This window comes from Atopobium minutum 10063974, from assembly GCF_000364325.1.
Taxonomy (GTDB): domain Bacteria; phylum Actinomycetota; class Coriobacteriia; order Coriobacteriales; family Atopobiaceae; genus Atopobium; species Atopobium minutum.
In genome coordinates, this window is sequence record NZ_KB822533.1 from 286,193 (window position 1) to 343,863 (window position 57,671).

The following is a 57,671-nucleotide window of genomic DNA, read 5'->3' on the forward strand; positions in this document are numbered from 1 at the left end:
TTGCTGTAAGGTGATTTAAGGCCAGATAATTTGTTTAATGGTTAATCAATCATGGAAATGTAATAACTTCTAGTTTTTGTTTTAATTTATCGGTTTGCCCCGTCCTTGCATAATGCCATGATTGATTTGCGATGATGTCAGATGCTCGAATTAATGCATCAGCTGTAGAATCTCGATAAGAAACTTCAACAGTGCCTTTCATGCTAGGGAAAATAGGCTCATGAAATGTGCCGTAAACATTATTAATTACTCCACGCTTAAATTCAGCTTCGATTGATTCGCAAAGCTCATATCGTCCATTAGTTGCTGTAGTATGCTCATCAAAACGGATATAAATATTTTCTACTTCCTTAGCTTGTAGCTTATTTTGCTTCATGAGTGTAACTAACACTCTTTTTAAACCTACTTTATATACGTAATCTAGATAGCGTTGCTTTGTTTTCTTATGAGAAAATGAACCATCACTTACCATTTGTTCATCAATAATAAATGCATATCTAATTAAGTTGTTTGTTGATCTAAATAATCCAGCCTTATGTTTGTTTGAAATAACACATGCCTTTAATTCAGAACCATACTGGTATTGACTTTTAATCTTGTTTTCTGCATGTATAAAATATCGGTAACTCTTCTCCCGGTCTTCTTTACTCAGAAAAATAAGACCTCCAAACACAAAGAAGTCTTGGTGCTGTTTATCGAATACACCCGACTCATCGCCGTATATAAATATATTCATTCAATACTCCTATAAAAACGAAAAAAGCCACCTCTCGGTGGCCTTTCGCCTAGGACTGGCGACGGGAAACGCCGCTTAAACGTTTAGTTCAGTGGCCTAGGTATACAGCACTTATTAAGCCTGTAACTAAATCATAGAATAATCCATACGAAAGTAAATATTTTTTGCTAAAAAAAACGATAGTTTTCTACAGTTTCCGTGGCTTATTGATGTGTACGAGAAGTAGTTACTGCCGCTTAGATTTCATGTCTTCACGGATAAACTCGTGCAGATACTCTGCCTTATTCGGTTGTGCTTACAAATGTTCGTACAAATCGTAATCATCAGGGAAGAAGCGTAATAAAAACGTCTTAATGCTTTTCTTGCGAAGTGCAACAAGTCATATTTCTTATGGGACAATTTGGGGACAACTTTATATTCTAATATGGAATATATGGCTATTAAGCTGTGTAAATAGTGGCAGTTTTTATCTATAACTGGGGTTCAAATCCCTCCCTCTCCGCCAGTGTTACCAATGCTTGTGTATTTAAATAAATAGAGTTGATATATTTTTAGGGTCATCACCTTTTATTTGGGATTACGTGACGATAAAGACCAATCTTGTCTATAATTTGACCAATTATAACGATCCATAGATAAAGCGTTGATGGGAATCTATATGGCTCAGCTTAAGTTTTCAAACAAGCAGTATCTCACACGTTCATGGCGTATGCTCACGCGTGAAGAGGGTTGGTTTAAAACGGTTTTGTTGCTTACCCTGTATTCTCTCATTCCTATTATTGGTGGAATGGTTACCTTGGGCGCCTCATATGAATGGGCGCGTCTGACTGCATGGGGCGTAAAATCTTCTCCCAAACAAAAAGGTATCAAGTTTGGTAAGTGTCTCAAGACGGGCTTTGTTGCTTTTGTTATCCTGCTTATTTGGCAGGTTGTTATCGGCATTCTTATGTCTGTGTTGGAAAGTATTGTTCCTGCCATAGGTGGTATCTCTTGGCTTTTCATTGTCTTTGCAGAAGTTCTTGCAGGAGTTTGTGCACTTTATGCAACTATTTATGATCGATTTGGTGCTGCATTTAGCTTCTCCAATCTATGGAAGATGGTGCGCCATGATTGGAAGGGCTTACTTAAAATTACGGGTGAGCAATTCAAGATCGGTCTCATAATTTTCATAGTGTCCATTCCTGTAGTCTTTATTGCGGGCATGATTTGGTTTGGGTCGATCTCTTATACAGCGCTGAATCAGCTTGAGATGCTCAATGAGACTGCCATACCATCAGGTCAAGCTGTCTTAATTGCATTTTCTGTCTTAAGCGATGCCCTTGTTAGTCTTGCGCCTGCTTTCATCGTATTTTGGGTTATTGGTAGTGCTATTACGACTGTTATTAACTTGCTTACAGCCAACATGATTGGCCTCTGGATGCTCCAATTCAAAGTTTTTGAGTGGGGTAACCCAGACGATCCCCTTCCTACGCCCATGACCCCAGCTGATCCTGGTCAAACCTCAGATGCAGCTGCTCCTGCTGGAAGCCCTGTTGCACCCGTAACACCACAATCATCAGATGTGTCTGCAGCACCAAAGGCACCAGAGATGTTGGTAGCTCCAGAAGCTCCTGCCGTATCAGATGAACCTGCAACACAAGCAACGCCTGTCATACCAGTTGAGGTTTCTGAAGAGCCCGAGGTTTTGTCGCCGGCACAGGAATCTACAGAGGCTGAAACTTCACCAGTAGAGGATGCAGCTGAGGCGTCTGAAGCTCCAGTAGAGACCTCAGAAGTTTCTCATGAAGCCGCGGCAGATCATGAAGCCGCGGCAGAAACAGAAGAAGCATCAGACGATAGCCTCTCTTTCTGTCCCGAGTGTGGCAGTAAGGTTCCCGAGAACGGCACCTTTTGTCCTCAGTGTGGTACAAAGCTTAGAGAATAAGGTATCTCCTGTCGTATAGCTTCTGTATCATAGTGATACCTGTTCAGCCTCCTGCAGCATGGTGCTGTGGGAGGCTTTTTATAATCAGCTGGTAAGACAAGCGCATTTGGCTGCTGTTTAGATACCACTGTTGTTTGGAAAGTGTTTGTGGTTGTTTGGGCATGGTTAGAGATAGATAGTAAACTTCATTTATGGAGACGCACGGGAGGTATACAAAAAAATAAGCCTTCACGTGGTGGTACAAGAATATTGTGATACCATTGCAGGCCGAACCTTTCCTGCTTCGGGTGCAACCTTCACATCCCGAAGCCTTGAGCCCAGAGGAGGTGACAATATGAAGGCTTATGAATTGCTGTTTTTTGTCGATCCATCTTCCAATGAGGAAGTACGCGCTGGTGTAATGAAGCGCATTGACGTTGCTATTTCCGATAATGGCGGTCAGGTCGATAATGTCGAGGATTGGGGCAAGCGCAAGCTTGCTTATGAGATCGACAAGCTTACCGAGGGTGACTATACCCTTATCAACTTCCATGCAGATCCAACTCAGATTGCAGAGCTTGATCGTGTTCTGCGCATCAATGATGCAGTAAAGCGTCACATGGTTGTACGTCGTCCTGACAAGGATTAGTACTGGAAGGTGGGCTTTGTGCCCACAAATGAGAGGCAGTGATCACAATGAGCATTAATCGCGTGATTATCAGTGGAAACCTTACTCGCGAACCCGAACTTAAGGCAACTGCTGGCGGCACTCAAGTCCTTTCTTTTGGTGTTGCCGTTAATGATCGCCGTCGCAACCCTCAATCTGGTGAGTGGGAAGACTATCCCAACTTCGTTGATTGCGTCATGTTTGGAGCTCGTGCAGATGCAGTTGCACGCTTCATTAGCAAAGGTTCCAAGGTTGCTATTGAGGGCAAGCTTCGTTACAGCTCTTGGGAGCGTGATGGTCAGCGTCGTAGCAAGCTTGAGGTTATTGTTGACGAGATCGAATTCCTCTCTCGGAATCAGCAAAATGCCGGCGGCAACGTAGGCACCTTTGCAGCTTCCGCCCCTTCGGCACCTGCAGCAGTGCACCCTGTTCAGGCTCCGCCTACCGCTGCCGATTATGCCGATGAGGATATCCCGTTTTAAGAATGCTCTGCGACTATTGTCGCTAGACGAAAGGTAACAAGACATGGCTACTGATTATCAGCGTCAGCCGCGTCGCAAGTATTGCCAGTTCTGCAAAGAAGATACGGACTTCATTGATTACAAAGATGTTCAGCTTCTTCGCAAGTACATGACCGATCGTGGCAAGATTAAGCCCCGTCGCGTCACTGGCGCCTGCACGCAGCACCAGCATGACATTGCGCTTGCAATCAAGCGCGCACGAGAGATGGCACTTCTGCCGTACACTGTTCCTGTAGTGTCCAGCCGTGGTGGCCGTCGCGAGCGTAACTAGCCCACAGTTCGTAACCAAAATCGGATGCAAAAGGCATTCGATTGTTTAAGGAGTGTCCATGAAAGTCATCCTCTTGGGTGAGCTCAGGGGCAAGGGTGGCGAAGGCGACGTCGTAGACGTTGCACAGGGCTATGCGGAGAACTTCCTGTTCCCTAACCGTATGGCTCTCGCTGCGACCCCTGGCAACATCAAGCAGCTCGAGGAGCGCCGTCATAACATCGCAAAGCGTGAAGAGAAGCGCGTTGCAGATGCTCAGGCAACAAAGGCAGCTCTTGAGGGCAAGACCGTAACCATCGACGTTAAGGTTGGTGAAGAGGGCCAGCTGTTTGGTTCTGTTACCAACACCATGATTGCTGATGCTGTTAAGGCTCAGCTTGGCATCGAGATTGATCGTAAGCGCATTGAGCACAGCACTATCAAGGTTGCTGGCGCTCATGTTGTAGTCGTTAACCTCTACCGTGAGATTAACGCTAAGCTCGATCTTCTCGTAGGCGACGCTTCTACGCTAACCAGGGAGGCTTCCGATCAGGAGACCACCGAGGAAGCTGAAGAGGCTGCCGAGGAGACTGTGGAAGAAGCAACCGAGAAGCCTGTTGAGTAAATCAGCAGGGTTTAAAGCTGGCGCAGCTATTTCAACAAAAATATAGTTAGTCAAGCTCCTGGTTTTAGTTTTTACACAGTGCACTTATTTACAAAAGCCCTGTTCACACGCTTAGGTGGGGACAGGGCTTCTCTTTGGACTAATAGAAATACCAACTTTACCTGCGGAAATAGCATAACTGCAGCTAAAATAGGTTGCTTTTCTACTCAACTGGGGTTTTGTAAGAAGATGGTTTTGCACAATACAAATTTGTCGAAAACCGTTCGCATAATTGAGAAAAATTTGTCGAAAACGTTCAAAACTCACATTCTTCGAGATACGGTGAAGTAGCTATCAACAATGCGGTTTTTAAAGTGCTAAACGCACTGTTTCTTAACAAATAACCCCTTGATTTTGATTTACTATTCTGGAACAGAAAGAATGTTGGAAGGACCTATAGTGAGCCCTCGTTTCCAAGAAAATGATAACCGCTATACTGCCGCGGCTTCCACGCCTACTGTGGAGGCTGGCGCAGCCATGCCGCAAGACTCTCATGCGGAGGCTGCTGTGCTTGCTGCAATGCTTATCTCGGCGGATGTTTTGGAAGAGGGCCTTTCCTTTTTGCAAGAGGATGACTTTTATATCCCTTCTCATCAGCTCATCTTTGCGTCTATGCGTGATTTGCACGATACGGGACGTCCTGTTGATGCCATCTCTTTGGCAGACACGCTTACTAGTAAGGGAGAAATAGAGCGTGTGGGAGGTCGTGCCTATCTGGTTGATTTATCAGGTAATACGCCTGCGTTGGCTAGTTGGCAGTATTACAGTGAGATTTTGCGTCGTAACTCAACCTTGCGCGAGATTATTAAAACCTCGTCTCAGATTACTGCGCTTGCTTTTAGTGCGCCTGAGGACACCAAAGAAGTGGTTAATGATGCAGAAAAAATGCTGCTCGGCGTAACCAATCGCGCTATCCGCTCTACCTATTCGGGCATTTCAGAGGTGATGGAAGAGCTCTTTGAGGAGCTGGATGAGCAATCAAAAAATCAGACAGATGTGCTTGGGGTAAAAACAGGATTTCCGGGTATTGATAGGGCGCTGCTTGGTATGCGTGCTGGTCAGATGGTGGTTATTGGTGCACGTCCTGGCGTGGGTAAGACATCCTTTTGTCTTAACCTTGCAGTAAATGCTGCTGCAAGTGGTGTCTCCGTTGCGCTTTTCTCGTTAGAGATGAGCAAAAAAGAGATTGCTCAGCGTCTGTTATCGGCACAGGCAAAAATAAACCTACAGGATATTCGCTCTGCAAACATTCAGGATCATCAGTGGGCACAAATTGTGCAGGCAACCTCTGAGATTTCAAGCCTGGACATTATGATTGACGACACCCCCGGTACCACTATTACAGAAATTCGTGCCAAGGCTCGTCGTATGCTGCATGGCAAAGAAAACGGCATTGTTATCATTGACTACCTGCAGCTTGTTTCTCCTCCATCAAATGGTCGTCGTTCTGATTCTCGTGCCACCGAGGTTTCCGAGATGAGCCGTGGCATTAAAATTATGGCTAAGGATCTTGAGGTTCCCGTTGTTGCTCTGTCGCAGCTTAATCGTCAGGTTGCAGATCGTAAAGGCCAGCGTCCACAACTGTCTGACCTGCGCGAATCGGGATCCATCGAGCAGGATGCGGACATCGTCATTTTGCTTGACCGCTCCATGACCGAAGAAGAGGCGGCGCGCGAAGACCGACCGGACGCTAATGTAACAGATTTCATCATTGCAAAGAACCGTTCTGGTCCTTTAGATATTGTTCATCTGGTCTTTATGCCGGGGTCTACCAAGTTTGTGGAGCTGTCTCGCGAATACGCGTAAGGCGTAGCTCACGCGCTTGGAATATGCAGGGTACACGCCTGAAATACGCATATGATAGATACGGAATAGACACGGGATATACACGGATTTTAAAACATCAATCCCTTATACTAGGAAACCGGTAATAGCGTGCAAAGTGTGCGCTCCAATGCATTTTTGAGAGGGAAGTTTATGTCTGCATCCGTATTGGTGGGAACCCAGTGGGGCGACGAAGGCAAAGGCAAGGTCACAGACCTTATTTCTGCTGATTTTGATGTTGTATGCCGTTATGCCGGTGGTGCAAACGCAGGCCACACCGTTATTGCAAACGGCCACAAGCTTGCTTTACATCAGGTGCCATCCGGCGTTATGTACAAAGGTACCTATCCGGTTATTGGTAATGGCTGCATTATAGATCCTGAAGTGCTTCTCTTTGAGATTGACATGCTGGAAGAGCAGGGCATCTCTTGTGATGACCTCAAAATTTCCGGCAACGCCCATATTGTCATGCCGTATCACAAAGATTTAGATGGTGCGCATGAGAAAAAACTGGGCAAGAATTTGATTGGTACTACCAAGCGCGGCGTAGGGCCAACCTATATGGACAAAATGAATCGTACAGGTCTGCGTATCCAGGACATGCTTGACGAGAAAATCTTCCGCAAGAAACTGGACGCCGCTCTGGCATACACCAACCCCATTTTGGAGAAGGTATATGGCTTGCCTACTTACACCGTAGACCAGATTTGTGAGACCTATCTTCCTTTTGCAAATCGCATTCGTCCTTATATCGTAGAGAGCTCCCTGTTCCTTAACGAGCAGATCGAGGCGGGCAAAAATATTCTCTTTGAGGGTGCTCAAGCAACCATGCTCGATATTGATCATGGTACCTATCCCTTTGTTACCTCTTCTAACTGTACGGCTGGTGGTGCTGTTACGGGTTCTGGCGTTGGTCCCACCCAGATTAAGCGCGTGTTGGGTATTGCAAAAGCCTACCTTACCCGCGTGGGTTCCGGTCCTTTCCCCACCGAGCTTTTTGACGAAACAGGAGATCTGTTGGGTAAGGTGGGCCATGAGTATGGCGTAACCACGGGTCGTAAACGTCGTTGTGGCTGGTACGATGCAGTGGTCGTAAATTATGCAACGCGCGTCAATGGCTTAACGGATTTGGCAATCACCAAACTCGATGTTCTCGGTTGCTTGGATGAAATCAAGGTATGCGTCGCCTATGAGTGCGATGGCAAGCGCTATACCACCGTTCCGGAGCATCAGAGCGTGTTCTACCATGCAAAGCCTGTGTACGAAACCCTCCCTGGTTGGAAGTGTGACATTTCTCAAGTGCGCAATTTTTATCAGCTGCCGCGTGAAGCAAAGGACTACATTGATTTTCTGGAGCAGTTTGCTGGCGTACGCGTATCTATCATTACTGTCGGTCCTGATCGTGAGCAAACGATCAATCGTTATTGGAAGTAAAACGTGTCTGAGCTCGCTGACAACACTGCTTCGTATGCAATTGTTACTGACACCATGTGCGATTTGCCCGGCGAATGGCTAGCCGAGAAAAACGTCTGTGCAGTACCAATGTCTATACACATGCGTCGCGGTAAGGTCGTGCGAGATTACGTAGATGTATGCGTTCCTGATTTTTATATCACGCTTGCACAGGCGGAGGGAGAGCTCACCACCTCCGCTCCGTCTGTGGAAGACTACAAGGGTCACTACCAGGAGCTTCTCGATAAGGGCTATGAGCACATTATTTCGGTTCATGCATCCAGCGTGTTGAGCAACTCGTACAGCAACGCTTGTGCTGCTGCTCAAGCCATGGGCAAAGAAGCAAACATTGCTGTGATAGATTCCAAAACCATCTCCGTGGCCCAAGGGTTTATCGTTGAGGATTTAGTCGCAAGCTGCAGCGCTGGCGTGTCCTTTGAAGAAGCGCTTGCTCATGCAAATATGCTGTGTGCATACGCCCAGCTCTATCTGATTCCCGCGTCCGGCTATAGCATAGGCCGCAACGGTCGGCGCGTATCGGGTCCACGAGGAAAGCTTCATCAGCTGCTCACGCGCATGTCGGGTACGCGCGAGTTGTTTGTGCTGGACGAGAAGGACGGGTTTGTTCGCATCGCATCCAGCACGCTTTTAGTGCGCTTGGCTGGTACCATCGTTCGTAAAATGAGCGTGTATTCGCATGAGCATGGTCCCGTTGCGTATGCAGAGATTGGTTCTGGCATGCCGCGGGATTTAGCCATGATAGAAAAGCCTATGAATACCAACGAGTTTGAAAAGCGTCGTATCCGCATTTCTAACATGTGTGCTACTACGGCAGTTCATGTGGGGGTAGGCGCGGTGGGCGTTGCCTTTATACCCGATGGGCTTATCGCTGTCCTAGATACAAGTGCATAAATAAAGGTAGCCGCGTGCAACAAGCATGCCATAAAGCTATCGCAAAGTTACTACGAGGAAGAGACTGTCCAATGAGCATTATTGATTCCAAGCTAAATGTGTTGTTGTTGGGTTCTGGCGGTCGTGAGCACGCGCTGTTGCAGAAGATTTCTGAATCTAAGCGTGCGGGAAACCTCTATGTATGTCCCGGTAATGGTGGTATGTGGCAGCTTGCCCAAAAGGTAGAGCTTAATCCTAATAGTCCCCAAGAGGTTGCGGAGTTTGCTCGTGCGCATGCTATAGATCTTGTGGTTATTGGTCCTGAGGCTCCCTTAGTAACGGGCGTGGCAGACGCGGTGTCCGCTGCAGGTATTGCAGTGTTTGGACCTACTGCCAGCGCTGCTCGTATGGAGGGCTCCAAGCAGTTTGCAAAAGAGATTATGCAGCGTGCTGGTGTTCCAACAGCAGCGTATAAGGCTTTTACCGATGAGCAAGCTTGCGCTGCATACGTACAAGAAGTCAATGGCCCTGTTGTTGTTAAGGCGGATGGTCTTGCTGCAGGTAAAGGCGTAATTGTTGCTCAAACAACGCAGGAGGCGCTTGCCGGCGTGCATGAGTGCTTTAGCGCTTTTGGCGATGCAGGCAAGGTGGTTGTGGTAGAAGAGATGCTCAAAGGCCCCGAATGCTCCTTGTTGGCGCTTACGGATGGCAAGACCCTTATTCCTCTAGCTACCTCACAAGATCATAAGCGTGCTCTGGAAGGGGACTGTGGTCCCAATACGGGCGGCATGGGCGTATACTCTCCCGTTCCTTTTGTGACAGATCAAGAGCTTGCAGCCATGGTGGAGATTGAACAAAAAGTGGTAGATCAGCTGGCGTCTGAGGGCATTACCTATAAGGGCTGCCTCTACGGCGGGTTTATGCTTACCAAGGATGGTCCCAAGGTGTTAGAGTTTAACGCTCGCTTTGGCGATCCAGAAACGCAGGTGGTTATTCCTCGTATGCACGCAGATCTTCTCGATGTCTTTATGCATATTGATGCAGGCACCTTGGATCAAACAACAATTGACTGGTCAGAGAGCTGGGCGGTCTCGGTGGTGCTTACCTCTGCAGGATATCCGGGTGCTTACAAGACCGGAAAGGTTATTACTGGTATCGAAGAGGCACAGGCGCTCGAGGGCGTTACCGTGTATCAGGCAGGCACCGCACGTAACGAGAAAGGCCAGCTGGTTACGGCGGGTGGCCGTGTTATCAACGTAACCGCCCTCGCTCAAAGTTTTGAAGCTGCTCGTGAACAGGCGTATGCTGCCTGTGATTTGATTGCTTTTGAAGGAAAAGCCCTTCGCAGAGACATTGGCTTGCGTGCCTTGCGCGGTCGCGATACGTGGGAGGTCTAGGATGTCTGATCTGGTCAATCTTGTTCAAAATTTTGCTCAGCCAGACGATCAGTCAGATGCCTATCCAAACACTCGCCCAGATGCCCAGCCAAAAGTTTCGCTTGATGCTCACTTAGATGATGAGTCTCTGGAGCATCATTCTGGACAGCCTCAGCGTCGCAGTCTTGTTTTGGGAGATAATGACCCCTCTGATCAGGATTTGTATGAGCACATTAGCTCAGAAAATCGTGTGTGGGACGGCAAGATTTTCTCGGTAGATCGCCTTAAGGTAAAGCTTACAGACGGCCGAGAAGCAACTCGTGATGTGGTGCGTCATAGTGGTGCTGTAGCTATCGTGGCACTTACGGATGATGGACGCATTTGCCTGGTGCGTCAATATCGCACAGCGCTTAACCGTGTAACCGTAGAGATTCCTGCTGGAAAACTGAAACCAGGAGAAGATCCTCTGGATTGTGCGCGTCGTGAGCTGCTGGAAGAGACAGGCATGGTGCCTGCAAGCATTGCGTATCTCACCACTATTGCAAGTTCTGCTGGTTTTTCGGATGAACTTATCCACATTTACATGGCTACGGGACTAAGCTTTACCGCTTCCAACCCGGATGCAGATGAGTTTATCAACGTGGACCTTGTTACTTTAAATGAGCTGGTAGACGCGGTATTAGACGGCCAGATTGAGGATGCAAAAACAGTGGTTGGCGCGCTCATTTGTGACGCGGTGGCCCATAGACTTTCTCCACAGACAGATGATGAGGTGCAGTAATGCTGCCAACTTTTGCGTATACTTAGTTCGCAAAGGCTGGTAAAAGAGGGTGTTAATGGGGTTTCACAAGGCAAAGCATAAAAAGTTTTTATCCTCTGATGAGGCTGAAAAGCTCTTTGAAACGGTGGACGAGACAGGCCACTCCAATAAAGAGGTTGCCGAAATTCAGCGCAAGCGTCGTGCCGAGAAAGGCAATGCGCAGGATGTAGACCCGCTGTCCAATACTGACCCTTCGGGATCCACCATTGATCGCACCATCAGGCGTACGGCTGTTGGTTTTGTTGTGATTACGCTGATTGTTGTGACGCTGGCACAAACAAGTTGTGGCGTTATTCGTCGCGTTACCACAGGCCATCTCTCCAAAGAAGTAAACATCACTACGGTGTCTCGCTCTATGAGAAATGGTATTGGCTGGGGCAACGGCTTTACTTCATTTCCAGAGGAATTTTCTGTAGAACAGGCGGACGAAAGCTCGGGCGTTGTTGAGGTAACGGTGATTGACACCACATCAAACAATGCGGCAGAAGCATTTTCTTCCGCTCAGGTTCAGGCGTCTGCACTCTCCATTAATGCACTGCTCAATCCTAAGGTTCATGCCGTCATTTATCACGTTAACGTGCGCGTGGATGATCACGGTAATTTTTTGCACAATACCATGTTTGGGTTTTTGCGTCCGGCAGGTACTGTGCGTAACTTCATGACCTTTATCTGGACCAAAAACACCTCTGATCAGGGCGTTAACTTTACCTGCCAGATTACCGGACTGGATGAAGAAACCACCGCCGGTATTCGCGATAAGCTCCAGGCAAATCTGGTTCTGAGTAAAATCTTGCCCACAACACAAGGCACTGAGGACCAAAAGAATAAGGCCGCCACTACAGCTAACACAACCACCGAGACCGCTGGCTCAAAGTAGCGCTTGGGTGCTCGTCACGTGAGTACTCGGACGCGCACCGCGTGAGCGATTGCGCGTCCCGCTACACGAGTGACTGCACGTCCGGCATGCTAGCGCTTGTCTACCAAAGCAGTAAGCTCGCTCAGCACCAGCTCAAAGCTGACGCCACGATCCAGATAGTGTGGTTGCTTGGTGGTTACCTGCATGGCTTTACGCACGGTGTTGCCAGCAAATTCTGCAGCGGCGCGGAAGCTGCGGCCACTCATCAGTGCGGCAATACAGCAAGAAGCATAGAGATCACCGGTCCCGTGCAGCATAAAGGGCAACAGCGGGGAGCAAATCTCTTCCATCTCAAAATCTTGACCGGCCAGATAATCGCGAATATAGCCATCGCCACGAATGATGCCTTTTACCACCACGTTTTTTGCGCCCATCTTAAGCAGCGCCTCGCAAATCTTTTTGATGGTATCGTCAGTGGGAGCGGTTTGAGGATATTCAATGCCCGCCAAAATACAGGCTTCGGTCACATTGGGCGTCAAAAGATCCGCGCCATCTACCAGCTCACGCATGGCATCGCAGAGCTCGGGCGTATAGGTGGGGTACATCTTCCCGCCATCGCCCATCACCGGATCTACCAGGTGCAACGCATGAGGATACTCTGCGTACAAGCGCTTGATGGTTGCTACCTGCTCGGCTGAGCCCAAAAAGCCAGAATACACAGCGTCTAAATCCACATCTTCTTGCTGCCACGCATCAAGATAGGCCTCAAGCATGGGCGTGGTATCGTGCATATAAAAAACCTTATAGCCCGTATGTGCCGAGAAAAGCGACGTAGGTACCGAGCACACGTCACAGCCGCCTGCGCTCAGAACAGGGATTGCAACTCCAAGAGAGCATTTACCGTAACCACACAGATCGTGAATGGCAGCAATACGGGGAATGTACTCATCGTGACGAGTGTATAGAACAATATCAGATGCGCTGCTCATGGGTCCTCCGACCAAGTAGAGTATGAATATTTTTTACTATGCAATTTTACCGTGCAATAACAGTGTATGGCATAGCTGTAGAGAGGCATAAATGTTTTTACACGTATACTAAATAGTATACGAATACTCACATAAGGAGGACTCATATGACACAGACGCCTGTGGTAGGAATCATCATGGGATCAAAATCAGACCTGCCAGCAATGGAAGCATGCACTAAGCAGCTTGAAGCATTTGGCGTTCCCTATGAGCTGATCATTGCTTCTGCTCACCGCAACCCTGCCAAGGTTCACGAATGGGCATCTTCTGCAGCGGATCGCGGCTTAAAGGTTATTATCGCTGCTGCTGGAAAGGCAGCACATTTGGGTGGAGTAGTGGCGGCCTTTACGCCTCTTCCCATCATTGGTGTTCCCATGAAGACCTCTGACCTAGGCGGTATGGATTCTTTGTTGTCTATGGTACAGATGCCTTCTGGTGTTCCTGTAGCCTGTGTTGCTATTGGCGGTGCCAAAAACGCAGCTATCTACGCTACTCAGATCTTGGGTGCTACACTGCCTGAATATCGCAAGATTGTTGTGGACTTTAAGCAGGGTATGGCCGAGGCGTAGTGTATATTTTTGAACGGTAGCGTTTTTATCAAGAACTAAGGAGACGGCATGCAAAAGACGGAGTTGTTGGAGCTTATCAAGCAAGCTATGAAAGCACAGGATAAAACCCGTCTGTCTATTCTTCGCCAAATCAATCAAGCCATCAAGCAGATTGAGGTGGATGAGCGCCGCGAGGTAACGGAAACAGATATTGTTGCCTGCATCAAGAAGCTGCAGAAGGTTACTAACGAGGAGCTTGAGGCCCTGCGCGGTGCTGCTACCGATTCTCACACTCAACGTATTGAGTCCTTGGCCGCTCAAGCGGACATCTTATCTTCATTATTGCCTAAACAACTTGCTGGTAAGGAGCTCGAAGCGCTAGCCGATGAGGTCATTGCTTCATTAGGTGCTACTACCAAGCGTGATATGGGTAAGGTTATGGGTACACTGACCAAGCAGACCAATGGCAATTTTGATAAGCCCGCTGCTGCTGCATATATTGGCAGCAAGCTTGCATAAGTAAAGGATGTATCCATGGCCCAGCATTTCTCGTCAGCTCATAATCAGGGGGAAGTGACCTCTCGGTTTAAGCCTGTTTCAGAGTCACCCAAAACTACTCCAGAGCCACCCAAGAAGAAGCATTCTGTCTCGCGCATCCTTTCCAACATTTTGTTGGTTATTGGCATAGTGCTTTTGGGTGTGGCCGGATTTATGTGGGGTAAGGCTCAGTGGGATTATCACGAGCAAGACAAGATTAACGAGAAGCTCGCTGCGTATGCACAGGTCCCTCAAAAGGGCGGCGCTCCTACGGTGGACTGGGAGGGCCTTAAGGCCATCAATAAAGACGTGGTTGGATGGATTCAGATCCCCAACACGGTCATTAACCACCCTGTTTACCAGGGAAAAGATAATGATCACTACCTTAATACCAATGCGGAGGGCGTGTATGGTGTGGGTGGTCAGATTTTTATGGACTACCAAAACACCAAGCCTGGCATGCTTGATCAGCAGACCATTATCTATGGTCACCACCTTAAAAATGGTGCTATGTTCAAGCAGATTTCCGATATGGATCAGCAGCAGTTCTTTGATTCGATCGACACCATCTGGTATGTAACAGAGACGGCAACCTATGAGCTGCAGCCACTATTTTTGTACTACACCACGGGGGAAGACACCTCGGTCAGACAGTTTAACTTTGATACAGAAGACGCGTTTCACGATCAGCTCAATCAGAAGCTTCAAAAGGCGGTTACCAAACGCTCTGATGCGGCTCAGCTGATTCCCAATGTTAAACATGTGCTTACTCTAGGTACCTGTGACTATATCGAAGGCTATGGTCGCACCATTTTGGTATGCGCAGTAAAGAGTGAGGTTAGCACCTCATCGCAATCCTAAGCGTAAAGGAGTTTATTCATGCATCACTCCCAGCTCTCGGGTGAGGTATTTGACCTGGACGAGCAGGATAGCCTGCATGACGAGTGTGGCGTTTTTGGAGTATGGGCTCCAGGACGCGACGTTGCTCGTTTGACATATTTTGGTACCTTTGCACTGCAACATCGTGGGCAAGATTCTGCCGGCATTGCTGTTGGTGATGGACAAACCGTCTTGGTTCGCAAGGACTTAGGTCTTGTTAACCAAGTCTTCTCTGATACAGATTTAGCTGCCATGCCTGGCAAGGTTGCCATTGGTCATGTGCGCTATGGCACTTCTGGTGCAAAAAGTTGGGAAGCCGCTCAGCCGCACCTGGCTGTTATCAACACCACCATCATTGCGCTTGCTCATAACGGTACACTGGTCAATACGGATTCCTTGCGTCAAGAGCTTATCAAGCTGGGTATTCCCTTTCGTTCCAACACAGACTCCGAGGTTGCCGCCAAACTGGTTGGGTACTACACCCAGCAAACCGGCCACTTGCGGCAAGGCATTGCACAAACCATGGAGCTGGTAGAAGGCGGCTATGCCATGGCTTTGGTTCGAGAAAATGCCCTGTATGCTTTCCGCGATCCCAATGGTATTCGTCCGCTTGTTATTGGCCACTTAGATGCCGTTGACGATAAGCCCGAGGGCTGGGTAGTTGCCTCTGAAACGTGCGCGCTTGACATTGTGGGTGCCACCTATGTTCGTGACGTTAACCCTGGTGAGATCGTGCGCTTCTCAGACGATGGCATGATATGTGAGCAGGGCATTCCTGCTCGCCGCAGTGCACAGTGTGTGTTTGAACACATCTATTTTTCTCGTCCCGATACATGCGTTCAGGGTAGGTCTATTTACTCTATGCGCTACAACATGGGTCGCCAAATTGCGCGTGAGTCTCCTGTGGATGCGGATATTGTTATTGGAGTTCCAGACTCCGGCATGCCTCCTGCGGAAGGATTTGCTCGTCAGTTGGGTATTCCGTTTGGTGAGGGGCTTATTAAAAACCGTTATGTACAGCGTACCTTTATCCAACCAACGCAGGATTTGCGCAAGCTGGGAGTTCGTCTCAAGCTTAATGCACTGCCTGATAACATTGCAGGTAAACGTGTGGTTATGGTGGATGACTCCATTGTGCGTGGCACTACATCCATGCAGATTGTTCGCATGCTTAAAGATGCTGGCGCTAAAGAAGTCCATGTACGCATTAACTCTCCCGAGGTTGTCTGGCCCTGTTTTTATGGTATTGATACTGCCGTGCAAGAGCAGCTTATCTCGGCACGAGCAAATACCCAGGAAATCTGCGAGTTTATTGGGGCGGACTCCTTGGCGTTTTTGTCGGTAGAAGGCATGCTCAAATGCGTTCCGGAAGGCTCGTATTGTACGGCGTGTTTTACGGGAGAATACCCGGTTCGTATCCCCGATAGTTTTGCAGCTAATAAGTTTTTGGAGTCCAAGACTCCGCTCTACCTTGATTGTTGATAGCCGCTCTACGCAGCAGCTATGCCAGTTGCCATACGTTTCCAACAGGAAGGTCATGCATATGTCCGAGCAGGTTAAGCACATAACATACGCCGATGCAGGAGTAGACGTAGATGAGGGCGCGCGTGCAGTAGATGCTATTAAAGCTGCTGTTGCCAGCACTTCTCGGCCGGAAGTTGTTGGAGGCTTGGGAGGCTTTGGTTCCTGCTTTTCTCTGCAGGCGTGCAAAGAGATGACCGATCCTATTTTGGTGTCCGGCACCGATGGAGTAGGCACCAAGTTGGCCATTGCCCAGTTGCTTGATCGTCACACCACGGTGGGAGAAGATTTGGTGGCCATGTGTGTGGACGACGTTGTTCCCATTGGTGCAGAACCTTTATTCTTCTTGGATTATGTGGCTATTGGCAAGCTTAAAGCTGAGCAGGTGTCAGAAATTGTTGGTGGTATTGCCCAGGGTTGTCGCAAGTCTGGCTGCGCTTTGGTTGGCGGCGAGATGGCCGAGCACCCCGGCGTAATGAACCCCAATGACTACGATTTGGCTGGTTTTGTGGTTGGCGTGGTTGATCGTCCAAACATGCTTGGTCCTCACAGGGTTCAGGAGGGCGATGTTATTATCGGCTTGCCCAGCTCTGGCATTCATTCAAATGGTTATTCCCTGGTGCGTAAGGTTGCCATTGAAGGCAAAACGGTGGAAGAGCTTAACCAACCTCTGGATGAGCTTGGAGGAGAATCCCTGGCAGATGCCGTTATGCGTCCTACTACCATTTATGCGGGTGGCCTTATGGCTGCTCTTAAGGCTGGGGCTCCCATTCATGCTATGGCCCATATTACAGGCGGTGGCATTACAGAAAATCTTAACCGCGCCCTGCCTTCTCATATAGACGCCGTGGTGTATCGTGGCGGTGAGGAGGGTCCTGCTTGGGATATGCCTCCCGTTATTCCGTATATGGTGCGCCGTGCTGGACTTACGCTGGATGAGGCATATAAGACCTTCAATATGGGTGTTGGCATGAGCATTATTTGTGCTGCTCAAGATGCAAACACGGTGTGCGAGCTTCTGTCCGAGCAAGGATTTGAGCCCTTTAGGATGGGCGAGTGCGTAGAGGGCACGGGCAAGGTGGTTTATAAATGAGCATCAAAATAGGGGTATTGCTCTCCGGTAGCGGAACCAATCTCCAGGCGATTATTGATGCCATCGAGAAGGGCGCGCTTGATGCAAGCATAGAGATTGTTATTTCTTCTCGACCCAGTGCGTTTGGTTTGGTGCGCGCCCAACAAGCAGGCCTGCAAACTATGACACTATCCAAAGAAGTCTATGATGATCCTTTAGTAGCGGATGCCCTGATTGCAGCAGAGCTTAAAAAGTACAACGTGGATTACGTGGTAATGGCTGGTTACATGCGCATGGTCCACGCGCCCATTTTGGATTTGTTCCCCAACCGTGTGGTTAATTTACACCCCGCCCTGCTGCCCAGTTTTCGTGGAGCGCATGCCATCCAAGATGCCTTTGACAGCGGCGTAAAAGTGACGGGCGTAACCGTACATTTTGCAGATAACCGCTACGATTGTGGGCCTATTATTACTCAGTGTCCCGTGTCTATTTATGAGGACGACACGGTCGAGGAGCTTGAGGCTCGTATTCATCAGGTTGAGCATAAAGTATATTCAGAAACTTTGCAGCTTATTGCAGAAGGCCGTGTACTGGTGCAAAATGATGGGAAGGTAAAGATTTTACCATCGGCTGTCTAAGCCAAAATTTAGCTTCCGTTTATAAGAAATGGATGTGCGCCATGAAGCGAGTGCCGGTCAAAACGTACTGTTTGGCAGCTCTTATCGTCAGCTTTGTCGTAGTGTTTGGATTTACTTCCACTGGGCTGTCAACAGCTGCATTGGCACAAGAATCTAGCACAGTATCCTTGGCTGCAGCACAGGATGACAGGCCAGCTGGCGCGCAAGATAGCGAGCAAACCAAGCAGGACGATGCGCAAAATAAGCCTCTTTCTGGTTGGCATGAGCAGGGCGGAAAGCGCTTCTTCTACCATGAGGACGGTAGCGTCCATACTGGTTGGCTTTATGTAGATGGCCATTGGTATTGGGCAGATACTTCTACCGCAGAAATGGCCAAGGGTTGGCGTCTTATTAACAATGCTTGGTATTGGTTTTCTCCTCAAAACGGTACCATGGCAGCATCTCGGACTCTTACCAATGGCAAGTGGTCTGACTTTTCTTCTTCTGGAGCCTGGAATGGATACGCCTCTGGTTGGGACTACAGGGATGGAAAATGGTACTGGCTTGAAAGCGGAGTAAGGGCCTCAGGCTGGAGATATATCCGTAACACTTGGTATTGGATGGATGCTCAGGCTCAGGGTGCCTGTGTGCAAAATCAGATTCGTCAAATCAATGGTGCATGGTATGCCTTTAACTCATCTGGAGCGATGGGGAAAGGTGGCTGGTGCGTAGCAGATGGCTCTTGGTGCCTTGCTTCTGATTTGGGCGTTCTCAAAAGGGGCTGGCAGTATCTTAATGGGATCTGGTACTGTATAGATCCCGGCACATATCGTATGTGCACAGGCTATCTTCGTGTAGGAAACAAGTCCTACTACTTTAAGCCTTCCGGTGAGATGGCACTAGGTTGGGCATACGACACAGCCCAGCGCAGCTGGTATTACGCGCAGCCTTCTTCCTCAGATGGCCATCTACTTTCTGGTTGGCAAAAGCTCAATGGAAAATGGTACTATCTCGATCCTGCCACCCACAAGATGAGCACTGGCTGGCTTACTGTTGCCGATACAAGCTACTATCTAGAGGGATCAGGCGCAATGGCTTCTTCTTGCTGGAAGCAAAGAGAAGCTCAAACTTGCTGGTTGGATGCCTCTGGCCGTGTTTCTGTGATACAAGAAGATAACCATATACGTTTTGCTAATGGCACCGTTCCACAAGATGGGCTCACAAAACTTGGCGATAGTTGGTTTTATCTTCTTAACAATACCGTTCAATATGGCACTCAGGTTATCAATGGTAAGACCCATGTATTTGACGCAAAAACAGGTAGGGCACTTTCGGGTTGGTATACTCCAAGCAAAGGGCAGACGTATTACTACTCGGAACAAGGTCAGCTTTGTACTGGCTGGGTAAAGGTCAAGGGTACCTGGTATTACCTTAACTCTCAGGGAGTGCTACTTAAGGGCTGGCAGCAGCTGGCTGGTGTGTGGTATTACCTTGATCCCTCAAATGGCAGTATGCATACGGGCTGGCTGCACCATACCAACCACTGGTATTGGCTTGATAATTCAGGCGCGATGGCAAAAGGATGGAAGACCATCGGGTCTATGTACTTCTACTTTGATCAAAATACGGGTGCGCTCCATGATCCACAACAGGAAGCAGAAACACAGGCTCAGCGTAGTATTGTACAGGCGGCCTATGCAACTCCAAGCCCAGGTGGTGGGCTTTGTGCTATGTGGGTTTCTCAAGTGTATAGCAGGGCCGGTTTAGGCTATCCAGATGGAAACGCCTGCGATATGTTTTGGAATTATTGCAGCTCTTCAAACCTCTATGATTTGAAAGTTGGCATGATCATTGCCGTTCCCTCTCATATGCATACCTATCTTGGCGGGATATACGGTCATGTATGCATTTATGTTGGCAACGACACCGTGATCGATAATGTGGGTTATGTAAGAACAATGCCGCTCATTGAATGGCTCGATTATTACACTACAACGCATAGTCCCAAGTGGGGCTGGGCAAGTTATTCCAATCTTGGTTAGTATCACCGTAGCTGCCGTCTATATGATAAGAGGTGTGTGCATGAAGAGATTTTCATTTGCCAAGTTCGGTTTGGTGACTCTTGGCCTGAGCATTGGTATTACGTGGAGCTTGGCTTTTACAGGAGCGTTAGCCTATGCACTGCCGGCTCAACAAGAAGATCCTCAAGAAGCGTCCCAAGAGCAACCTCAAGAACAACCCCTTGTTGGTTGGCATGAACAGGATGGAAAGCGCTTCTTTTATAACGAAGACGGCACCCTTCACACGGGTTGGCTTCATACAGAAGGTCACTGGTATTGGGCAGATACTTCTACAGGACAGATAGCAACAGGCTGGCGTCTTATTAACAACGTTTGGTACTGGCTTTCTCCTCAAAGCGGTACCATGGCAGACTCTCGCACCCTTACTAATGGCAAGTGGTCTGATTTTTCTGCTTCTGGAGCTTGGATCGGATATGCCTCTGGTTGGGACTACAGGGATGGAAAATGGTATTGGCTCGAGAGTGGCACACGCTCTTTAGGCTGGAAGTATGTACGTGGTGCATGGTATTGGATGGATACCCAAGGCGTTTGCGTGCAAAACCAGATTCGTCAAATCAATGGTGCATGGCATGCATTTAGTTCTTCTGGAGCAATGGGACAAAATGGTTGGTGCGTAGCAGATGGCTCTTGGTGCCTTGCTTCTGATTCGGGTGCTCTCAAAAGGGGCTGGCAGTACCTTAATGGCACATGGTATTGCTTGGATCCTGGGACATATCGTATGTGTACAGGTTATCTTCGTGTAGGAAATAAGTCCTACTACTTTAAGACTTCCGGTGCAATGGCTCTGGGTTGGGTCTTTGATGAAACTGATCGTTGCTGGTACTATGCACAGCCTTCTGCCTCAGACGGGCACCTACTTTCTGGTTGGCAAAAGCTCAATGGAAAATGGTACTATCTCGATCCCACGAGCTATAAAATGCGTACCGGATGGCTTGATTATGCTGGCGCAAGCTACTATTTGGAAAACTCCGGTGCGATGGCTTCCTCTTGTTGGAAGCAGCAACATGCTCAGGCATGTTGGTTGGATGATTCTGGTCGTGTAGCCGTTATACAAGAGGGTGACCATATACGTCTTGCCAATGGTGCGATTCCCCAAGACGGACTCACAAGACTTGGCGATAGCTGGTTCTATATTCTTAACGGCACCGTCCAGCACGGCACTCAGGTCATTTATGGAAAAACTCACCTTTTTGACGAGCAAACCGGCAGAGCTGTTTCGGGATGGCATACCTCAGACGATGGGGTAACACGCCACTACTCAGAGCTGGGACAGATAAGCACTGGCTGGGAAAGAGATAAGACCGGTACGTGGTATTACTTTGATAACAATGGAATAGCGCTTACAGGCTGGCAGCAGCTTGACGGAAAGCGTTACTATCTCGACCCCTCCAATGGCAGCATGCACACAGGTTGGCTTTTCTACAACAATCACTGGTATTGGTTTGATAATTCAGGTGCAATGGCAAAGGGCTGGGTACAGGTCAAAAGCGGCTCCTGGTACTATCTGGATTCTGATGGAAAAATGCTTACAGGCTGGCAACAGCTTGGCGGTAAATGGTACTACCTCGATCCAAACAGCGGAAGAATGCAAACTGGATGGATTTGGGATGGTAAGAAGTATTATTTCCTAGCGAGTGACGGCCATTGGATTTCGGTAAATGCGCAGTACTATGACATGTTTAGCGCAGCACAAAGCTATTCAAGTGCAACAAATTACCTTATCTGCGTTGATACATCTGGTTGCAGAGTTGGTGTGTACTATGGGCAATACAATAATTGGACTCCCATAAAAGAGTTTGTCTGCTCTCCCGGAAAGCCATCAACACCTACTGTTACGGGTGAATTTAGTGTTCAGTCTAAGGGTTATGTTTTTGGGCATGGCTATAGCTGCTATTACTACACACAGTTCTACAATGATTATCTTTTCCACTCTGTTCTTTATAGGCAAGGGACGTTTAACGTTCTGGATGGACGTCTTGGACAGCATCTTTCTCATGGCTGCGTGCGCCTTGCCATCGAGAATGCCAAGTGGATTTATGACTATGTTCCCGCTGGATCAAAGGTTGTAATCTGGTAGACCTTTGTAACACAGCACTATACTGTGTAAAACATTTTAAATGATTCGATTCACCTCCCATTTCTTGGACTGAAAGTAAAGCTCAAGAAATGGGAGGTTTGTTTTTGCCCAGACAGGGTTTGTAGTTATAGCCCCATTTTGCTGTATACGCTGCATAGCGTATGTTTTGACAGACATAAAAGGCTTACGAAATTGGGTTTCACACCGGGGGTTTATGTGTGCTTGACTTGCATAAATTCAGCCTATACACTTTATAAGTTAACCTCATATAACTATTTTTGAGTCAAGGGTTTATCGCCCCTGACCGGAATGGAGTGCATATGCGCAAGCTTCTGTCGCGCCTTCTTCTGGCGCTGGTATTATGCATCGGCTTAGCGCCAATCAAAGCCTTTGCGACACCAGGAGAGGAGGGACAGGTTGAAAAAGCAATCATTAGCTATAATCCGGCACAAGGTTCAGATGTTGATGCCTTAACGGAGCAGATTATCGCTAACGGTTTAGCGGGTGACCAAGATTTTATTGAAAAGCTCTACACCAATGGACTTGAAGCTATTAAAAAGCCTGCACAAACACCCACGCAAGCCGTAAAAACGCTCGCCCTTATACAGGCGCAGGCGTATCTTAGCCAAAAATCAACGCTTGACCTTATCGCCTCGTATAAGGCTGAACATAACACTTCAATCGAGTATCACGCATACTGGGCGGGCAATATCCTTGTGATCAGTGCTCCACAAGATCTTCTAGAGAAAATAAAGCAGCTACCGGAATATAAGAGTCTATCCAAGGACGGGACAATCATACAGGATCCTGTCGAGAAGCCCCTGCTTTTTGGATCTTTTAGGTCCGCACCTGCAGATCCCAGAGAGGTAGAAGAAAACCTCAAGCTCATCAGGGCAGATAAGGTGTGGAGCGAACTCAATATTGATGGTAGCGGTGTAACAGTAGGTGTTGTTGATCAAAAAGTTGACATTGACCACCCCGCTCTTAAGACCAAGTTCAGGGGCTACGACTCCGCCACGGGAACGGCTGTCACCGAGGGCAACTACCTGGATCTTGTCAGCAGCCCTTACCCTTCCGACCATGGTACGCATGTAACCGGAATTATTCTTGGTTCCGAAACGCGTGGACCTGCTGGCTCAAGCTTTGACTACAACCGTATCGGTGTGGCTCCGGGTGCCAACTTTATTGTTGCCAGCGCCTTTAGAGATGGTGTGGGAGCGAGCAATGAGAATATTATTAAGGCCTGTCAGTGGATGATGGCTCCGGGCGGAGACCCAGCAAAGGCGCCAAAAATCGTCAATCACAGTTGGTCTGACGGATCAAATAAAATCGATCCTTGGTTTGATGATATGGCTCGGCAGATGCGTGCGGTAGGCATCCTGAACGTTATGTCTTCTGGGAACAACGGATCGGAACTTGCGCCGAGCGGCTCCTTGGATAACCCTTCAGGATTGTCCGATATTTTTACCGTTGGAGCTTGTGATCTTTCTGGTAGTGTTGCCAGTTTCTCTCGACGTGGCCCTGTTGCAAACAACGCGTCTCTTATCAAACCGGATGTGGTTGCCCCTGGTGTTGGGGTTCGCAGTTCGGTTTATGGTGGTGGCTACGCCAGCTGGGATGGAACTTCTATGGCAGCTCCTCATGTCGCTGGTGTTGCAGCGCTGGTTTGGTCTGCAAATCCTGATCTCAGCCTTGATGAGGTAGAGGCCATCTTGCGCGAGAGCGCTCAAATAAAAACTGATAGTTCCTATCCTAGTAGCCCCAATATGGCATATGGATATGGACAGATTGATGCATACAATGCTGTTTCCATGGCATTAGGCAAGATGAATCAAGATGACACGAGCGCTACCGGTGCAGATTTGGCGTCGCTGAAAGTTAAGGTAAACGGATCGAGTGAACCACTGCAGCTCAACGCGGACACTGATATACAGGCCTCTATGGCAAAAGAAATTCTGAAAGATCGTCCTTATCAGCTGAGTACGAGCATTAAAGATGCCACAAAGGTGGCAAAGGTGCTCCTTCGTGTAAGTTCTCTTGAGGACAGCACAAAAGCTCAAGAGTTTGAGGGCACTTCTCGCTTTAATGACAAGAGTGTCTATGACGTAACAATTCCTGAATCCACACTTGAGGTGGGAGAGTACATTGCCCAGCTGATAGTGGTAGATACGACAGGTACGGAGCATGTATCCACTCCTATTGAATATAGAGTGAGGGAATCTCTGACGCCTGACGAATACGCTTTTGATTTTGAATCCGGGGCAAACGGCTTTGCTTTTACGGGAGATTTTTCTGCTGGTACGGCAGACCTTCAAACCGATCCCAAACCCACCAGTGGAAATGCCCTTATGGGACTCAAACTTGGTTCCTATTCTTTGGGAATTGAACCATCCTCGACAGCCCAACTCCCCCAGCTTGATCTGAAGGGTGACATAGCCGTTCAGGCTAGCAAGATAGAGCTTGTCTGGCATGAGTATCTTGATTGGGATCAGGCAGTGGCAGGTGTACAGTTAGAGCTTAACCCCAAAGAAGGACAAGCCGCCTCACTGCTCAACTATCCCACTAAGCTGTCTTCCGAGCGTGGTACGTGGGTTGAACGCAGGATCGATTTGACGTCCTATAAGGGTAAGGTTGTTAATCCCTTTGTCTTTAGTATGAGCAATCAAAACACTGCCGGTAATGGTTTTTACATCGACGATGTTCATCTGGAGCTGGATGGACAAGCCCCGCAGCAGCAGGGTCTTTCTCGTCAGGAAGCTTTTGGAGACTTTACCAGTACCGCTCCAGACACGGGGGATACGTATCAAGGTCCTCTTGTTGCCGATATTGAAATTGCAGCAGCTGGACTGAAAGGACAGACCGGCCCCGATGGTGCTTATGTTTTTAGCAAGATCAAGCAAGGTACCTATACCGTTTTGGTTGGAGCTCCGGGATACAAGTCCAAAGAAATTTCGGTTTCTTTAGATAAAAAGTCAAATGAGCTTGAAGTCAACCTGGAAAAAGATGACCCATCCAATGAGCCAAATCCCAATGCAGATCGTCCGACCGCAGAGCCTGGTGCTGGTACTGTTGGTTTTGCTTACGACAATAACAACCCTTTGGGTGGAGCAATCCTGCATAAAACTGTAGGAAGAGGTTCTGCTATTCAGGTAACCGCGCCCAAGGACGGCGTTCTTGACCATGTCATGGTATACGCTGCCGGCAACAACCCAATTTTAAAAGACGGGCAGTTTGAGATTAGTGTAAAACAGGTAAATAAACTTGGTCGACTCATTGATCTCATGAAGCCACAGCTTGTGCAGGCCAAGAGCGGTACCTGGAATCGCTTTGACTTTAGAGATCTTAAACTTGCCATGCAGGGTGACGTATATGTTGTGGTAAAGCAAGTTTCGCCGTCAGGAGCAAGCCCAGCTGTGGCTCTGGACAAGAGCGTGAGTAGAAATACGTCCGCTTATGCTCGGTGCTTTATCTATAACGGTGACTTTAACAGTATGGCATCTGCCGGTTATCCGGGTGCGCCAATGATTAGAGCGTACTTTGCAACTGGACAAGACGTTCACGATCAAGACCCTATAAACCCCACCTTTGACACGGCAATCTCAACTACGCCTACCGCTGATCCTCTTATCGAGGAAGGCCAAGCGGCTAAAGATATCGTGACTATTGGTGACTACGATATCAGCCCTTCTCGCGGCATGATTGTTGCCTATCACAAGGTACAGGAAGTTTATGAAAAGCAGCCAAAGGAGGAGCGCGTTATTAGCGTTCCCGATACTATCGGTGGCGTAAAAATTACACAGATCGGTCCTGGTGTCTACAAGGCTCCGTCCTGGCAAGGCGGAGAAATTGAGCGGATCGAGATACCTGAGGGTATTACGTGCATTCATGAGAATGCCTTTGAGAAGTCTGGCGCCAAAGAAGTTATGCTTCCCTCCACACTGGAGTACATCTATAGTGGCGCTTTCAAAAAAGCACGGTTTAGTTCACTTAATCTTCCCGGTTCGCTTAAGCATATCGGGCAGAGTGCTTTTGAGAGCTGCTCAGAGCTGACAAGCATTGATATTCCTGACAGTGTAGAGACCATAGAGACCGGAGCGTTTAAGGGTGATAATTACGGTTCAGCCATGAAACTTGAGCACGTTAAGCTTCCCAATAATCCCAAGTACAGCTTTATTAGCAGTCAGCTCTTCCAAAACAACAAGAATCTTAAGAGTATCGACATTCCCAAGCATATAAAGGGCATTGGGCTTTATGCCTTTGAAAAGGCAGGGCTTGAAAGCCTTGTCCTGCCTGAGGGCCTTACAACCATTGGTGAAAGCGCATTTAACGCCAACAAAATCAAAGAGGTCTACCTTCCCGACTCTCTCGAAGAGATCGGAAACGACGCTTTTGCCGGTAACTACAAAAGCTCCAACGAAATTGAGGAGCTCAAGTTGCCTGCAAATCTCAAATACATTGGCAGATCTGCTTTTGAAAGCAACAAGATCAAGACGGTCATTTTGCCCGATAAGGTTGAGACGGTACGTTTTGGGGCCTTTAGCGATAATCCCATCGAAACAGTGCGTTTGAATAAGACCATCATGCCGGAGGTAGGTTCAAATGGTAAGTTCCGTGGGCTTAGCCCCAATGCCTTCCCATCGGCAACCACGTTGAGTTACTACGACGAGAGCCAGATTAGCGATGAAATGCGTAGTAATCTGACGCCTGATCCGGCTGACCCTAACAATCCTCCAACTAAATTTGTCAAGCTAAGCGATGCTGACAGTCAAAAGAAAACCCTGAGCTCTTCTGACAATACCTTTAAGCTGACGGGTTCGGCCATCAATCTTGGTACAGCAACTACATTCCAAGTGGAAAAGACCAATCTAGCAGATGATGACCTTGCGCAAATTGCCGCCCTTCCGGGAGCGCCTAACGTGCTGCAAGCTTACAACTTGAAACTGACCGACGTAGGTGGTCAGCCGGTTGATCCCGAAGGTTCATTTGAACTGGCAGTAAGCGCTTCTGCAGCTGGAAGCTGGAACAATAAGCTGCTTGTGTATAAGCCTTATGCTGCTCAGACCTGGACGGTGCTTCCTCTCAATTTGAATGAGAACCAAGCTGCCGTACATACTCTTTCGCGTTTGGGTACCCTTGCCCTAGCAGAGGTCGCCGATACTACTGCGATAGCACCTAATCCCAACGATATCGACTATGGCGTACCATCGTCTAGGACAATTAAGGATCCTGAAGTACACAATAACGACAATACCGACGACCCCGCAAATCCAAACCCCTCAGATCCGAACCAGCCAGGAGGTTCTAACAATTCTGGCCAGCAAGATCAATCTGATGGACAGACCGGCACCACAGCTGCAGGTACTTCTCGCCATGGACAGAGCAAGCGTAAACGTGTTCTGCCTGACACGTCGGATTCTGGAGCAAACATTGGCGGCTTGCTGTTGATTTCCGGAGCAGCGTTGGGTGGAGCTCTGTGGGTCTCTTGCCTTAGTAGGCGGCGCACGCAAGTAGGGGAGTAGTGCCTAAGGAGCGGATTAACCTTGCAGGCAGAGTGCGTATAGGACTATGCCTCAGGCCTTACAATAATTAAATAATGTTTCAAAAACGGTTACGCGCTCTTTTCCCGGGTTAAGAGCGCCACCGTTTCCACATGCTTGGTATGTGGAAACATATCCACGGGGGTAACAGACGCTAGCTTCCAGCCCTTTTGATGCAAAAACCACAGGTCACGAACTTGTGTTTGTGGATTGCAAGAAATATAGACAATTCTTTCAGGATGGCAGTCGCTGGCGGCCGATAAAAACTCAGGAGTGGATCCGGCGCGCGGTGGATCAAGCATAATAACATCGTAGGTTTTATCGCTCTGTTTACTAGAAAGATATTCTGTTGCATCGGCTCTGATAAAGCGTGCGGTATTCTCTAGGCCATTGGCGCGAGCGTTGCGCTTGGCGTTCACCACAGCTTCCTGACCGCGCTCCACACCAACCAGTTTTATATTTTTGCAGCTATGAGCTGCGCATAAGCCAATGGTGCCTGTACCGCAGTAGGCATCCAGCAAGTGCGTGCCAGGCTTTAGCTGTGCAGCTTCCAGCGCAAGAGAGTAGAGCTTCTCGGTTTGTTGGGGATTGGTCTGATAAAACGAGGTAGCTCCAAGCTCAAACCTACAGCCGAGCAAACTATCGTGAATGACGCCTGTGCCATATAAGACATCATTGTGATTGCCCAGCATAGCATTGGTGCGTCGGGTGTTTACGTTTTGAACAATGCTGGTAATCTCGGGGTGCGCGGAGAGGAGTTCATCCACAAAGCGCAGCCGTTGAGGAATATGGTTGCCGTTAGTAACAATGGTGAGCAAAATCTCCCCACCCACCATGGCTTTTCTCACAATGGCGTGGCGCAAAAGTCCCTTGCCCTTGTCCTCTTGGTAGGCGCTCACGCCTACGCGTTCTGCCACGCGAGCAACGCTATTAAGAATGGGGCGCAGACTTGCCTCTTCTACCAGGCATTCTGCACAGGGTACAATGCGGTGTGATCCCTGCGCAAAAAAGCCGCTGCGAATACACCCTCGCGTACCAGGAGCAAAGGGCGTTGCAGCTTTATAGCGATAAAAACGAGGCTCGTCCATACCAACAATGGGCAAAACCTCGCAGCCATCTGCCTTGGCAAGGTCTTCAAACAGGCTAACCATTGCCTCTTGTTTGCGTCGCAGCTGAATGGGGTAGGGCACACTAAGCCACTCACAGCCGCCACATTGGCGAGCAATAGGACAGGTGTAAGTGCGGTATCCCATGCATCCTCCAGCGCAGTAATCCAGATCAGCGATCAAATACAGTAAGCAACAGCTACGTTGATAATACCCCGCTTTGTTGGGATCTACCTGTCACAGTCTTAAAAAGTCCGTCTCCCGATACTTACTTTCCAGCCGCACATTTGCGTGTAAAGTTAAGCAAAGAGGCTTGCCACACAGTCATGCGGGTCCACCTCCTGGCTGTGCTGCGACCGTAAGGCTCGAGCATACTCGTGCGAGGAGGCTATCATGTCACAGCTAGACAAAGTTAGGAATGTGGTTTTGGTAGGACAAGGCGGCGTGGGCAAAACCATGCTGGCCGAAGCCATGTTGCATCTCTCAGGCAAAACATCAAGGCTGGGTGGCCATGCGGGAACTAAGCCCACGCTAGATTATGATGAGCAAGAAGAGCGTCGTTCCTTCTCTATCTCCACATCTATTGCGCCCATTATCTGGCAAAACACCCGTATCAACGTGTTGGACGCCCCCTGCTATCCCGATTTTATCGGTGATGCCTACGCCGCAATGAGCGCCTGTGAAACTGCTCTCTTTATGGTAGACGCCACTGAGGGCGCACAAACCACTACCACGCGTCTGTGGTATGCAGCAGAAGATCTGTCTTTGTCGCGTGCAATTTTTGTCAACCGTTTTGATAAGACCGAGAAGGACTTCTATGATGTTCTGCTCGATCTGCAAGAGCACTTTGGTAATCGCTTGGGCGCCGTAACGCTGCCCTGGGGCTCTGGCGATACCTTTGAGGGTGTTATTGACGTTATCCATATGGTTGCTCGTAAGCTGGTTGATGGCAAACCGGTTGAGCAGCCCATTCCAGAAGCATATGCAGGCATGGCTCAAGCTGCCCATGATTCACTCTGTGATCTGGTTGTAGAGGCAGATGACGAGCTCATGCTTAAATATTTAGATGGCGGTCAACTCAGTCAAGATGAGCTGGAAAGTTTGCTCCATCAGGCCATCGTTAAGCGCATTTTTGTGCCCGTGTTTGCAGGTTCTTGTGTGCACGAAGAAGGCATTATTTCCTTCATGAACAATGTGGTGGAATACTTCCCCACGCCACAAGACTACGGCCCCGTGCCGCTTGTTAATGGTACGGCACTCAACATTGATCCTGGTGATGATCGTCCTGCTGTTTTTGTGTTCAAATCTTTGAATGACACGCAGTCTGGCCGTCTGTCCTTTATTAAGGTGCTGGCGGGCACGGTTAAGGCTGGCACAGAGCTTATCAATGCGCGCACCCGCAAGACTGAGCGCCTTACTCACCTCTATATGATGTGCGGTCATGCAACCGCAGATGTTGACGTTGCGGCTGCGGGTGATATTGTGGTTGTCCCCAAGTTGGACGCCATGACGGGAGACACCCTTTCCGTAACAGGCAAGGTAGAGGCTGCTTCCTTCCGCTTCCCCAACTCGCTGTACCGAATTGCCATCGAGCCCGATAAGCGTGGCACAGAAGACAAACTGTTCACGTTCTTGGAGAAGAGCTGCGATGCAGATCCAACCATGAGTGTTTTTCATGACGAAGAAACCGGTCAAACCATCATCTCCGCCATTGGTGAGGCGCAGGTTTCCGTTTTGCTGGAGCGCTTAGAGGAGCGTACAGGCATTACCGCTCACACCACCGCTCTGCGCATTCCGTATCGCGAGACCATCCGTCACACCGCCTCTGCCCAAGGCCGTCACAAAAAGCAAACGGGTGGAGCAGGACAATATGGTGATTGTTGGCTGCGTGTAGAGCCCAACCCCATGGTTGGCTATGAGTTTGTGGATGAGGTCGTGGGTGGCCACATTCCCCGCGGCTTCATTCCCGCTATCGATAAGGGCGTTCAAGAGACCATGAAGGAAGGCGTTTTAGCCGGCTATCCCATGATTGACGTCAAGGTTGCGGTATATGAAGGCTCGTATCACCCGGTAGACTCTAATGAAATGGCCTTTAAGACGGCGGCGCGCCTTGCCTTTAACAAGGCGGTTGAACAAGCAGAGCCGGTATTGCTTGAACCTATGGCTCACATGGAGGTCTCCATTCCAGAGAGCTACGCCGGATCCATCATGGGAGATATCTCTGCAAGCCGTGGCCGCGTTGAGGGCATGGAAGTTACCGATAAGGGCTTGACCTGCATTAGCGCTACAGTTCCCCTGGCAGAAGTTGCAGATTATGCAACAAGACTTCGTTCGCTTTCTCGTGGCACCGGCGAGTTTAGCCTTGAGATATCTGGCTACGAGCAAGTGCCTCATGACGTTCAGCAGCGTCTGGCAGATGAGTATGCTGCCAAGCGCGCAGCGGGTACAAAGTAGGCGTACCAGCAAAAGACATCAGTTCACGGCTCATAAACATGACTGGTAAGAATGCCTTTTGAACTGGGTATATAGGGCTGCACTTGTGGAGGCGAGTGCAGCCTTTTTTACAGCCATTTTTGTGTGACAAGTGCGTGCATACAACGATGCAGGTAAAGCTGGTAAACTACTCGTATGTTGTTTGCTGGCGTAGGAGCGCCAACGTTTTTGGAGGATGCGATTTCTCGCATGGACATAGTTATATCAATTGTTGTTACCGTACTTCTCACCTTAGTAAACGGATACTTTTCTATGGCAGAAATGGCTTTGTCTACAGCAAAGCGTACGCTGCTTGAGCATGAAGCATCGGAAGGGGATGCCCGTGCGGCTGTTGCAGCCCAAGCGGTTGAAAATCCGGATTCATTTTTAGCGGCAATTCAAGTGGCCATTACCTTGGTAGGCTTTGCGTCATCTGCCTTTGCGGCAACCAGCCTATCGGCACCCTTTGCAGCTTGGATGATCTCTTTGGGCCTTGCGGCGTCCGCAGCTCAGGTGGCAGCACCGGTCATCATTACCCTGCTTATCTCGTATTTTTCCATCGTAATAGGCGAGCTCACGCCCAAACGCATAGCCCTCAGTGACGCGGAGCGCATTGCAGAGGCTGTGGCCGGTCCGCTTATGGCTTTTTCAACCATTGCTCGTCCTTTGGTATGGCTTACCTCTGCCAGTGCAGATGGCGTGGCGCGCGTGCTGCATCTTAAGGCAACGTCTGACCGCCAAATGGTCTCCGAGGATGAGATCAGATATCTGGTAACGGACACAGATGAGTTGTCCGAAGAAGAAAAGTCTATGATCCACGAGGTCATTGGCTTGGGAGATACTATTGCTCGTGAGGTCATGGTTCCGCGTGTGGACATGACTGCTGTGGAGGACTGTCTGTCTTGCGAGGCCGTGTTGGACATCATGCGCACCACGGGCTTCTCGCGCATTCCCGTGTACCATGAGGAAGTTGACCACATTATTGGCATTGCTCACATCAAGGATCTGATCGAGTCGGTTTTGGCTGGCGAGAAAATCGAGCGCTCCGTCTCTCAGTACGTCCGCAAGGCGGATTTTGTACCCGACACCAAGGACATCATTCCGCTGCTTTCTCAGATGCGTGCCGATCATGCGCAGATGGTCATCGTGGTGGACGAGTATGGCGGAACTGCCGGCGTGGTTACGATAGAGGACATCGTGGAGGAAGTTGTGGGCGAGATTGAGGATGAGTTTGACCCAGACAACCGGTACCTCACCCAGCTTTCGGATACAGAATGGCTGGTAGATGGCCGCTATTCCATAGATGATGCCATAGAGCTTGGCTGGCCTTTGGCGGACTCAGGCGAGTACGAAACCATAGCGGGCTTTGTGCTGGACCAGGCGGACTCTCTTCCCAATGCTGGCGAGAAGTTCGTGGTAGATGGATGGACGTTTAAGGTGGTTTCCGTGCGTGGCCGGCGCATTGCAAAGGTGCGTGTGAGTGCTCCCAAACCTACCTCCACCGACGATGCTGCCGCCTTAGCCACCACAGATGCTCTTGACGGAAAATCTCATACCGTTCGCTAGATGGTGAACGGTATTTGTGCAGGTATACGTTCCTTCAAACAGTTTCCACATCATATTGGTAGTATGAGCGGGTAAAATTTTTACGCACATACAAATACGGTTCGGCAGAGCAGGGGTAAACACAAAAGTAGGTTTCCCAAGCTCTTGTCGGCGAGGCACAAATCAACTCTAATTAAACAACGCCTCAAATATCGCGGCAGCGCGTGCTTGGTATTGCTGTTGCGACGGATAAAGGATGTAGTTTGTTTAGTAGTTCCAACAAGGTACGAATGTGGTTACTTGGTGTGGGTGTCACGCTTGCTTTTATGCAGCTTGATAGCCTGCCAGCCCTTGCTGAGGATGTTCAAGCAATTGGTGTGGGTGACACCACCTCTGAGGTTACTTCAAGCAATGGTTTCCATACGGCTAAAGCCAATGGCTCCGGTAATGAATCTTCGGTACAAGCGCTTTTGGACACCCACCAACACCTGACCTATCAGGTTCACAAACTTGGCCCTACCGAGACCAACATTAAGCCCGGTGCGGTAATCCAGGACGGTGTTGTGGTTATTAACCAAGATCAAGGCTGGAAAAGTGGTCGTGCTTCGGCCTATACCATTGCCGACAATACCGGTGGTACTGCAACTGCTTCTGGTATACCTCTGACCGAGACCAGCATGACGGTGGCCGTCCCCATCTCATCACGCCATCTTATCGGCAAAAAGGTAGAAATTTACTACAATGGGACTACCGTTACAGCAACCGTTACTGATACTGGTGGATTTGCTCCCTATGGGCGTGATCTTGATCTAGCTGGTGGCGTGTGGCGCGCATTGGGTGCCAACTCCACTGAGGGCTGGGGTGTTAGAACGGTGAGCTACCGTTTTCTCTAAGCATAACAAGCACAGGGAGGCTTTTGTTTGATGGGCCAAATAATCGAAATTCAAAAACTAACCGTTGGACCCCGCTACCTAACCGCACGCATTCATATTGATGAAGAAGCTCCCCTGTTTACAAACGAGGATCTTGAGGGCACCACGCGTGTTTACAATCTCATGCCCCAAATATGTGAGCATGCCTGCTTTGGCGATACAGGAAAAACCTTTAAGGACGCTTTGCCTGCTACCGAGATTGCCCATCTGTTTGAGCATGTTTCGGTAGAACTTATTGCGCGCACTGGTTTGGGCGGAGCTGTTTCTGCGGGTCGTACCATACCTATTACCAGCGTGGACACCCGCACCTTTGATGTTAGCTTGGACTGCCCCGATGATGCGTTGGTCGCCGGCGCACTTTCTAGTGCTGCTTGGATTTTACAGTGGGCCTACACCGGTGGCGGCAATCCCGAGCCAGGCATCGATGCCATTGTAGAGGGTCTTGTCGGCATGGTTGCCTCTTTAGATGATGTATCTGCTGATGAGCACAATGACGCACCCGCCCCCGCGCAGGAAGGCACATCTGTCCCTGATCAGGCAGCCGCCATGGACGAAACATCTGATGACGAGCAGAAACTTGCTCCTGAGGCAGAGCTGCGCGCAGAGCTGCGCGCAGAGTCTGACGCAGCAGAGCCTGGTGTAGAGTAGCGCGTTGGTCATATCTACGATATCTATCAACTAAGAATGGGCGTTTTACGTACACCACACTGGTATACTTAAGCGCATAACCGAGTACGTATCGCCAGGCTTTGCTGGCTGTATGGAAGGACGCAAGATGAGCAAAAAGAGTGGATTTGGATTTGTGCTGGGTACTGTTTTTGGCGCAACTATAGGTACGGTAGCCGGCTTAATGCTTGCCCCTCGCTCCGGTGCAGAGAGTCGTGGTATGGCTGCTGATGTCATGAACGACGCGTGGGATAGTGCAAAGGATGCCTATGAGGCAACCAGCCAGTCCACTGCCGAGAAGGTCGCTCACATTCGTCCTATGGTGGATGCCACCACCGATGAGCTGCGCGCAAAGGTAGATGCTGCACGTGAGCGCATGGATCAGGTTCGCAGCTCTTTGTCTGATACCGTTGCTGTTGCTTCTGTTCAGGCTCAGGATGTTATTTCTAACATTACCAGCCAGGTAAACAGCGTTGTTAATGAGGTTACTGCTAACGACCCCATAGAGGTAGAGGTCCAGGTAGAGGTAGAAAAAGCTGATGACGCTCCATCTAACAGCGCACAGAGCGCAGATCACACGGAGGCTGCAAACAATACAGAGCAGGCAGAAGCCTAAGTAGCCCGCTATACTCAGTACTGCAAGGTAAAAACTGCTAAGGCGCTATCTTGTGGTAGCGCCTTTTTCTTTTATTACTTTCGATAAAGCACAACAAAGCTGCGAGGTGCCCATGCTGTCGCTTTCTCAAATCCAAAACAGCAAAGTTTTTACAACCAAGCCTACCAAACAGACAGATGAGCTTGCTCTTAAGCGTTTGGGCAAGGTCCACCAGCTTGTATTTGCACCTGACGGTAAGCAAGTTGTTGGCTTTATGGTCAAACGCCCCGACGTAGTTGGCATGATCAAGCGCGACGATGTGTTTTTGGCGTTTGACTCGTTTGCCGTTTGCGATGAGGGTCTGTATTGCACTAACGAGAAGACCGGCATGGGTCAGCCAGCCATCAAGCGCCTTGGTCTTGACTGGGAAAAGTGCCTTATCTGGGCCGGCATGGACGTGTCCACAGCAAGTGGCAAGAACCTTGGCTACATTGTTGATTGTGACTTCAATACTGCTACCGGCGTGGTGCAAACCTTTAAGGTCTCCAACAGCGGCGCGGCTAATGCGCTCATTGGCACGATACACATTCCAGCCGATTGCATGCAGGGCTACCACAACCAAACCATGATTGTCTCAGATGACGTTCCTGTGCAGACCTTCTCGGGAGGCTTTGCTGCTAAGGCTGGCCAAGCCGTTGGTGCTGCTCAGGTAGCTGGCGCGCAAGCTGGCAAAAAGATAGCGCAAACCGCCGATAAGGCCTTGGAAAAAGGCTCATATTCTTTAGGACGCGCCTTGGGCAAGGCAAAACATGCTGTCATTGAAGCTACACAGCTTGATCCGGACGTGCCAGAGCTTGAAGCACAGGGAGTCAAAATTTCTGTGTCTGATCCAACCAAATCAGCCGCATCTGAGTCCCGCACAGCAGACAAGAGCGATCCCCAAAAATCTGCAGCTCAAGATAGGAGTGCGGTAGGTTCTGCATCGGCAGCCGCAAAGAAAAAATCCTCTTCCGATGACGCTACGGCAAAGGCTGCGCGCGCGTTTGGTAGAAACCTTTCAAAAACGCGTGGGATGTTTGCTGCGTTTAAGGAAGAATTTGATAAGAACAGCAAGTAAACCGTTATATACTCTTGAATGAACAAAGGCTTTCAAACAAAGTTTAAACACGCTCGGAGGGCACATGGCACGATCTGGTGATCATTACACACCGCATTCCCGTAAGGATACTTCCACCAATAAGGCTTCCACACGTAAGGCTTCTACCAACGGCGCACCGTCTCAGGGTCCTGCGCGCACAGGCGCACATATGAATACTGCTTCTGGCACTTCTCGCCAAAGTACGCCGCGCTTTACCCCTACGGGCAAAGCGGGTGGGTATGCGGGGGCAACGCAAAATAGCCCTGCTTCTAAGAACCCCTATTTGCAGGCGCAGCGTTCCAATAGCACTGCCCAGCGTGAACATGTTGGTTTTGTAACAGCCGACAAGGGCTTTGTTGCTACCAAGCGCCCTATAACGGGGAATAAGCGACCCAAACGAGGCATAACACGTCGCGACTTTGTGATGCTGGGCGGTCTGGCTGCTATAGCCGCGGCCCTGCCCATTGGCTGGAATATCTTCCGCCCTGTTGAGGTGGTCATCAATGGTGCTCGCCGCACCTATACCGTAAATACCGCGCTGAGCGACATCATTGCTAAAGAAAAGATTAGCGTAACCGCAGGTAACCTCACGAGTGTTTCCGGCAAGGTTCTTACGGAGGGCAAGGGTTACGCGTATTCGGTCAAGGTGGACGATAAGGACCTGTCGTTTGATGACGGCAACAAGTACAAAATCCACGGCGGTGAAACCATTACCATTGGTAATGGCGGCGACATTATGGAGGAGTACACCACCGAGATGGTAGAAACTCAGCCCAAGCTTACGATGGATGGTGCTTGGGGCGGCGTCACCTACGTTTCTCAATGGGGAAAAGTTGAGAAAAAAGAGCTCCGTACCGGCAAAACCTCTGGTGAAACCGCTGACGGCGAGGTAAAGCAAGAGGGTCAGGACTGCGTGCTCAAGACCCGTAATCTGCAGCCCAAGGACGGCAAAAAGCTCATCTCCATTACCTTTGACGATGGCCCAAGCGTTTACACGGAGCGCTACCTCAAGATCTTGAAGGATCGCGGTGTGGTTGCCACCTTCTTTAATCTGGGTGAGAACGTGGATTCTATGCCCGAGCTCTCCAAAAAGGTTATTGATGATGGTCATGAGATCATGAGCCACACCTACCATCATGATGTACTTACCAAAGACTCCGCCGAGCGCGTTCAGTCTGAGCTAGACAGCAGCTTTGAGTCCATCAAGAAGGCCACGGGCGTAGAGACCACCATGATTCGTCCGCCGTACGGCGCCTTTACCGAGAAGACCTGGTTGGTTACGCAGGGTAAAATGAGCGCTTCCATTTTGTGGAACCAAGATTCACTGGATTGGTCTCGTCCTGGTGTGGATAAGATTGTTGCTAACGCAATTAATGGCATCCAGCCGGGCTATATTATCTTGATGCATGACGGCGGCGGCCCACGTGAGCAGGACCTTGAGGCTCTGCCGCAGATTATTGATAAGCTTCATGACCAGGGCTATACCTTTGTAACCATTACAGATCTTATGAAGGCAGACGGCAATGTGCCTGAGGACATCGTAACAGGTAAGGCAAAGATGCCCGAAGATGCCGTTTGGCCTACCGAGATAGGCTAGCAGTTGAACAATGAGGGCTGTCCTAAAATTAGGACAGCCCTCATGCTATTTGTTATAGAGTTGCGGTTCTGTTAGATGCCCATAGCCTGTAGGGCAAACATTATGACGGTCAAGATGGTAATAGCAACAATAACAAACCAGGTAAGACCATTCCAGATTTTGCCATTGCGATACTTGCCCATAAGATGAGTGTCGCTGGCAAGTAAAACCATGCAGACAAGCAAAACAGGCAAGGTAATGCCGTTAATGATCTGCGCAACCATCAAAATGCCAAATAGATCTATATGGGGGATCAAAACAATCAAGGCACTGAGGATGGTAATGGTTGTAATAATGCCACGATAGATGGGCGCCTCATGCCAGTTGCGGTCTGCGCCACGTTCCCAACCAAAGGCCTCGCATACGGCACTTGCAGTAATGCCTGGTAGTACACACGCTGCCAAAAAGGAAGCTCCAACCAAACCAATAGCAAAGAGGGCAGAAGCATACTGTCCTGCCAAAGGAACAAGAGCACGTGCTGCATCTGAGGCACTGGTCACCGCAATGCCTGCGGGGAAGAGCACAGCGCCGGTGGTGAGAATAATAAACCAAGCAATAATGCTCTGAGCTACGGCACCAGAGACATTATCGGCACGCTGAGCAGGAATATCTGACTCATCGAGGTTTTTCTCGACAACATTGCTGGAAACCATAAAGATCATGTAGGGCGAGATTGTGGTACCAACACTTGCTACCAGCAAAGAAATGTAGGCGGTGCTGCTGTTGAGCTGCGGGACAATGGTTTTGTACAGTGCCATGTTCCAGTCCGGCTTGCCAATAATGCCCGAGACAATATAGGTGATAAAGACCGAGCTAATAACCAGCAGGATTTTTTCGATACGTCGGTACGACCCGCTCATAGTAAGAATCCAGGTACCAATAGCAGCCACGGGAACGCTGGCATAAATGGGCACACCAAACAGCAGCATACTGGAGGCAATGCCGGCAAATTCGGAAATGGTTACCGCAAAGTTTGCGATGATAAGCGCCAGCATGGCCAAAGCGGAAATACGCACGCCAAAGCGCTCTCTAATAAGAGAGGCAAAGCCTTTACCGGTGGCACAGCCCATGCGAGCGGAGGTTTCTTGGACCACTACCAGTAGCAGCGTCATGATGGGAATGGTCCACAGCATGGTAAAACCAAAGGAAGCCCCGGAGGTAGAGAAGGTAGCAATGCCGCCGGCATCCATACCCGCAAATGAGGTAAGAATGCCAGGACCCATAGCGGTTAGGATGGCAGCAATGCCCGCTTTACCAGCCTTGCCTGCTGCTGTGTGAGAAGAGCTTGCTAAAGCGTCTGAAGCGGCGTCTTTGGTAGAGTGCTGGGATGTACTTTGTGTTGGTGTGGACTTGTGCGTTTGTGCTGCCATGCTATACACCAATTCCGTACACCAAAACAGCAGCAGTAGCTATAAAGACCAATGCCGAGATGACCATGGCTACAGCAGCAAGAGAGGTACCCGAGTTTTCCAGATTTTTCTCGTCACGCTTACGCAGGATGGTTAGATACAGCGGAGTGAGTGCAAAGGAAACCAGAATGCCCACAACGCAAGAGCTAATGCCCTCCATTAAAATGGTGTTTTGCACGCTGTTTTGAGAAACCACGCTTACTAGGCTGCCAGAAATCAAGCCTACAAGCAGGGAAAATACTATGCCAAGACCAAGGGAGGACAGGGCAAAGCCAAGCATGGTAGGAGCGTCCTCATCATCTGGGTCATATTCGATAAAGGAATTGGTTACCAGGTTTGCTGCATCGTTACCGGCGATAATAGCAACGGGAAGCATAGCGCCCAAGAGGAAAATATTGAGCCAGCCTTGGGAAGCAAACAGAGCAGCCAAACCAATAAGGCTGAGCATCCATATAAAGAACCACATCTCATTGCGCATGAGCCACAAGATGCCCTCCATGGACCGGTGGCCCTCGGAATCACCGCTGGAAGCACCGGCAATCTGTAGGTCTTCTGCGTGCTCTTCCTCCAAGACGTCTAGCGCATCGTCTACGGTTACAATGCCCAGAAGATGGCGATTATCGTCTACAACGGGCAGGGCAAGCAGGTTGTACTTAGCAATGGTCTCTGCAACATCTTCCTGGTCGTCCTCGGGGCTTGCAACAATCAGTTCGTCTTCAATGGCAATGTCCGATAGCTTGGTGTTAGATCCAGCAATAACAAGCGCGCGCAAGGTAACCAAACCGCTAAGACGTCCTTCCGCGTCTTTGAGATAGATGTAGTGGACAGTCTCAAAGTCCTCATCCAAACTGCGCAGGGCTTCTATGGCATCGTTGACCGTGGCATCTTGCGACACCAGCACGGCTTCGGAGGTCATGATACGACCAGCGGTATCTTCCTTATAGCCCAACAGCTGCCTAACGGCCTTTTGCTCTTTAACACCCATCAAGCGCAAGAGCTTCTCGGCCTTTGCGTAATCGAGTTCGGAAACCAGCTCTGCTGCATCATCGGGGTCCATCTCGGATAACATGCGCGAGGCGTCAAGCTCTGCCATGTCACCCATGATTTCTGCTGCTTGGTCATCATTAAGCTCCGCCATGGCCTCTGCCGCCTGCGTATCATCAAGCTGGGCAAAAACCTGCCCGCGCAAACGGGGGTCGAGCTGCTCGATAATATCTGCGATGTCTGCCGGGTGCAGCTCATCGAGGGTTTTATGGGTAACGGAGAGCTTTACGTTGGAGAGGTCACGATCCAACAGGTCCATGTAGTTCCAGGCAATAACACGCTCGGGGAGATCTTTGCCAAAGTTGCGCATTACGCGCACCACGAGCTTCTCGATAGTGGGAGAAAGCGAGCGGAGCAGGCCGCGCACACCAACCTCCGCACCCAGCAAGCGCAGCTGGCTGGAGCTGGTGTCCGATAGCTTGAGATCGTTTACGCGAACTACCTTCATACCGCGCGTGTCTACAATCTGCTTGTTAAGCAGATCGCGGGCGATAAGCACTTCTTCCGGCTGAAGATATGAGAACCTGATATCCGTAGAGGGAACGGTAAGGTGGACTTCTTCTTCATCAAAGGACGCTACATACTTGCGCCACGAAATCATGAAAGGGGTCTTGCCGGGGCCTTGGAAGGCAAGAGAGGTAATGCGAGGAAAGACCTCGCCTGTTGCAATGCCAAGGTCATTGACGACACCAATTTTATTGCCATCAGCATCAAGTACTGGGTTTCCCAAAAGCTGGGAGAGATAAATCATGCATGCTCCTTCCAGCTGTGTACAAAAAACGTGTACACAAGCGTAGCGCCGCTTACGCGGTGCCGGTCATACCCCTCGTGGTAGACTCGGCAGAGCACACCACGGGGGCTATCGACTGTGAGGTCGAGGTTTCATGTTGCCCCTTCTACGAGACTGCAAAAAAGCGCTGTACATACAAGGTTTAGCGCATTCTTATTGTACACAGCATTTTAAAAAAGAGCGGCAAAAATGCCAATTTCTTGTTTAATCTATTTTTATTTCTGGGCGGGGTTGTGCGGGCGCGCAAACGAGAAGCCCTTGCTGCATTTGTGCACATAAAACCCCTACGGCATGGTACTTGTGGCCGTAGGGGTCTGCGTTACACGTGAACTTTACGCGTGAACATTACGTGTGAGCTGTATTTAGCAGCGCTTAGAAGGAAACCTTGGGAGCCTGACGATCAGCTTCACTGGCGACCTCAAAGCCCTTACGTGCGGTAAAGCCGCCAAACCCAGCAATCAAAACACCGGGGAATGTTTGGATGGCGTTGTTGTAATTAAGCACACAATCGTTAAAGCTCATGCGAGCATAGGAGATCTTGTCCTCGGTGTCTGCAAGGTCTGTTTGGAGCTGCTGGAAGTTTGTGTTTGCCTTGAGCTCAGGGTAGGACTCAGACAACGCAAACAGCTGGCGCAATGCTCCGGTAATCTGGTTGTTTGCATCCATAGCCTGCTCGGGCGTGGAGGCGTTGACGTAATTGCTGCGAGCCTGAATAACTGCCTCAAGCGTTTGGGATTCGTGAGAGGCATAGCCCTTTACCGTCTCTACCAAATTAGGGATGAGGTCACTACGACGCTGCAACTGTGTATCGATAGTTTGCCAAGCGTTGTCACAGCGATTACGCAGACCAACAATGTTGTTGTACAGGCCTATAAACATAAAGACGAGTACAGCAATGATTACGATGGCAATAAGTACGGGCATAGGAGTCCTTTCTCAGTGTCGCTGACTACAAGCGCAACGACGTATCATTAGTATACCCATCCTTATTACAAAGGTATATAAAAAGCCTTGCAACATACATCAGAAGTGTTTACGCTGCAAGGCTCATATCAGGCAAATGGCGGAGGGAGAGAGATTCGAACTCTCGGAACGCACAAACGCTCAACGGTTTTCAAGACCGCCGCATTCAACCACTCTGCCATCCCTCCGTGGTGTAGCTATTCTAGCGCATCTCACGCTACTATAGAGTCGTCAACTTTAATTTAAGGTGGTCTATGTCTATTTCGCGCACAACACAGCCAAGCCTTGAGCGACAAGCCCCTGGTGATTCCCAGGCAGATGCTCAGAATGCCCAGGCTCAACAGGACGAGAAGTTCATGCAGCTTGCACTAGAAGAAGCTATGCTGGCAGCCGCAGAAGGCGAGGTACCCATTGGCGCGGTGGTAGTGTGTGCTGGTGAGGTTGTGGCGCGGGCACACAACAGGCGTGAGCAGGATTTGGATCCCTCGGCGCATGCGGAGTTTTTGGCCATGGTTGCTGCCAGTCAAGCGCTCAAGAGGTGGCGCTTGAGCCGTTGCACCGTATACGTCACGTTGGAACCCTGCAGTATGTGTGCAGGACTTATGGTTAATGCGCGTATAGACAGGTGCGTGTATGGTGCGGCTGATCCAAAAGCAGGCGCACTAGGAACCCTCTATGACATGAGTCATGACGCGCGGCTCAATCATGAGTTTGCCGTAACAGCAGGTGTACGAGCGGATGAGGCCGCCCAGTTGCTGCGCGACTTCTTTCGGGTTCGAAGGGCTTCTCGTCAAAAAACAAGCCAAACAAGTGATCCTAACAACAATAAGTAGCTGCTGCTAGCGTTAGAGAAGAATGTGGTACAGCTTACCGTCCTCGTACAGGCCGTAGCTGTGGCTGCCATCTTTAGGGATGCTTATTGATCCAGGATTGAACAGCGTAATGCCATCATGACCGTCCACCTGCTGATGAACCTTTTTGTGTGTGTGGCCATACAAAAAGATGTCGCCTGGATTGAGGGTAGGCCATCTGTCAACACTGTTGTGCAAGCCCGGTCCCCATATATGGCCGTGGCTTAAAAAGATAGTCTTATTGGTCTGAGGGTCAAAGAGGGTATTGGAATCCGCCATACAAGCAAAATCCAGCACCATCTGATCCACTTCTGCCTCGCAATTCCCGCGGCAGGCAATGATTGAAGGCGCGAGCGGATTAAGTAGTTCAATAACCCTTTTAGGATCATACTCGCGCGGAAGGTCGTTTCTGGGGCCGTGGTAGAGCAGGTCTCCTAACAGCACCAAACGGTCGGGTTTTTGAGCGGATACGGCTTCAACGAGTTTTTGACACCAGTATGCAGAGCCGTGGATATCCGAGGCGATAAGTAATTTCATACTACCTCCAGCTGTCTTGTCTGTAGCTAGTATAGCTTGAATGGGGTCTCGCAAAACAAAGTGCCACCATAAAGTAAGGCACCATCTCAAAGCAAAGCGCTGCCTTAAAACAAAGTGCTCTACAAAAGAAAAGGGACCGCGAGGAACGGTCCCTTAGCTGTCTCTTACTGAGAAAGACGAGGTTGTAAGAGGATGCCTACAACTAGTCTTCCACAATCTCGGTGATAGCACCGGTGGGGCAGGCATCCAAGCAAGCGCCGCAGGCAATGCAGGAATCCGCATCCATTACCTGAGCGCACTCATCGCCCAGCTCAAGAACATCGCAAGGGCATGCGTCTACACAGGCGCCGCAAGATACGCACTCATCGGCAACAATAACTGGGTGAGACATGATATTCTCCATTCCTTCTTATTTCTCAACTCGCGTACATCCCTCCCCGAATGTAGCTATGCGAGTGATTCCTCGGGTTGAGAATAGCATCAGCGGGGCGTAAATCAAGCACAAAAGTGGATTCTTTTTAAAGATGTTGGAAATTTCTACGAGAAGTTTCTGCAGGTAAACTAGTAGGAATTAGTTGAGAGCTCAAAGTTTAAATGTGTGCAATTAAAAAATATATCAATAAGTCACTTAGATTTTGTATAGTGGTCCAAAGCATGGGTATCAACCAAAATGTACAACAGTACTAGCGCACACGCTAGCATATTTGGAAGGATAGATTATGGGTAACAAAATTCTTGGTATCGACCTCGGTACTACTAACTCAGCAATGGCAGTTTTGGAGGGCGGCGAGCCTACTATTATTGTTAACGCAGAAGGAGACCGCACTACTCCCTCTGTGGTAAGTTTCCGCTCTGATGACCGCGTGGTGGGCAAGGCAGCAAAAAACAGTGCTGTTGCAAACCCCACAAACACGGTCTTCTCGATCAAGCGCTTCATGGGTCGTCGCTTTGACGAGGTAAGCTCTGAGCTCAAGACCGTTCCTTACACCGTAAAGTCTGGTCAGGGCGGCCGTTCCGTTGTAGAAATTGACGGCGAGGACTTCACTCCAGAGCAAGTATCCGCAATGATTCTCTCTAAGATGAAGGCAGATGCAGAGAAGTACTTGGGAGAGACCGTAACGGATGCAGTTATTACCGTTCCTGCATACTTTAATGACGCACAGCGTCAGGCAACTAAGGATGCCGGTAAAATTGCAGGTCTGAATGTTCAGCGTATTGTTAACGAGCCTACGGCTGCTGCTTTGGCCTACGGCCTTGATAAGAAGCAGACCGAGCAAAAGGTACTCGTTTTTGACCTGGGCGGCGGCACCTTTGATGTCTCCTTGCTTGACCTTGCGGACGGTGTTGTAGAGGTTTTGGCCACCAACGGAGACAATCACCTGGGTGGTGATGACTGGGACCAGCGCATTATTGACTGGATGGCAGACAAGTTTAAGGCCGAGAATGGCATTGATTTGCGCAATGATCCTATGACGCTTCAGCGTCTTAAGGAGGCAGCAGAAAACGCCAAGAAGGAGCTGTCTGCTTCTTCTCAAACCACCATTAACCTGCCCTTTATTGCCATGGATGCAAACGGTCCTAAGAACCTGATGTATGACCTGTCCCGCGCAGAGTTTGAGCGCATTTCTCGCGATCTGCTCGATCGCTGCAAGGAGCCGGTAACCAAGGCCTTGCATGATGCAAATGTTGCTATCTCTGAGGTAGACGAGGTTATTCTTGTTGGTGGTTCCAGCCGTATGCCAGCTGTTCAAAATCTGGTCAAGCAGATGACGGGCAAGCAACCCAATATGTCTGTTAACCCGGACGAGGTAGTTGCAGACGGTGCAGCTGTTCAGGCCGGCGTTCTAACCGGTGACGTGGAGGGTATCTTGCTGCTGGATGTAACGCCCCTGTCCCTTGGCGTAGAGACCATGGGCGGCGTTATGACCAAGATGATTGATCGTAACACCACCATTCCTACCTCCAAGACCGAGGTGTACTCCACTGCTGCAGACAACCAGACCTCGGTAGAGATCAACGTTTTGCAGGGTGAGCGCGAGCTTGCGCGTGACAACAAGAGCCTGGGTCGCTTCCAGCTTGAGGGCATTCCTGCCGCACGCCGTGGTACACCTCAGATTGAGGTCACCTTTGATATTGACGCAAACGGCATTGTTAAGGTAACCGCAAAGGATAAGGCCACGGGCAAGTCTCAGCAGATCACTATTTCTGGTTCCACCGCGCTTTCCGATGATGAAGTGGATCGTATGGTTAAGGACGCCGAGGCTCACGCAGAAGAGGATAAGCGTCAGAAGGATGAGATTGAGATCCGCAATCAGACTGACTCTTTGGCTTACAGCACCGAGCAAACCCTTAAGGAGCTGGGCGATAAGGTAGAAGAGGGCCTCAAGAATGAGGTTCAGGCCGCCGTTGATGAGGCCAAGAAGGCTCTTGAGGGCACTGACATTGAGGCAATCAAGTCTGCTTCCGAGAAACTCCAGGAGGTTGGCCACAAGCTTGCAGAGGTTGTGTACTCTGCAGCAAATGAGCAAGCTACAGCAGACGCTTCTGCAACGTCTTCTGATGCTTCCGATGATGTGGTTGATGCAGACTACGAGGTAGTAGACGACAACAAAGAAGAGTAAGGGGATCGGACATGTCTGAGGACACACAAAAGCCCAAGGATGCCGAGAAACCCGAAGAGCTTGAGCAACAAACACAAGCGCAAGACGGGGTAACAGGCGCTGACGACTCGGCCAGCGCCACCCCCGGCGCGTCTGCTCAGATGGATGAAGAAGCCCTGGTTGCAGAGGCAATTCGTCGTGGAGAAGCAGCGGCAGAGGCTGACATGAAGGCGCAGGCAGACACCATCCGTTCTGAGCGCGATGAGCTGGCAACCAAGCTTGAAGAAGCCCTGGAAGCTAAAGAAACAGCACAGCAGCGAGCTGCTCGCATACAGGCGGACTGGGAAAATTATCGCAAGCGCACCGCTGGTGAGCGTCTTGCGGAGCGCGCTTTAGCTACCGAGAAGCTCGTGCTTAATTTGCTTCCCGTTATCGATGATCTTGAGCGTGCTTTAGCTCATGCCAATACGGTTTCCGAAGGCAATGAGGATTTGGCTTCGTTTGCTAGCGGCGTAGATGCTGTGCGCACCAAGTTTGTGGACGTGCTTGGTCGCGAGGGGGTTGAGGTCATTGACCCCGCAGGCGAGCCGTTTGACCCCCTGGCTCATCAGGCCGTAGGGCGCGTGGATGATACCAATGACTTTGCAGATACGGTGCGCGACGTATATCAGTTGGGGTACCGTATGGGAACCAAAGTCATTCGTCCCGCTATGGTAAGCGTGACGTTTAATGGGCCAACGCGTCCAGAGCCAGCTGTGGAAGAGCCGGCAGATGAGGCTTCTGCTGCGGATGAAGCAGCAGACAAGCCCGAGTAACATAACACAGAGCTCACGCCCGGGTCCTTCTCGGGCGTAGCTGTTTGAAGGGAGGCGAACTTCTCCATGGCAAAGCAAAAGACCTATTACGACGTTCTTGGCGTGAAGAAAAACGCCACCCAAGACGAGATTAAAAAAGCGTTTCGCTCGCTTGCCCGTACTTATCATCCTGATGCCGGTGGTGACGAGAAGAAATTCAAGGAAATCAGCGAGGCCTATGACGTACTTTCTGACGAGAATAAGCGTCGTGAGTATGACCAAATGCTTATGTTTGGCGGACCAGGCAACGGCAGGTATCAGACCTACACCAATGGCACAGGCTCAGGTTTTAACTGGGCAGATGTGATTAACTCTGCCGGTGGTGGTATGGGCGGATTTGATTTCTCTAGCATTTTTGGCGGTGCAGCCAATCGTCCCCAAAAGGGCAGTGATCTATCCCTTGCGGTAGAGGTAAGTTTTGATGAAGCCTTTGAGGGCACAACGCGCAAGGTTACTTATCGTATCCCCTCTACGGGTGAGCAGCAAACCCTTACGGTAAAGGTTCCTGCTGGTGCCGTGCAGGGCGGTAAACTGCGCTTTAAGGGTCGCGGAGAGTACGGCCGTAATGGCGGAACACGCGGTGACTTGGTGGTTACTACCAATATTGCCGAGCATCCCCTGTTTAAACGCGATGGTGCCGATGTACACATAGAGCTTCCTATTAGCATGTACGAGGCTGCCTTAGGCTGTGTTTGTGAGGTGCCCACACCTCAGCATTCTACGGTTTCTATTAAGATTCCCGCAGGTACACAGGATGGCAAGAAGATGCGCTTGCGCGATTTGGGCGCACCCAATGTTAAGCGCAAGGGGAGCCGTGGTGCGCTGTACGTAGAGATCCGCGTAAAGATTCCAACGCATCTAAGCGAGAAGGAGCGCACTGAGCTTGAGGCATTGCTCAAAGACGATACGCGTACGTATCGAAAGGATGTGAAATAGTATGGCTCTGGGCGAAGATAGTTTTCCTACAGGCAAGGATAAGCCGCTTTATATGATTAGCGTTGCTGCAGAACTTACGGGTATGCATCCTCAAACGCTGCGTATTTATGAGCAAAAAGGCCTGGTTAATCCTGGTAGGTCTCGCGGCAATACACGCCTATATTCCGTGCGCGATATTGAGCGCATTAACCTTATTAATAAGCTTACCGATGAGGGCATTAATCTAGCGGGCGTTATTCGTATTTTGGATATGCGGGAGCGCTATCATGAGCAAGAAGAAGAGATAATCACCTTGCGTGCTCGTATTCGTGAGCTTGAGGATGAGGTGCGCGAGCTTAAGATGCGCGAGCGTATTACCGCTTTGGCGCGCTATGAGGGTTCGAGTCCAGAAGTAGTCATGCGGGGCCTTCTTGGTGAGTATCACTAGCGGCTGCATAGGGCACGCTCCATAAGCACGTACATAATCTGTTTTGGGTACATGTAAGTGAAAATCGGTGGAGATACGTTCCTCGCCGATTTTTCTTGTATAAAGAAACCAATGTGATATCATAACGATATATAGAGTCCAGCGCTTCTATAGGAGAAGCTCGCAACTCATCGTGTAGAAAGAGGCATCATGTCCCAGAAAAATACAAACGCAAGCGTCGAGAAGGAGCTACATGCCCAAAGCGGTTGGCTTATGTTGGCAGTGACCCTCGTTTTATTCCTTGCGGCTATTCTCTTTTTTATCCAGTTTGTTGCCCAGATGATTCAGATCGATGAACTTGGTATGATGCCAGGGTTTACAGATTTTATTCCACTTGTCATCTCTATTGTGTGTTTTATTGTTGCCATAAATCTTTCTAATGGGTTTTTTAGTTTGCAGCCTGGTCAAGCCCGTGTATGTGTCCTGTTTGGTGATTATGTGGGTACTGTTCGTGATACAGGTTTCCGTTGGGCTAATCCTTTTTATGCAAGAAGCCTAGGTGGTGCACATGTGGTTGGCACCAAAAACAACGTATTTACTAATCAAATAGAAGCAGCAGAAAGCCTTCATAAGTCTATTATTTCTGTCCGTGAGCGCACCCATAATGGAGATCGCATAAAGGTAAATGACCGTATGGGCAACCCTATTGAGATTGCAACTGTGGTTGTATGGCATGTGGCAGACACCGCCAAGGCGCTGTTTGACGTGGACGATTACGAGTCTTATGTAAGCATGCAAACAGAAACGGCTTTGCGCCATGTTGCGAGCGTGTATGCCTATGATCACATGGAGGATGACGATACTGCTGCTACCTCCATTACTTTGCGCACCAATATTGAAGAAGTATCCGATACGCTGCAAAAAGAGCTGGAAAACAGGCTTGCTCCCGCAGGAGTTGCTGTAAGTGATGCTCGCTTGACCCACCTTGCGTATTCATCTGAGATTGCCCAAGCAATGCTGCGTCGTCAGCAAGCAGAGGCAGTTATCGCTGCTCGAAAGAAGATCGTAGAGGGTGCAGTGTCCATGGTAGATATGGCGCTTAAACAACTTTCTCGTGACGGCGTTGTAGAAATGGACGAAGAGCGCAAGGCTACCATGGCTTCCAACCTTATGGTTGTCCTGTGTGGCGAAGCCGAAGCACAACCTGTTCTTAATACAGGCTCCTTGTACTAAGCTGAAATATTGTGGCAACACGTAAACAATACCCTCTAAGAATTGACCCAGACATCTGGGATGCTGTTCAACGTTGGGCAAATGATGAAATGCGCAGTTCAAATAGCCAGATTGAGTGGATACTGCGGGATGCACTCAAGCGCTATGGACGGCTACCAAAAGATTCTTCAAAACAAACTATGAAATAGAGTGAGCACCGTATAGAGAATGTCTTTATACGGTGCCTCTTTGTGAGGAGAGCTCTGGGAGCCTCATCCTGTCTTAAAACTCAGTTCCTTTATGCTTGCTCATCAAAAGAGAGTGCTTAGATAATCTTATATAGATAGACTTAGATTTTTGAATAAACCTCCTCTCACGGGGAATACTTCGTAGTGATAAAACACGCGGAGACTCCGCATTGTGAGAGGAGTATGAGTATGAGAATTGATAAATGGGCGGTAACTGCCCAAGAAGCATTACAAGCGTCGGTTGGTATTGCCAGTGAGGCACAGGCGGGCGCGGTGGAACCAATCCATTTGCTCAAGGCGCTTATGAGTGGTGGCGAGCACAATCTTAAGGCCATTGTGGAGCGCATTGGCGCGGATCCTCATCTGATTAAGGGACAGGTAGATGCCAAGATTGCCGGGATGCCCAAGGTGTCCGGTGGCATTGCTCAGATGGGGCTGTCCAACGAGTTTGGGCGCGTAGCAGATGCTGCAGAAAAATTTGCTACCAGCATGGATGACGCATACGTGACCTCGGAACATCTGCTATGTGCTTTGTGCCAGGTAAAAAGTGATGCCTCCAATATTTTATCGGCGGCAGGCGTTACCGATAAGCGCGTGCGTGAAGCGTATGCAAGCCTGCGCGGGGACGAGCGCGTTACCTCTCAAGACAACAAGCAGCAGTTTGATGCGCTTGAGCAATATGGTCGCAATGTGACAAATCTGGCGCGTCAAGGCAAGCTTGATCCGGTTATTGGTCGTGTGGAGGAAATCCGCCATACCATCCAGGTGCTTAGCCGTCGTACCAAGAATAACCCAGTGCTTATCGGCGAACCAGGCGTTGGTAAAACCGCTATTGTAGAGGGCCTGGCGCAGCGCATTGCGTCTGGTGATGTGCCGTCTACGCTTAAGGATCATGACGTTATTGAGCTGGATATGAGCGCGCTGGTGGCGGGCGCCAAGTATCGTGGTGAGTTTGAGGACCGCCTTAAGAGTGTGCTCAAGGAGGTCAAACAGGCAAACGGCCGCGTGGTGCTGTTTATAGATGAGCTGCACACCATTGTGGGCGCCGGTGCGACCGAAGGCACCATGGACGCAGGCAACATCCTTAAGCCTGCACTTGCCCGTGGTGAGCTGCATGCTATTGGTGCTACAACCCTGGATGAGTACCGCAAATATATCGAGAAGGACGCGGCGCTGGCACGTCGTTTCCAAACCGTTTTGGTTTCTGAACCCTCTGTTGAGGACACCATTTCTATTTTACGTGGCCTTAAAGAGAAGTATGAGCTGCATCATGGCGTGCGCATTACCGATGCGGCCTTGGTAAGCGCGGCGGATCTTTCCAACCGCTACATTGCAGACCGCTTCTTGCCGGATAAAGCTATTGACCTGGTAGATGAGGCTGCCAGTCGCCTGCGTATGGAGCTGGATTCCATGCCCTCAGAGATTGATGCGGTAGATCGTCAGCTTACCCAGATGCAGATAGAAGAGCAGGCACTGCTCAAGGAAGAGGATGTTGCCAGTAAGGAGCGCCTCGATGCCCTGCGTGCAGAGATGGCTGATGTGCGCGAGAAGCTCGACACCATGAAGGCAGATTGGCAAAACGAGAAAAGCGCCATCGACCGCGTGCAGCAGCTCAAGCAGCAGTTGGATGATGCTCGGGGTGAGGAGGAGCGCACCACCCGTTCTGGAGATTTAGCTCGTGCGTCTGAGCTGCGCTATTCTACCATTCCAACGCTTCAACGTGAGTATGATGAAGCAGAGCAGATCTTGGCCTCTAAGCAAGAAAGCGGTGCACTGCTTAAAGAGGAGGTTACGAGCGAGGAAATCGCTGCGGTGGTATCTGCTTGGACAGGCGTACCGGTATCTAAGATGATGCAGGGAGAGATTGAAAAGCTCAAGAACCTTGAGGCACAGCTGCATAAACGCGTAATCGGTCAGGATGAAGCAGTATCTGCGGTGGCTGCTGCAGTGCGCCGTAGCCGCGCTGGCCTGTCTGATCCCAATCGTCCCATTGGTAGCTTCTTCTTCCTAGGACCCACGGGTGTGGGCAAGACTGAGCTTGCAAAGGCGCTGGCAGAGTGCCTGTTTGATGATGAGCGTGCCTTGGTGCGTATCGATATGTCTGAGTACATGGAGAAGTTTAGCGTCCAGCGCCTTATCGGTGCTCCTCCAGGATATGTGGGCTATGACGAAGGTGGCCAGCTTACCGAGGCGGTGCGTCGTCGTCCCTATGCAGTAATCTTGTTGGATGAGATGGAAAAAGCTCACCCCGACGTCTTTAACGTGCTGCTCCAGGTGCTGGATGACGGACATCTTACGGATGGTCAGGGCCGTGTGGTCAACTTCAAGAACACCATCATTATCATGACCAGTAATATTGGCTCTCAATTTATTGCGGGTGCTCAAGCTTCGGATGACCCCAAAGAGCTCACCAAAAAGATTGATGAAGCCATGCGTCAAGCCTTCCGCCCGGAATTTCTCAACCGTATTGATGATGTGGTTACCTTTACGCCACTTGGTCTTTCGGATATCGAGAAAATCGTGGACATTCAGCTTAAGGATGTTCGTAAGCGCCTTTCTCGCGAGCGTATTGAGCTTGAACTTTCGCCTTCCGCGCTGCAATCCTTGGCACTTGATGGACTTGACCCCGTGTATGGCGCTCGTCCGCTCAAGCGCTTGATTCAGCGCCAGGTAGTGGACAATGTTGCCAACCTCATTATTGAGGGAACGCTTACAGAAGGCGATACGGTCTTTATGGATGTGGGAGACGATGGCAAGTTGATTGCTCAGCGTGCTTAAGCGAGTTTTCTTAGGTAACTAACAGCTATCTACGTTTGTAGGTAGCTGTTTTTGTATGGCTTTGACCTGTTGAATGTTTTTAGAGTAGACCACTCCCATGGAGTGACTTTGACTTTAAAGCATTTTCGGGTAAGGTTATTTCTTGATAAAATACCAACGGGGGTTGTTATGATTTGTCCTAACTGCGGTACAGAAATCCCCGAGGGGATGGCGTACTGTCCATCGTGTAGCCAAAAGGTGATAAAACACCTATCTGAAGAGGCCTCTGCACTGGCTTCACTTGAGGCACAAAGTATACCGGTCGCACCAAAAGATGTATCAGGAGCACCAAAAGGTGTGCAGGATACACCAGGTGTATCAGACGCGTTAGGTACGTCACCTACTACAGACATACCAAAGGCGTCAGCTGTGTCAGGCGCCTTAGATATCTCAGATACCTCCGACACAGCAAAGACAGTAAGTGTTTCTGAGTCTGCTCAAGATCAAAAAATTTCCTCGGAGGTGCTTCCGCACTATGACGAGCATAGCGTGGTAGTTCGCCCGGTAGAGGAGAGCGAGCCCATTTTAGCCTCTTCGGATTCTCGCCCTAAAACGCGTGAAGAAAAGCGTGCTATGCGTGCTCGGTTGCGTACCATGCGCATTGCTCTAGCGCGTGGCATTGAACAGCACGGTGACCCCCACCTGCATGTGCACGATAACGATCTTTCTGCTAAGGCAGCCCCTGTGCAGCCCATTTCCCAGGTTAAAGAAGTGCATATGTTTCGTCGCCAGATCATTATGGGGATCATACTTGCTCTTATAATTTTGACCGTGTTAAGCGGCTTGTATGGGGCGTGGAACTCAGGGCTTATCGGTGGTGTGGTTGTTCCGGATGTCCGAGGTCGCAATGCAGCAGATGCAACGGCTGTTCTTACCGATGCTGGCTTTACCGTTAACCTGGATACGGCCTACGTAGATGGTGCGTCGGGTCTGGTGGTATCCATGACTCCAGAGCCGGGTGAAAGGCAGTCGCACGGCCAACTTATTACGGTGCAGGTGAGCGAGCCTCGCGTTATACCAAATGTTGTTGGTAAGACCTATCGAGAAGCCAGTGCGGAGCTGGATGCGCGTGGCTATACCACCGTGGTTGTTGTGGGTGTTGATGCAGTGAAGGACTCTGATATTGTGTTTGCTGTCTCTCCAGACCAAGGTACGGCGCTAACGGCTTCTCAACCCGTTACCCTTACTGTGTATCGTGCGGAGTAGCGTATGTCTTCCGATAATTCCAAGCGTTCCGATAAGCAACCAGTTAAGCCACAGTCCAAGCCACCAGCCAAGCAACCATCCAAGCCGCCAACCCACCCAAAAAATAAGAAAGCTGCGGAAGACCGCAGCTTTGCTCGACCAATAAATGAAGATGATGACGGTTATGATCCCTGGTCAGATAGGCCAGCCAAACGCGAACCCTTGTTTCAAGCTGATCCGTGGAACTAGGCTTACGCCAGATAGATACGTGCATGAGTTAAGCACTTACGTCGGTTAAACGCCTGCGCCAATGGGACATTCACGCCAATTTACGCATCTGCACCAGACATATGAGCGACGTCATCAGAAGAAGCGTTGGGCAGCACAGAGGTGCAGTGGGGGCACCTTGTTGCATTTTGTGCAATCTCTGTCTTGCAGTAAGGGCAGGTACGAGCAGCAGCCTGCTTGGTATCGTCCTCCTGTTTTTTGAAAATCTTTGCGGCCTCTTGGGCGGATTTCACGACGCGCAGCAGCATAAATACCACAAGGGCAGTAATTAAAAAGTTAATAATGGCACCGATAAAAGCACCAAAATCAATGGCCTGCTCACTGCCGGGAATGGGGATGGAAAGACCAGAAACATTGCCCGTGCCACGTGTTGCGGCGGTAATAAGGGGGTTGATGATGTAGGTAATAAGCGCCGTTACAATGGCTGTAAAACCGCCACCAATAATTACACCAACAGCCATATCCATCATATTGCCGCGATTTATAAACTCGCCGAATTCCTTCAAAAATTTCTTCATGGGGGTACCCTCTCCTTGGTAGTGCTCCCTTTTACTTTTTAAGTGCTCATGGCTTGAGCATGAGACAGATGTCTCTCAATAGCCATCTATTAAAAATACTCTATGCAGCCGTATGGCCGATAAAATGCCAGAGAATTGCCACAAGCACCGCAAGGCCCGTCACGACAAGTACGGTAATAACGGCAGAGCCAATCCTTGAGCGTCGTTCATGTGCCGAGAAAATCGTGCGGCGCCCTTTGGGTATGGACAAGTACTGTCCATAGGGAAGATCATGACGCAGCTGGGGCATCTCATTGCGGGACTTGCGATACGCGCGACCAGAAAGTGGGCTGTTCGTGTGCGCGGTATAGTTTGAATCATGGCCAGCATGTGCGTAAGCATCATCCACGGCAAGATCGTCCACAGGGTCAACGGTGCGATGGGGGTTGCTTGGCCTTACATAGCTACGGTGACGGATGTTCGCATCCTTTGTGGCGGCATCTTTTGCACTGTTGTAAGAAGCCGGCGAGGCAGAATTTTGTTGCGGGTCAACAAAAGGATTTTCTGCAAGAGGAAACTCTTGGTCGGTGTGCATATCAGAATTGTCCTGTGACATTGCGCTCTCCCGTACAAAGATGCTATGAGCCATAGGTGTCATGAGCTATAAGAGATAAGACCTACTCATATCATACCTGTTTTCCCAGTTTGCGTGTGGTGATTGACGGGAGGGCTTGTCGATAAGCTCGTACAGGCTTGCCGCTCGATAAACTCGTACAGGCTTGCCGCCAGTTACGCTATGGCTACGGGGGCATCCTGAGCTGCGCACATAAGCTGCAAGGAACCGTCGGTTGTGGCCGCGCGGGTGCCGGTTTCATTTTGTGGAACTGCACCAACGGCGTGCGACAGGGCTGTAACCGCCAAGCTCGGACGGTTATTTTCTTGCGATATATGCATACCTATTACGTGCTCGGTCCTTCTCGTAACCAGTGTACTCAGGGCGTCGCAGGCCTGAGCGTTTGATAAATGGCCCCGCTCGCCACCAATACGCTCTCGTAAAAAGAGGGGGTAGGAGCTGTGTGCAAGCAGTTTTGGGTCATGGTTGGTCTCCAAGGCAAGAATGCGCGTGTCGTTCAAAAGCTCCTGGGCAGCCTGCGTAAGCACGCCCGAATCCGTGCAGTAGCCCACGCAATCTCCGTGAGCTTCAAACCTAAAGCCAATGGGGTCGGCCACATCATGGGAAGTGGGAAAACAGCCCACGCGAATGTCTCCAATTTCAAAATCTGCATCACGCGCGATGATGTCAAAGGGCAACGCCGCTAAGTGCTTGCGCGCAGTGGCGGTACCTTTGGTTGTAAGCAAAGGCCCTTCGGTGTGCTTACACCACACACTCAAGCCGGCGGTGTGGTCAGAATGCTCATGGGTTAAAAGCGTTGCCGCAATATCAGACAGGTCAAGGTTGAGCGCGGCGGCACGGTGTGTGAGCTCGCGATAAGAAATACCACAATCGATTAAAATTTTAGTCCTGTCAGATGCCACTACGCAGGCGTTTCCCTTAGATCCGCTTGCTAGAATATAGAGCGTAAGCTGCGGTTTCTGAGCATCAAAAAGAGTGTTTGTCATACAAGCCTTTCTCAACAACGTAGTTGTAGCTTACCAGGAGCCTCGGACACAGCAGGTATAAAGCACAAAAAACGGCGGTACAATCACGATTTAAGAAGCGCGACTCGTTAAGAAGCGTGACTATCTAAGAAGTACGGTCGTTGTATAAGGAGACCCATGACAAGCGTTGCTCGCCGATATGCCCAAAATACCACGGCGTTTGAGCGTCCTTCCGGGCGCGCTGCCTGGGATGATCATGCGCCCGTGGTTCTTATGGTGTCAGGAGGAGCGGATTCAACGGCACTGCTGGTGTTGGCGGCAACGTCTACGCTCGATATTGCGGATGGGAGAGGTGCGGCGCGCATTGCAAAGGAGCGCCTGCATGTCTTGCATGTAAACCATGGCCTGCGCGGAGAGGACGCCAATCAGGATGAGGCGTTTGTACAACAGCTGTGTGCGCAGTTTGGTATCCCGTGCAAGACCGTGCATGTTAAGGTGGCAGACCTCGCCGCTCACTATGGCGGCAATGTAGAAAACGCTGGCCGAGAAGTTCGCTACGCTGCAGCGTATCAGCTTGCTAATACGCTTTCTAGCCAACTAGGCACTCCTCGTCAGGCTGCGCGAATCCTGACCGCCCATACCGCAAATGACCGAGCAGAAACATTTTTTGCCAATGCCCTTACCGGCACAGGCGCTGCCGGGCTGTCTTCTATTCCGCGCCGACGTAATCGCATTGTGCGCCCCTTGTTGGACTACACGCACGAGGGGCTCTGTGAAATCCTGGTAGTACGCGGCATTGGCTGGCGAGAAGATACTACCAATGCAGACACGCACTATCAGCGTGCCTTTATACGTCATGAAGTGTTGCCACAGCTCAAACAGAGGAACGCTCAGGTAATCCAAAGCATAGGAACCACCTGCGAGATCCTTTCAGATGAGGATGTGTATTTGTCCCAAGTAGCAGCTCAGGCCCTGCGTACCATACAAACGCGCAGCCAAGATGGGCTTCTTGCTTTAAACGCGGCAAAGCTTGCGGCAATGGACGTAGCAATTGCGCGCCGCGTGCTGCGTCGAGCGATACAGACGGTGGAGCCCGAGTGTCGTATAGAAGCGCAGCACATCCATAGGGTGCTGAGCATTGTGGCGCAAGGTGCGGGTTCGGCAACGCTGCCTATGGACATAGACTGTCGTGTGGAGTTTGGCATACTGTTTGTGCGCGCGCAGGGCAGGACGCACGCCAGCGTGCACGTCAATGGACATGCCGCCGCTCACACAGGTGCGTACCAGCGTACGCCCCAGTGGCTTACGGTCCCCAATACGGCGGTGCTTGACGATAAAACCCGCGTCACAGCACGGCTTATTACGGTGCAGCCAGGTACAGACCCCCAGCAAATTGCACGAGCACACGGCAAGGAGTGGGAAAATACCTCTGTCTTGTTAGATGCGCAGCTTGTGGGCACTGTTGGACAAGGAGCTAAGCTGTGGATTGAT

The 57,671-nt window shown here is 49.9% G+C and carries 49 protein-coding genes, 1 tRNA gene and 1 pseudogene (1 of these 51 cut by a window edge); 39 read left to right on the forward strand and 12 right to left on the reverse strand.

What is annotated here, in order from left to right:
• Nucleotides 1-49: 49 nt before the first annotated feature.
• Complete coding sequence (locus HMPREF1091_RS01425; RefSeq protein ID WP_002563052.1) at nt 50-736, reverse strand: DUF3800 domain-containing protein; 687 nt, start codon at nt 734-736, stop codon at nt 50-52.
• Between the two features lie 658 nt (nt 737-1,394).
• On the opposite strand from HMPREF1091_RS01425, the gene HMPREF1091_RS01430 reads away from it, so the two are divergent.
• The 11 genes from HMPREF1091_RS01430 to HMPREF1091_RS01480 all read left to right on the forward strand — a co-directional run bounded on the left by HMPREF1091_RS01430 (nt 1,395) and on the right by HMPREF1091_RS01480 (nt 11,978).
• A complete protein-coding gene (locus tag HMPREF1091_RS01430; RefSeq protein ID WP_002563053.1) occupies nt 1,395-2,660 on the forward strand; it encodes a DUF4013 domain-containing protein in 1,266 nt (421 codons plus the stop codon).
• Nucleotides 2,661-2,994: 334 nt separating this feature from the next.
• Nucleotides 2,995-3,288, forward strand: coding sequence for a 30S ribosomal protein S6 (gene rpsF / locus HMPREF1091_RS01435; RefSeq protein WP_002563054.1), 294 nt, complete (start codon nt 2,995-2,997; stop codon nt 3,286-3,288).
• A 47-nt stretch (nt 3,289-3,335) separates the two neighbouring features.
• Nucleotides 3,336-3,788, forward strand: a complete 453-nt coding sequence (locus HMPREF1091_RS01440; protein ID WP_002563055.1) for a single-stranded DNA-binding protein — start codon at nt 3,336-3,338, stop codon at nt 3,786-3,788.
• Between the two features lie 43 nt (nt 3,789-3,831).
• The gene (gene rpsR / locus HMPREF1091_RS01445; RefSeq protein WP_002563056.1) at nt 3,832-4,098 is read left to right on the forward strand and encodes a 30S ribosomal protein S18; all 267 of its coding nucleotides are present in this window, start codon (nt 3,832-3,834) and stop codon (nt 4,096-4,098) included.
• Nucleotides 4,099-4,156: 58 nt separating this feature from the next.
• Nucleotides 4,157-4,699 carry a 50S ribosomal protein L9 gene (rplI, locus tag HMPREF1091_RS01450; protein ID WP_002563057.1) on the forward strand — a complete coding sequence of 181 codons (543 nt, stop codon included), beginning with the start codon at nt 4,157-4,159 and terminating at the stop codon, nt 4,697-4,699.
• 438 nt (nt 4,700-5,137) lie between these two features.
• Nucleotides 5,138-6,544: a replicative DNA helicase gene (dnaB, locus tag HMPREF1091_RS01455; protein WP_002563058.1), complete on the forward strand. Its 1,407-nt coding sequence runs from the start codon at nt 5,138-5,140 to the stop codon at nt 6,542-6,544.
• A gap of 171 nt (nt 6,545-6,715) precedes the next feature.
• On the forward strand, nt 6,716-7,996 hold the full coding sequence (locus tag HMPREF1091_RS01460; RefSeq protein WP_002563059.1) for an adenylosuccinate synthase: 1,281 nt from the start codon (nt 6,716-6,718) through the stop codon (nt 7,994-7,996).
• A gap of 3 nt (nt 7,997-7,999) precedes the next feature.
• Complete coding sequence (locus tag HMPREF1091_RS01465) at nt 8,000-8,926, forward strand: DegV family protein (protein WP_002563060.1); 927 nt, start codon at nt 8,000-8,002, stop codon at nt 8,924-8,926.
• A gap of 71 nt (nt 8,927-8,997) precedes the next feature.
• Complete coding sequence (gene purD, locus HMPREF1091_RS01470; protein WP_002563061.1) at nt 8,998-10,302, forward strand: phosphoribosylamine--glycine ligase; 1,305 nt, start codon at nt 8,998-9,000, stop codon at nt 10,300-10,302.
• Between the two features lies 1 nt (nt 10,303).
• Nucleotides 10,304-11,062, forward strand: a complete 759-nt coding sequence (locus HMPREF1091_RS01475; protein ID WP_002563062.1) for an NUDIX domain-containing protein — start codon at nt 10,304-10,306, stop codon at nt 11,060-11,062.
• A gap of 55 nt (nt 11,063-11,117) precedes the next feature.
• Nucleotides 11,118-11,978 carry a hypothetical protein gene (locus HMPREF1091_RS01480; protein ID WP_002563063.1) on the forward strand — a complete coding sequence of 287 codons (861 nt, stop codon included), beginning with the start codon at nt 11,118-11,120 and terminating at the stop codon, nt 11,976-11,978.
• 89 nt (nt 11,979-12,067) lie between these two features.
• On the opposite strand, the gene HMPREF1091_RS01485 is transcribed toward HMPREF1091_RS01480, so the two are convergent.
• Nucleotides 12,068-12,946 (reverse strand): PfkB family carbohydrate kinase, encoded by an 879-nt coding sequence (locus HMPREF1091_RS01485; RefSeq protein ID WP_002563064.1) that lies wholly within the window; start codon nt 12,944-12,946, stop codon nt 12,068-12,070.
• Between the two features lie 146 nt (nt 12,947-13,092).
• Between HMPREF1091_RS01485 and purE the strand changes: the two genes are divergently transcribed.
• From purE to HMPREF1091_RS01530, 9 genes are all read left to right on the forward strand, one after another.
• Complete coding sequence (gene purE, locus HMPREF1091_RS01490) at nt 13,093-13,554, forward strand: 5-(carboxyamino)imidazole ribonucleotide mutase (RefSeq protein ID WP_002563065.1); 462 nt, start codon at nt 13,093-13,095, stop codon at nt 13,552-13,554.
• 48 nt (nt 13,555-13,602) lie between these two features.
• Nucleotides 13,603-14,052 (forward strand): GatB/YqeY domain-containing protein, encoded by a 450-nt coding sequence (locus HMPREF1091_RS01495; protein ID WP_002563066.1) that lies wholly within the window; start codon nt 13,603-13,605, stop codon nt 14,050-14,052.
• 15 nt (nt 14,053-14,067) lie between these two features.
• Nucleotides 14,068-14,931, forward strand: a complete 864-nt coding sequence (gene srtB / locus HMPREF1091_RS01500) for a class B sortase (protein ID WP_002563067.1) — start codon at nt 14,068-14,070, stop codon at nt 14,929-14,931.
• 18 nt (nt 14,932-14,949) lie between these two features.
• Entirely contained in the window at nt 14,950-16,431 is a 1,482-nt protein-coding gene (gene purF, locus HMPREF1091_RS01505) for an amidophosphoribosyltransferase (RefSeq protein WP_002563068.1), read from the forward strand.
• A gap of 61 nt (nt 16,432-16,492) precedes the next feature.
• Nucleotides 16,493-17,563, forward strand: coding sequence for a phosphoribosylformylglycinamidine cyclo-ligase (purM, locus tag HMPREF1091_RS01510; RefSeq protein ID WP_021736098.1), 1,071 nt, complete (start codon nt 16,493-16,495; stop codon nt 17,561-17,563).
• On the forward strand, nt 17,560-18,180 hold the full coding sequence (gene purN, locus HMPREF1091_RS01515) for a phosphoribosylglycinamide formyltransferase (protein ID WP_002563070.1): 621 nt from the start codon (nt 17,560-17,562) through the stop codon (nt 18,178-18,180). The genes purM and purN overlap by 4 nt, the downstream gene beginning before the upstream one ends.
• A gap of 41 nt (nt 18,181-18,221) precedes the next feature.
• Nucleotides 18,222-20,201 carry a hypothetical protein gene (locus HMPREF1091_RS01520; protein ID WP_002563071.1) on the forward strand — a complete coding sequence of 660 codons (1,980 nt, stop codon included), beginning with the start codon at nt 18,222-18,224 and terminating at the stop codon, nt 20,199-20,201.
• A 40-nt stretch (nt 20,202-20,241) separates the two neighbouring features.
• On the forward strand, nt 20,242-22,317 hold the full coding sequence (locus HMPREF1091_RS07950) for a L,D-transpeptidase family protein (protein WP_002563072.1): 2,076 nt from the start codon (nt 20,242-20,244) through the stop codon (nt 22,315-22,317).
• Between the two features lie 320 nt (nt 22,318-22,637).
• Nucleotides 22,638-27,836: a leucine-rich repeat protein gene (locus HMPREF1091_RS01530; protein ID WP_002563073.1), complete on the forward strand. Its 5,199-nt coding sequence runs from the start codon at nt 22,638-22,640 to the stop codon at nt 27,834-27,836.
• Between the two features lie 89 nt (nt 27,837-27,925).
• Here HMPREF1091_RS01530 and rlmD read toward each other — a convergent pair whose 3' ends face one another.
• The gene (gene rlmD, locus HMPREF1091_RS01535; RefSeq protein ID WP_002563074.1) at nt 27,926-29,107 is read right to left on the reverse strand and encodes a 23S rRNA (uracil(1939)-C(5))-methyltransferase RlmD; all 1,182 of its coding nucleotides are present in this window, start codon (nt 29,105-29,107) and stop codon (nt 27,926-27,928) included.
• Between the two features lie 246 nt (nt 29,108-29,353).
• Here rlmD and HMPREF1091_RS01540 point away from each other — a divergent pair, with 246 nt between their 5' ends.
• From HMPREF1091_RS01540 to HMPREF1091_RS01570, 7 genes are all read left to right on the forward strand, one after another.
• Nucleotides 29,354-31,414 carry an elongation factor G gene (locus HMPREF1091_RS01540; protein WP_002563075.1) on the forward strand — a complete coding sequence of 687 codons (2,061 nt, stop codon included), beginning with the start codon at nt 29,354-29,356 and terminating at the stop codon, nt 31,412-31,414.
• 228 nt (nt 31,415-31,642) lie between these two features.
• Nucleotides 31,643-32,998: a hemolysin family protein gene (locus HMPREF1091_RS01545; RefSeq protein WP_035424503.1), complete on the forward strand. Its 1,356-nt coding sequence runs from the start codon at nt 31,643-31,645 to the stop codon at nt 32,996-32,998.
• A gap of 242 nt (nt 32,999-33,240) precedes the next feature.
• Nucleotides 33,241-33,870 (forward strand): hypothetical protein, encoded by a 630-nt coding sequence (locus HMPREF1091_RS01550; protein ID WP_143273464.1) that lies wholly within the window; start codon nt 33,241-33,243, stop codon nt 33,868-33,870.
• A 30-nt stretch (nt 33,871-33,900) separates the two neighbouring features.
• The gene (locus HMPREF1091_RS07955; RefSeq protein ID WP_002563078.1) at nt 33,901-34,557 is read left to right on the forward strand and encodes a cyanophycin synthetase family protein; all 657 of its coding nucleotides are present in this window, start codon (nt 33,901-33,903) and stop codon (nt 34,555-34,557) included.
• 127 nt (nt 34,558-34,684) lie between these two features.
• Complete coding sequence (locus HMPREF1091_RS01560; RefSeq protein WP_002563079.1) at nt 34,685-35,191, forward strand: YtxH domain-containing protein; 507 nt, start codon at nt 34,685-34,687, stop codon at nt 35,189-35,191.
• 52 nt (nt 35,192-35,243) lie between these two features.
• The gene (locus HMPREF1091_RS07960; RefSeq protein ID WP_051058315.1) at nt 35,244-36,287 is read left to right on the forward strand and encodes a hypothetical protein; all 1,044 of its coding nucleotides are present in this window, start codon (nt 35,244-35,246) and stop codon (nt 36,285-36,287) included.
• 64 nt (nt 36,288-36,351) lie between these two features.
• On the forward strand, nt 36,352-37,905 hold the full coding sequence (locus HMPREF1091_RS01570) for a polysaccharide deacetylase family protein (protein ID WP_002563081.1): 1,554 nt from the start codon (nt 36,352-36,354) through the stop codon (nt 37,903-37,905).
• A gap of 71 nt (nt 37,906-37,976) precedes the next feature.
• On the opposite strand, the gene HMPREF1091_RS01575 is transcribed toward HMPREF1091_RS01570, so the two are convergent.
• The 4 genes from HMPREF1091_RS01575 to HMPREF1091_RS01590 all read right to left on the reverse strand — a co-directional run bounded on the left by HMPREF1091_RS01575 (nt 37,977) and on the right by HMPREF1091_RS01590 (nt 42,338).
• On the reverse strand, nt 37,977-39,314 hold the full coding sequence (locus HMPREF1091_RS01575) for an Nramp family divalent metal transporter (RefSeq protein ID WP_002563082.1): 1,338 nt from the start codon (nt 39,312-39,314) through the stop codon (nt 37,977-37,979).
• A gap of 1 nt (nt 39,315) precedes the next feature.
• Complete coding sequence (locus HMPREF1091_RS01580) at nt 39,316-41,148, reverse strand: magnesium transporter (RefSeq protein ID WP_002563083.1); 1,833 nt, start codon at nt 41,146-41,148, stop codon at nt 39,316-39,318.
• Between the two features lie 411 nt (nt 41,149-41,559).
• Nucleotides 41,560-42,111 (reverse strand): LemA family protein, encoded by a 552-nt coding sequence (locus HMPREF1091_RS01585; RefSeq protein WP_002563084.1) that lies wholly within the window; start codon nt 42,109-42,111, stop codon nt 41,560-41,562.
• Between the two features lie 137 nt (nt 42,112-42,248).
• A tRNA-Ser gene (locus tag HMPREF1091_RS01590) sits at nt 42,249-42,338 on the reverse strand.
• A gap of 66 nt (nt 42,339-42,404) precedes the next feature.
• Between HMPREF1091_RS01590 and tadA the strand changes: the two genes are divergently transcribed.
• The gene (gene tadA / locus HMPREF1091_RS01595) at nt 42,405-42,983 is read left to right on the forward strand and encodes a tRNA adenosine(34) deaminase TadA (RefSeq protein ID WP_002563085.1); all 579 of its coding nucleotides are present in this window, start codon (nt 42,405-42,407) and stop codon (nt 42,981-42,983) included.
• A gap of 12 nt (nt 42,984-42,995) precedes the next feature.
• On the opposite strand, the gene yfcE is transcribed toward tadA, so the two are convergent.
• Complete coding sequence (yfcE, locus tag HMPREF1091_RS01600; RefSeq protein WP_002563086.1) at nt 42,996-43,538, reverse strand: phosphodiesterase; 543 nt, start codon at nt 43,536-43,538, stop codon at nt 42,996-42,998.
• 202 nt (nt 43,539-43,740) lie between these two features.
• Nucleotides 43,741-43,929, reverse strand: coding sequence for a DUF362 domain-containing protein (locus HMPREF1091_RS01605; RefSeq protein ID WP_002563087.1), 189 nt, complete (start codon nt 43,927-43,929; stop codon nt 43,741-43,743).
• 328 nt (nt 43,930-44,257) lie between these two features.
• Between HMPREF1091_RS01605 and dnaK the strand changes: the two genes are divergently transcribed.
• The 10 genes and pseudogenes from dnaK (at nt 44,258) to HMPREF1091_RS08390 (ending at nt 54,045) form a co-directional block, all read left to right on the forward strand.
• The gene (gene dnaK / locus HMPREF1091_RS01610; protein WP_002563088.1) at nt 44,258-46,159 is read left to right on the forward strand and encodes a molecular chaperone DnaK; all 1,902 of its coding nucleotides are present in this window, start codon (nt 44,258-44,260) and stop codon (nt 46,157-46,159) included.
• An 11-nt stretch (nt 46,160-46,170) separates the two neighbouring features.
• Nucleotides 46,171-46,953, forward strand: a complete 783-nt coding sequence (locus tag HMPREF1091_RS01615) for a nucleotide exchange factor GrpE (RefSeq protein WP_002563089.1) — start codon at nt 46,171-46,173, stop codon at nt 46,951-46,953.
• 66 nt (nt 46,954-47,019) lie between these two features.
• Entirely contained in the window at nt 47,020-47,928 is a 909-nt protein-coding gene (locus tag HMPREF1091_RS01620) for a DnaJ C-terminal domain-containing protein (RefSeq protein ID WP_002563090.1), read from the forward strand.
• A gap of 1 nt (nt 47,929) precedes the next feature.
• Entirely contained in the window at nt 47,930-48,355 is a 426-nt protein-coding gene (locus HMPREF1091_RS01625; protein ID WP_002563091.1) for a heat shock protein transcriptional repressor HspR, read from the forward strand.
• Between the two features lie 189 nt (nt 48,356-48,544).
• Complete coding sequence (locus HMPREF1091_RS01630) at nt 48,545-49,567, forward strand: SPFH domain-containing protein (RefSeq protein ID WP_002563092.1); 1,023 nt, start codon at nt 48,545-48,547, stop codon at nt 49,565-49,567.
• An 11-nt stretch (nt 49,568-49,578) separates the two neighbouring features.
• The gene (locus tag HMPREF1091_RS08205; RefSeq protein ID WP_021736131.1) at nt 49,579-49,755 is read left to right on the forward strand and encodes an Arc family DNA-binding protein; all 177 of its coding nucleotides are present in this window, start codon (nt 49,579-49,581) and stop codon (nt 49,753-49,755) included.
• 228 nt (nt 49,756-49,983) lie between these two features.
• Nucleotides 49,984-52,572, forward strand: coding sequence for an ATP-dependent chaperone ClpB (gene clpB / locus HMPREF1091_RS01635; RefSeq protein ID WP_002563093.1), 2,589 nt, complete (start codon nt 49,984-49,986; stop codon nt 52,570-52,572).
• A gap of 168 nt (nt 52,573-52,740) precedes the next feature.
• Nucleotides 52,741-52,800 (forward strand): annotated as a pseudogene (locus tag HMPREF1091_RS08555) (zinc-ribbon domain-containing protein); the annotation flags it as partial.
• Between the two features lie 108 nt (nt 52,801-52,908).
• Nucleotides 52,909-53,817 (forward strand): PASTA domain-containing protein, encoded by a 909-nt coding sequence (locus tag HMPREF1091_RS01640; protein WP_196792747.1) that lies wholly within the window; start codon nt 52,909-52,911, stop codon nt 53,815-53,817.
• 3 nt (nt 53,818-53,820) lie between these two features.
• Nucleotides 53,821-54,045 (forward strand): hypothetical protein, encoded by a 225-nt coding sequence (locus tag HMPREF1091_RS08390; RefSeq protein ID WP_002563095.1) that lies wholly within the window; start codon nt 53,821-53,823, stop codon nt 54,043-54,045.
• 80 nt (nt 54,046-54,125) lie between these two features.
• Here the strand turns inward: HMPREF1091_RS08390 and mscL are convergent, their stop codons facing one another.
• The 3 genes from mscL to HMPREF1091_RS01660 form a co-directional block, all read right to left on the reverse strand.
• The gene (gene mscL / locus HMPREF1091_RS01650; protein ID WP_002563096.1) at nt 54,126-54,602 is read right to left on the reverse strand and encodes a large conductance mechanosensitive channel protein MscL; all 477 of its coding nucleotides are present in this window, start codon (nt 54,600-54,602) and stop codon (nt 54,126-54,128) included.
• 100 nt (nt 54,603-54,702) lie between these two features.
• The gene (locus HMPREF1091_RS01655) at nt 54,703-55,197 is read right to left on the reverse strand and encodes a hypothetical protein (RefSeq protein ID WP_002563097.1); all 495 of its coding nucleotides are present in this window, start codon (nt 55,195-55,197) and stop codon (nt 54,703-54,705) included.
• Nucleotides 55,198-55,370: 173 nt separating this feature from the next.
• Nucleotides 55,371-56,201 (reverse strand): MBL fold metallo-hydrolase, encoded by an 831-nt coding sequence (locus HMPREF1091_RS01660; RefSeq protein WP_002563098.1) that lies wholly within the window; start codon nt 56,199-56,201, stop codon nt 55,371-55,373.
• A gap of 156 nt (nt 56,202-56,357) precedes the next feature.
• On the opposite strand from HMPREF1091_RS01660, the gene tilS reads away from it, so the two are divergent.
• A protein-coding gene (tilS, locus tag HMPREF1091_RS01665; protein ID WP_002563099.1) for a tRNA lysidine(34) synthetase TilS crosses the window boundary here: on the forward strand, nt 56,358-57,671 show its 5' portion. 234 nt of this gene lie beyond the right edge of the window; only the first 1,314 of its 1,548 coding nucleotides appear in the window; its start codon is at nt 56,358-56,360; its stop codon lies beyond the right edge, outside the window.

Coding starts and splice junctions, on each gene's coding strand:
- HMPREF1091_RS01660 (WP_002563098.1), bottom strand. CDS start 56,201: ATGACAAACACTCTTTTTGATGCTCAGAAACCGCAGCTTACGCTCTAT.
- HMPREF1091_RS01585 (WP_002563084.1), bottom strand. CDS start 42,111: ATGCCCGTACTTATTGCCATCGTAATCATTGCTGTACTCGTCTTTATG.
- HMPREF1091_RS01630 (WP_002563092.1), top strand. CDS start 48,545: ATGTCCCAGAAAAATACAAACGCAAGCGTCGAGAAGGAGCTACATGCC.
- HMPREF1091_RS01495 (WP_002563066.1), top strand. CDS start 13,603: ATGCAAAAGACGGAGTTGTTGGAGCTTATCAAGCAAGCTATGAAAGCA.
- purN (WP_002563070.1), top strand. CDS start 17,560: ATGAGCATCAAAATAGGGGTATTGCTCTCCGGTAGCGGAACCAATCTC.
- HMPREF1091_RS01520 (WP_002563071.1), top strand. CDS start 18,222: ATGAAGCGAGTGCCGGTCAAAACGTACTGTTTGGCAGCTCTTATCGTC.
- yfcE (WP_002563086.1), bottom strand. CDS start 43,538: ATGAAATTACTTATCGCCTCGGATATCCACGGCTCTGCATACTGGTGT.
- rpsR (WP_002563056.1), top strand. CDS start 3,832: ATGGCTACTGATTATCAGCGTCAGCCGCGTCGCAAGTATTGCCAGTTC.
- HMPREF1091_RS01430 (WP_002563053.1), top strand. CDS start 1,395: ATGGCTCAGCTTAAGTTTTCAAACAAGCAGTATCTCACACGTTCATGG.
- purD (WP_002563061.1), top strand. CDS start 8,998: ATGAGCATTATTGATTCCAAGCTAAATGTGTTGTTGTTGGGTTCTGGC.
- purE (WP_002563065.1), top strand. CDS start 13,093: ATGACACAGACGCCTGTGGTAGGAATCATCATGGGATCAAAATCAGAC.
- HMPREF1091_RS01615 (WP_002563089.1), top strand. CDS start 46,171: ATGTCTGAGGACACACAAAAGCCCAAGGATGCCGAGAAACCCGAAGAG.
- HMPREF1091_RS01460 (WP_002563059.1), top strand. CDS start 6,716: ATGTCTGCATCCGTATTGGTGGGAACCCAGTGGGGCGACGAAGGCAAA.
- purF (WP_002563068.1), top strand. CDS start 14,950: ATGCATCACTCCCAGCTCTCGGGTGAGGTATTTGACCTGGACGAGCAG.
- rplI (WP_002563057.1), top strand. CDS start 4,157: ATGAAAGTCATCCTCTTGGGTGAGCTCAGGGGCAAGGGTGGCGAAGGC.
- tadA (WP_002563085.1), top strand. CDS start 42,405: ATGTCTATTTCGCGCACAACACAGCCAAGCCTTGAGCGACAAGCCCCT.
- HMPREF1091_RS01485 (WP_002563064.1), bottom strand. CDS start 12,946: ATGAGCAGCGCATCTGATATTGTTCTATACACTCGTCACGATGAGTAC.
- HMPREF1091_RS01570 (WP_002563081.1), top strand. CDS start 36,352: ATGGCACGATCTGGTGATCATTACACACCGCATTCCCGTAAGGATACT.
- rlmD (WP_002563074.1), bottom strand. CDS start 29,107: ATGGGATACCGCACTTACACCTGTCCTATTGCTCGCCAATGTGGCGGC.
- HMPREF1091_RS01575 (WP_002563082.1), bottom strand. CDS start 39,314: ATGGCAGCACAAACGCACAAGTCCACACCAACACAAAGTACATCCCAG.
- purM (WP_021736098.1), top strand. CDS start 16,493: ATGTCCGAGCAGGTTAAGCACATAACATACGCCGATGCAGGAGTAGAC.
- HMPREF1091_RS01605 (WP_002563087.1), bottom strand. CDS start 43,929: ATGTCTCACCCAGTTATTGTTGCCGATGAGTGCGTATCTTGCGGCGCC.
- HMPREF1091_RS01425 (WP_002563052.1), bottom strand. CDS start 736: ATGAATATATTTATATACGGCGATGAGTCGGGTGTATTCGATAAACAG.
- rpsF (WP_002563054.1), top strand. CDS start 2,995: ATGAAGGCTTATGAATTGCTGTTTTTTGTCGATCCATCTTCCAATGAG.
- HMPREF1091_RS01440 (WP_002563055.1), top strand. CDS start 3,336: ATGAGCATTAATCGCGTGATTATCAGTGGAAACCTTACTCGCGAACCC.
- HMPREF1091_RS01620 (WP_002563090.1), top strand. CDS start 47,020: ATGGCAAAGCAAAAGACCTATTACGACGTTCTTGGCGTGAAGAAAAAC.
- HMPREF1091_RS01540 (WP_002563075.1), top strand. CDS start 29,354: ATGTCACAGCTAGACAAAGTTAGGAATGTGGTTTTGGTAGGACAAGGC.
- clpB (WP_002563093.1), top strand. CDS start 49,984: ATGAGAATTGATAAATGGGCGGTAACTGCCCAAGAAGCATTACAAGCG.
- HMPREF1091_RS07955 (WP_002563078.1), top strand. CDS start 33,901: ATGGGCCAAATAATCGAAATTCAAAAACTAACCGTTGGACCCCGCTAC.
- HMPREF1091_RS01475 (WP_002563062.1), top strand. CDS start 10,304: ATGTCTGATCTGGTCAATCTTGTTCAAAATTTTGCTCAGCCAGACGAT.
- srtB (WP_002563067.1), top strand. CDS start 14,068: ATGGCCCAGCATTTCTCGTCAGCTCATAATCAGGGGGAAGTGACCTCT.
- HMPREF1091_RS01530 (WP_002563073.1), top strand. CDS start 22,638: ATGCGCAAGCTTCTGTCGCGCCTTCTTCTGGCGCTGGTATTATGCATC.
- HMPREF1091_RS01480 (WP_002563063.1), top strand. CDS start 11,118: ATGGGGTTTCACAAGGCAAAGCATAAAAAGTTTTTATCCTCTGATGAG.
- HMPREF1091_RS01580 (WP_002563083.1), bottom strand. CDS start 41,148: ATGATTTATCTCTCCCAGCTTTTGGGAAACCCAGTACTTGATGCTGAT.
- HMPREF1091_RS08390 (WP_002563095.1), top strand. CDS start 53,821: ATGTCTTCCGATAATTCCAAGCGTTCCGATAAGCAACCAGTTAAGCCA.
- HMPREF1091_RS07950 (WP_002563072.1), top strand. CDS start 20,242: ATGAAGAGATTTTCATTTGCCAAGTTCGGTTTGGTGACTCTTGGCCTG.
- mscL (WP_002563096.1), bottom strand. CDS start 54,602: ATGAAGAAATTTTTGAAGGAATTCGGCGAGTTTATAAATCGCGGCAAT.
- dnaK (WP_002563088.1), top strand. CDS start 44,258: ATGGGTAACAAAATTCTTGGTATCGACCTCGGTACTACTAACTCAGCA.
- HMPREF1091_RS01560 (WP_002563079.1), top strand. CDS start 34,685: ATGAGCAAAAAGAGTGGATTTGGATTTGTGCTGGGTACTGTTTTTGGC.
- HMPREF1091_RS01625 (WP_002563091.1), top strand. CDS start 47,930: ATGGCTCTGGGCGAAGATAGTTTTCCTACAGGCAAGGATAAGCCGCTT.
- HMPREF1091_RS01655 (WP_002563097.1), bottom strand. CDS start 55,197: ATGTCACAGGACAATTCTGATATGCACACCGACCAAGAGTTTCCTCTT.
- HMPREF1091_RS01545 (WP_035424503.1), top strand. CDS start 31,643: ATGGACATAGTTATATCAATTGTTGTTACCGTACTTCTCACCTTAGTA.